Consider the following 57,671-nt stretch of genomic DNA (forward strand, 5'->3'; position numbering starts at 1 on the left):
CCGTATCTTCATGTGTGACTCCAACCAATAACACCAAGCCTGAAGTAATTTCGCCGACTGTTTCACCGTTAACACTCACTGATGCAGCCTTTGATCGTTGCAATACCACTTTCATTTTCTTGACCCCTAACTCATAATTCGTCTTACAGAATAAATATCGGAAATTTGTTTAATACGATCTACTACCCTTTGTAAATGGCTTACATTATAGATGGAAATGGACATAGTAATCGTTGCACTTTTATTTCGGTCCGTGCGTCCTGAAACAGCCGTGATATTCGTTTTTGTTTCATTCACTGCCTGAAGCACTTCATTTAGCAAGCCGTTGCGGTCAAATCCATTTATTTCGATGTCCACATTATATTCTTTTCGAACACTCTGATTACTTTCCCATTCAACTGGGATGATGCGTTCTACGCTTTCTTCATCCAACACATTGACACAGTCAGCCCGATGGACTGAAACACCGCGTCCTTTAGTGATATACCCGACGATTTCATCACCTGGAACCGGATTACAGCAGCGCGATAATCTGATTAGCATATTGTCAATTCCTTTGACACGTACTCCGGAATCTCTCTTCTTCGTTTTCGGGATCATCCGTAACTCTGATACGGCATCAATCAAACTTACTTCCTGATCCTTCTCTCTCTTTTTACGAAGCTTATCCGTTAACCTCGTCGCAATTTGGGCTGCTGTGATTCCGTTATAGCCCACTGCTGCATACATATCGTCTTCATTGGCAAAATTAAATTTTTCTGCAACTTTCCGTAAGTTCTCGGTTGTGCACACTTCTTTTACCTCAAAATCCATTGCCTTGACTTCTTTATCAACCAATTCTTTGCCTTTTTCAATATTTTCTTCTCTGCGTTGCTTTTTAAAGAATTGTCTGATTTTATTTCGAGCTTGTGAAGTTATAGCCAGCTTCAACCAATCCTGACTTGGACCATATGAATGTTTAGATGTAAGGATTTCAATAATATCCCCGGTTTTCAGCACATAGTCCAACGTAACCATTTTTCCATTTACCTTGGCGCCTATCGTTTTATTACCGATTTCTGAGTGAACACGGTAGGCAAAATCTATCGGTACGGATCCTTTTGGAAGCTCATACACATCGCCTTTTGGTGAAAAAACAAAAACCATATCTGCAAATAGATCCAATTTAAGAGATTCCATAAATTCCTCTGCATTGGTAGATGCGTCCTGGAATTCAACAATCTCTCTAAACCAATCCAATTTTTTATCCATACGTTCGGTTGAAGTTAAATCTTTGCCTTCTTTATATGCCCAATGGGCTGCAATTCCAAATTCAGCTGTTCGGTGCATATCTGTCGTCCGGATTTGTACCTCCAGAGGTTCACCCTTCGGACCAATTATAGTCGTATGAAGCGATTGATACATATTTGCTTTCGGCATGGCTATATAATCTTTGAAACGGCCAGGCATCGGCTTCCAGCATGTATGAATGATACCAAGAACTGCATAACAATCTTTAATACTATTTACAATGATACGCACGGCCATTAAATCATATATCTCTTCAAACTGCTTATTTTGAATCGCCATTTTTCGGTAGATACTGTAAATATGCTTCGGTCGACCGAGTATATCAGCCTGAATAGATACTTCATTCAGCTTTTCCTTCATTCGGACAATGACATCAGATAGATATTCTTCTCGTTCCGCCCTCTTCTTTTTCATCAAATTCACAATTCGATAGTATTGCTGTGGATTTAAATAGCGAAGGGCTGTATCTTCGAGCTCCCATTTAATTGTTGAAATCCCAAGTCTATGCGCAAGCGGAGCAAATATTTCAAGCGTTTCATTAGCAATTCGGCGTTGCTTTTCAACAGGCAGGTGCTTCAATGTGCGCATATTATGCAGCCTATCTGCCAATTTAATCATAATGACACGAATATCCTTAGCCATTGCTATAAACATTTTCCGATGATTCTCAGCTTGCTGCTCTTCTTTTGACTTATATTTAATTTTCCCAAGTTTCGTTACACCATCAACCAAAAGGGCTACTTCTTCGTTAAATGTTTCCGTAATATCCGCAAGTGTTATAGTAGTATCTTCCACTACGTCATGCAAAAATCCGCTCGCAACCGTAAATGTATCCATCTCTAAATCAGTCAGGATCGCAGCTACTTGAATCGGATGAATAATATATGGCTCACCCGATTTACGGTATTGCTCCTTATGAGCTTCTTTTGCGAATTCATACGCTTTTTCTAAAAATGCCACATCTTTTTCATCCATATACCTTCTTGCTTTATCAAAGACCTGCTCAGCCGTATAAATTTGCTCATTTGCCATGAAATCACCTTTTTACTCCGTATTTCCACGTTTCTGCTTATAATTATTATCTATGTTAAACCATATAGGTTAATCGTCAAAAAGAGGATTGTTTCTATTATCATCAAAAAAAGTTTTCTTGTAAAGTAAGGAACGAGATTTAATCTGATATTTCGCTAATATTTGCACTTGAATAATATAAAAAGCGCTCTAATAAATAGAACGCCATTACTATATGCTTAATATTCCATTAATGTGAGGATATCATAACCGGCAAGTTTTTTTCTGCCTTCGAGATACGTTAACTCAACTAAGAATGCTAATCCAGCCACAATTCCGCCAAGCTCTTCAACCAATTTAATAGTCGCTTCCATCGTACCGCCTGTAGCCAATAAATCATCTGTAATTAAAACTCTCTGACCTGGTTTAATGGCATCTTTATGGATGGCCAACACATCTTTGCCGTATTCCAAACCATACTGAATCTTAATTGTTTCTCTTGGCAGTTTGCCTTCTTTACGCACTGGTGCAAAACCGACTTCCATTGCATAAGCAACCGGGCAGCCAATGATGAATCCACGTGCTTCCGGCCCTACAATAATATCAATTTCTTTTTCCTTAGCAAACTTTACAATTTGATCAGTCGCATATTTATATGCTTTCCCATTATCCATAAGGGGAGTAATATCTTTAAATTTAATCCCCGGTTTCGGCCAATCCTCTACAATCTGTATATATTGTTTTAAATCCATTGCTCAGTTTCCTCCTTGTTTTCCTTACGGGAACGAATCAGGTTGCTGAAGAATTGATATAGCTGATTGAATGGCGCGTATAAAAGCTCTTGTTCCAGTGCCATTCTCGCTTGTCTTTCCTGATAGGTTTTCGAATCCTGCAGATCCCGTTTCATACTAGTTCTTACCAAATCGATGAGTCCGTTATTTATTGTAACAAACTCCAGTTCAAAAAACACCTTTGTCATAAAATCAATGTTTTCTTTAGACCAGCCTTTATGAATCATCAGCCTGGAACGCAAATCATCAAATTGCATTGGTCCCTTTTTAGCCAGCAATGCATAATACCATTTAAATTGGTCTCTTGTTGGAAAAGCTGAAAAATAATCATTTTGAGTAGTCCGAAAGTAAATATACACCCTTTTTGGCATTTCTCCAATGAAAAGTTCTTCTAGTATATCTTTTTGTGCAGGCAAATCTGCTAAAATGACATGATAACCATCTAACGATTCCTGTTTGGCGGCTTCTAAAGAAGGTATATAGACAATTTCATCCTCATTAGTATATTCCGGCAGCCACTGCTTACTCTCTTCATTGAAGAGGATAAATTTACGTGGCTCCGGTACTGCCTGTACGTGAATTCTACCATTGCCGCTTCTGCAATCAAATAATTGCCAATTCTCAACAGCGATATCCTGTAATAATAATTGAGGCTTCTTCACATTATTCCATTCATTTATAGCTAGTTCACCAATGACCGATACACTTGCATGAGGAGACAAGTGATCCATAATTTCTCCCAGTCCAAACCCAATGCTGTCTAAGCCTATTCCGCTTTGCTCAATTTGAAGTTTAAGATGCGTCTTATCCGCACCTATTTTCCGGGAAGATGTCACAATGGCATCCTCAATTAAGATCTTCGGCTTTGGATTTTGCATTCCATATGGAGCAAGCTGGGTCATTTGTTGGATGAGAGGTAAGGAAATTTCATTGAGCGGAAGTAATCCATCTACCTCTGTTACAGGCTGGAAATCATCTTCGGTCAGTGTTTGATTGGCCTGATCAATCAGTCGTTTCCTTAATTCCTCAACATCTTCTATTTTCAGTGTCATCCCAGCAGCCATTGGATGCCCGCCAAAATGAGGAAGCAGTTCTCTGTTCAAAGATAAGTTCTGAAAAAGATCAAATCCTCTAATACTACGTGCCGAACCCTTTGCTGTTCCCTTTTCACGATCAATACTTAAGACAATCGTTGGCCGGTAATACTTTTCCACAAGCTTACTGGCTACAATTCCTACAACTCCAGTATTCCACCCTTCCCGGGCGATAATCAGAACCGGATTGATTTCAGGTGGATAATGTTTCTCCACTTCCTCAATAGCTTCCTGTGTCATTTCTTTTACAATCGATTGCCGCTCTTTATTCAGCAAGTCTATTTCATCTGCAATTAAATTGGCTTCTGTCTGATTTTCTGTAAGTAAAAGCTGTACGGCTGGATCTGCTGACTCTAATCTTCCTACAGCATTTATTCTTGGCGCCAATCCAAATCCGATGGAATCCTCGTTAAATGCTTCTCGCTGAATGCCTGCTTTTTGGCAAAGTGCAATGATACCTGGTCTGGTTGATTTTTTTAATGCCTGAATTCCTTTAATAGCAATCAATCTGTTTTCATCATGAAGAGGAACCAAGTCAGCCACGGTTCCAATTGCAGCAATCCCAATCAACTCTTCAGGCAATTCTCCTAATAAAGCATGGGCCAGCTTCATCGCCACACCGGCACCGGCTAACTCAGAAAATGGATATGTTTCACCAGGTTTCTTCGGATGAAGGATCGCCAGTGCTTCAGGTAAATCCGGACCTGGTTCGTGGTGATCTGTTACAATATAATCCATTCCCAATTCTTTAGCTATCTGTGCTTCACTAATAGCTGATATACCGCAGTCTACCGTGATAAGCAAAGTAGTACCCTGTTCTTTAATGGTTCGAAAAGCTTGCTCATTTGGACCATAGCCCTCTGTAAATCGATTCGGAATATACCATGACACACGCTCAGCCCCCATTAGTTTAAGAGCAAGCATTAAAATTGTTGTACTGCTAACACCGTCTGCATCATAGTCTCCAAAGATAGTGATTTTTTCATCATTTTTTACAGCTTTCACAATCCGCTTCACAGCTTCTTCCATCCCGGATAGTAAAAAAGGATCGTGGAAATCTTGCTGGGCAGCATACAAAAAAGACCGTGCATCTTCAACGGTCTTTATTCCTCTGTTGACCAATAAAGTAGCCACAATACGCGGCTGTTTAAGTTCTTGCATAAATAAATTTATAATCGTTTCATCAGCCTTTTTTAAAAGCCAACGCGTTTTTGACTGTAACATATTGTCACCCCTGACCTCTCTATTATAAAAAATATCAAACAAAGGTTCAATGAGTGATTCCAAATATTTATTATTTCGGCTGAATATAGGATTCATCCTCTGCTGACTCATTTAAACTCGGATGTTCTTTTTTTAGTTCTTTCAACTGTTTAGTCAAAGTGACAATCCGTACGGCCATTACTGAGCCGACAATAACACCACCCATGGCAACAGACCCTAAAATGACTAAAATCAAAGGCCAATGTGCCGTTCCAAAAACATAATTAACATCTACTTTATCTACATTGACAACGGCAAAAATAGCCACAATAATAGCAAAAATGATTCCAAGTATTACGTACCATTGAAGTTTTTTCATGTTTCGTACTCCTTTCATGAAGCTTTTAGTTGGAATATAACAATTTAGATTAAGAATAAACGTATATTGTATTAATTCCCTTATCTCAAAAGGAGGAAACATAATGGGAGGGAATGATTACAAGTCTATTATTCACCCATTTCATTTCTTACATACTGATTTAAATTCCAGCATATGTTCATCAAGAAAGAATAGAAAGACACTATTACTTCCGTTGACAATCCTTATAAAAAACTACCCCATTCCAAAAGTGTGGAATGGGGATTTGTTTTGTTGGATTACATTATACTTGCGGTTCATCTGTGTTAACACGTTTTTCTTTGTATGTCTTGATAACACCTTTTTTCTTCAGCTCTTTGCCTTTTAAGATGCCATATATAGGTGCTGCAAGCAAAATAGAAGAATACATACCTGTTACCAAACCGATTAGTAGAGCAAAGTTAAAATTAAAGATTGATTCGCTTCCAAGGAACATCATCGCCAACACGGTAATTAATACGGTTAATACTGTATTGATAGATCTGACCATTGTTTGACGAACACTGATATTAATAATCTCATTAATTTCTTCCTGAGTCTTAATACGTTTTTTCATTTGCATATTTTCTCTAATACGATCAAACGTAACGATTGTATCATTAATCGAGTATCCAATAATAGTTAATACAGCAGCTATAAATGTTAAGTCCACTTCAATTCTAAAAATACTAAATACCGTTATAATCATAAACGCATCATGCAAAAGCGCCAATATAGAAGGAAGTGCCATTCTCCATTCAAAGCGGAGCGTTGCATAAATAACAATACCAATTGAAGCAATTGCTACGGCAATCATCGCATTTTTGGCTAACTCCTTACCAATAGTCGGGGATACCGTACTGATATTTGGATTATGTCCATACTTGGTATCAAAGTATTTGTTTAAATCAGCTATTTCATCTTTTGAAAAGACATCTTTTGTCCGCACGACAGCCGATTTATTATCCACGCCTGCCATAACGATATCTTGTGATTCAATTTTGTTTTCAGTAAGATCTTTTTGGATTTCCTCTACTGTTAGTTCTTTATCAGCATTGATTTGAATTCGGGATCCGCTGGAAAAATCGATACCTGTATTTAATCCATTTATAAATAAGGATCCAATTCCAATCAAGGTTAACAGAATTGAAAAGATAAAAAATTTCTTAGCAGGCTTAATGAAATCCCATTTATCAAATTTGGTAGGTAAGTATTTATCCTTTTTAAATTCATTTAGGTTATGGATTTCGCTTTTCTTAACCCCGAACCAGCCTGGCCGGTTGTTAAGGAAGTTACTGTTCACCCATAAGCCCATAATTAATCTTGTCCCATACACAGCCGTTATAAAACTGACTAATATGCTGACAATCAAACTGGTCGCAAAACCTTTGACTGAGCTTATTCCGAAAAAGAACAAAACAGCCGCTGCAAGTAAGGTTGTAATATTAGCATCCGTGATTGTGGCTAAAGAGTGCTTATTCCCCTCTTTATAGGCTGCCTTAATGGACCGTCCCTTACGAATTTCATCCCGGATCCGTTCATTGGTAATAATATTTGCATCAACTGCCATCCCTACCCCTAGTATGAGGGCAGCTATACCTGGCAATGTAAGAACTGCATTCATCCAATCAAATATGAGAATGACTAAATAAATATAGGCAGATAATGATACAACCGCAATCGCGCCTGGGAAACGGTAATAAGCAACCATAAAAATAAAGATTGCCAAGATCCCAACAATTCCGGCTAAAACCGTTTTATTTAATGCTTCTTCACCGAATTTAGCACCGACCGATGTTGAATAGATTTCATCTAGTTTAACCGGCAGGGCACCAGCATTTAAAATTTCAGCGAGGTCTTTAGCCTCTTCTACAGTGAAGTCACCTGAGATGACGGCTGTATCTGAATTAATCACTTGATTCACATTTGGTGCAGAAATAAATTTAGGATCTTCTTTTGTTATCTCTTCTTTATAGGAGTCTTTTCCTTCTTCAAAATCCAGCCAAATAGCTAACTGATTCTCTGGAGCCATGGCTAATACTTCACTTGTAACCTGTCCAAATTTATCTGCATCTTTTAATTGGACCTGTACAATAGGCTGATTTGTTTGACTATCAAAGGATTGGCTCGCTCCTCCTTCTTTTAGATCCCCGCCATCCATTTTCACTTTATCGTTCACATCACGAAAAGTTAAATTAGCTTGCGTTGAAAGAAGTTCCCTTGCCTTCTCTTGATCATCTACACCTGCAAGCTGTACTCGAATCCTATTTCCGCTTTCAACTTGAATACTCGGCTCACTGACACCGAGAACATTGATTCTTCGGTCCAATGCACTGGCAGTAGCCGCCATTGCTTTTTCATCAATTTTCTGTCCATCTTTAGCCGGCTCAACTTTATAAAGAACTTCAAACCCGCCTTGTAAATCAAGGCCCAGCTTAATATTATGCATTATATTAGACGTTGTTCCACCAAGGGTAACTCCTAATACGATTACAATAAGGAAGAAAGCCAGGATTCTACTTCTTTTAACCATTATGTAAATAGCCTCCTAATCAAAATTTCCCGATTGAAGCAGCATGGAAGGACGCTACTTTAATAAAACATAATTTTCCGATATATTCGGTTCCTAAGTTTTATTCCAGTTGTTTCAATCTTTAAAATTTAATTTTACCGTTCTTATTATGAAAGATAGAATACAAAGTGTCAATTTGATTCGACAAAGATTGGTAATTACGGTTTGGGTAGATATCACTTTATCTTATTGAAAAATCAGGAAAATAAATCTCTGAATTCTCCCAGACCGGAAGCCATATTTTTCTTCATAGCCTCTCCTTCTCGTAATGCCTCCATGGTTACATAGTTCATAAAATCTGCCACTTTAATACTCATAATATCCTGAAAAACTTCATGTGACCGTATTTCAAGATTTGGTTTCTTCCACTTTTTCTTCGTCAAATACATCCAAATATCGTTTACTTCAACTTCTGGATAACCTAACAACTGAAATTCTTCCTGTTTACTTTCTAAAGCGAGTATCATTTCTGAACGAAATTTCTCGTACGGATGCTGTTTGTCCAATTTCATCGTCCTCCAACCTTCAATTTCATGGATTTCACACTTTATTGTGTGAAGCTTGTCATGGTTAGTCCATTTGCATGCATATAAATAATTGTATATGATTGCTGCTCGTTTGAGAAGGAGGGAGGAATTGAATGTCCAAGTTTATTAGGGGGACTGTAATCTTATTGATTGCAGGATTCATTACAAAGATTTTAGGATTTATAAATCGAATCGTGATTGCCCGCTTTATTGGTGAAGAGGGTGTTGGTCTATATATGATGGCCTTGCCATCATTATATTTAGTTATTGCTGTGGTACAGCTTGGGATGCCAATTGCCATCTCAAAATTTGTGGCAGAGGCATCATCAAAGGGGGATCATCAAAAAACGAAGAAAATACTGGTTGTTTCCTTATGCGTAACAGGAGGCCTATCGCTTATTTTCACTCCTCTGTTATTTATGCTTGCTCCCTATCTATCAACACATGTCTTTACAGACTCCCGTACTTTACTGCCGTTATTGGCAATCGCACCAATCGTTCCAATTACGGCTGTTTCAGCGGTCTTGCGCGGATACTTTCAAGGGAAACAAAATATGAAGCCGTATGCTATCTCAAATATTATTGAACAAGTTGTACGTATTTCGATGATTGCAGCAATGACGAAAGCCTTTTTACCCTATGGAATTGAATATGCAGCTGCAGGTGCCATGATTGCTTCAGTCATTGGAGAAATTGCCTCTTTGCTCTATTTAATGTTGATGTTTAAATTCAAAAAGAAATTTAAGCTTAGAAAACAGTTTTTCAGCTATGTTTCATCTGGTAAAGATACACTAAAGGAGCTTTTATCAATCGCTATTCCTACTACAGGGAGCAGAATGATTGGGTCAGTTACGTGGTTTATCGAACCGATTGTTGTGGCAAGAAGTCTTTTGGCAGCGGGGGTTGCGACAGGCATGGCAACTGCACAATATGGTGAACTGGCAGGATATGCTGTACCATTGCTCATGCTCCCTTCCTTTATCACCCATTCGCTTGGAACCTCATTAGTTCCTGCTGTCAGTGAAGCCTATTATAAAGGCAATATCAAACAAGTGATTCACCGATTGCAGCAGTCACTGCGATTTGCCTTTTTAAGCGGTTCTCTTGCCCTCGTTACTCTGTATGTATTGGCTGAACCAGTCATGCAGGTCATGTATCATAATAGCCATGCCAGTATATATGTAAAATTTATGGCACCCTTTTTTTTACTCTTCTTCTTCCAGGGCCCCTTACAGGCTACTTTGCAGGCCCTAAATATGGCCAGAGCGGCGATGTTTAACAGTCTAATTGGATCAGTCATAAAAATCATCCTTATTATAACGCTCGTAACCCAGCCGAATATTGGGATTATGGGAGCTGCTATCGCCATTTGTGTATCTACAGTTTTGGTTACACTTTTACATTTTGCTACCGTTATGAAGAAAGTCCACTTAACGATTTACTTGCACGAATACATTATGGCTCTCGTCGTCATGTCCATTTCTGGATTAATTGGACATATGCTCTTTGAACAGTGGTCAGTCGGAGTCCCATTAATCCAACGTTTAATTCTTTCTGCCGCTGTTATTGTAACTGTCTTTGCTATAGGCTGTTTATTAACAGGCTTAATACGAAAAAAGGAAATCAGAAGAGTCCCTAAGATTGGTCCTCTTTTATCTAAATTAGCTTTATTCCCATAATAATCCAGATTAATCCTATTTAATAATGAATAATTCACCGTCTTCTATACTGCAAAAGAAGATCTGTTTTATATTTGAATATCCTTTTTTCGCCAACTCTTGCGTGAGCCAGCTTTCTGATTTTCCAATCTCTTTTAGATTTTGCTTCTGGATTATTCCATCTTGAATAAGTGGAAAGACGAGACCTGGCTTCCCATGCTTTTTGTTTGTTTCCTTCTTGTAGATCGACAATTTCCCTGAAGGCTCAAAGATCGCGTATTCAACATCACTCATTTTCTCTACTTGCTCGTCACGTAATTGCATAAGCAAATCATCAAAATTATAACGCAGCTTTCTCATTGCATTTTTATCAATTCTACCTTTATGAATAATGATAGATGGTTTTCCATCAAGCAATTTACGGAAGAATGGCCATTTAAGTGATATAAAGGCAAACGTAATTTGAATGATAGATAAGGTCGCTATTGGTAAAATCGATTTCCACATACTATCGTCTTGATTTTCAATTGCTATAACAGCTATATCTGCCATCATCATAAAAACAATTAAATCAAGCAGACTAAGTTCCCCTATTTCCCGTTTTCCCATAATTCGAAAAACCAACAAGATAATCAAGTATATAAGGCCCGTACGACCCATAATTTCAAGTAAACCGAGCATCCTTTCTCTCCCCTTTAATCACATGCTCCAATTAGTGTGCAGTTAAAATGCAAAAAATAGTCATTTAATTAACGGGTTGTACAAAAAATCATTCTAAAAAAAATTGCTCAGAATAAATTATGTATAAAGACTTGAATAGACTTAAAAGGGGTTGATTCTAATCGGAACGAAAAACATGGGTTCAGCCATCATGTATGGGGTTGTAACTATCTTTATTATGGCTGCTTCGTTTAGCTTATTATTTTCATTACTGCTCAGATTCACCAGTATTTCCGAATCTTCATTAACGTACATCATCATGGCTCTTTCTTTTTTAACTTTGTTTATTGGAGGTTTTATATCCGGCGGAAAAGGAAAAAAGCAAGGATGGCTGCTCGGAGGCGGTACAGGCCTTATCTATACCTTAATTGTTTTCCTCTATCAATACCTAGGCCTTGAGAGCGTTTTTACATCCAGGCAGCTTATCTATAATGGCTGTTTTATTATTACAGCAATGATGGGCGGTGTATTAGGTGTAAATATGAGTGGAGGGTCTTCAAGAGATTAAGAAAAAACCTAGCCTTATGGCTAGGTTCTCTTTTTTACATATTAATTTTCTACCACTGGACTCTCTTTTTTCTCAACCAATTGGGAAATAGATCTTCTCTCAAATGTTAGACGAGAACCATCTGGGCTCTTAATGATAACAGTGCCGTCATTAATTGAATCTACAGTTCCATGAAGACCGCCAATCGTCACGACTTTATCGCCTCTTTGCAAGGCAGCTTGCATTTGATCAGTAGCTTTTTGTCTCTTTTGTTGAGGACGAATTAATACAAAGTAGAAAAACACCAACAATAAGATTGGTAACAAAAATTGTGATAGTACCATTTTATTTTCACTCCTTTCGACGCTTTATAGGAACGGTTAGAAGTTTTTTGCGTTTGGTTTATTAAACCCGTAATTCTCAAAAAATTCTTCCCTAAAGTCTCCAAGCCGATCTTCTCTGATAGCTTGTCGAACTTGCTCCATTAAGTTTAGCAGAAAATATAGATTATGATAAGAGGTTAAGCGAATTCCGAATGTTTCGTCACATCTGATAAGGTGGCGAATATACGCTCTTGAATATGTTTTACAAACATGGCAGTCACAATTCGGATCCAATGGACCAAAATCCAAAGAATATTTGGCATTCTTAACCACTAATCTTCCTTCAGATGTCATCAATGTGCCATTGCGGGCAATTCTCGTTGGCAATACGCAGTCAAACATATCAATCCCACGCATTGCTCCATCTATTAAGGAGTCCGGAGAACCTACACCCATTAAATAACGTGGTTTATCAGCCGGTAATAATGGAGTCGTGAATTCAAGAGCACGGTTCATTACATCCTTCGGTTCACCTACACTCAATCCGCCAATTGCATATCCCGGGAAATCCAAGGATACTAAATCTTTGGCACTTTGGCGGCGGAGATCTTCATATTCTCCCCCTTGTACAATACCAAATAAACCTTGATCATTTGGTCTTTCGTGTGCCTTTAGGCAGCGTTCTGCCCATCTGGAGGTTCTCTCAACCGATTTCTTCATATATTCGTGTGAAGCTGGATATGGAGGACATTCGTCAAATGCCATCATAATGTCAGATCCTAAAATATTTTGGATTTCCATCGCCTTTTCAGGAGATAAAAATAATTTATCGCCGTTTAAATGGTTACGGAAATGTACGCCTTCTTCTTCAATTTTTCTGAATTGACTCAGACTGAATACTTGGAAACCGCCGGAATCAGTTAAAATCGCACGATCCCAGTTCATAAATTTGTGCAATCCACCGGCAGCTTTAATCACTTCTGTACCAGGGCGCAACCATAGGTGATACGTATTACCCAAAATAATATTGGCACCCATTTGCTTTAATTCTTCCGGTGACATCGTTTTAACTGTAGCCAAAGTTCCTACAGGCATAAAAGCGGGTGTTTCAAAAGTTCCATGCGGTGTATGGACTCGTCCCAAACGGGCTCCTGTTTGTTTACATGTTTTAATTAATTCATAACGGATTGCTGTCAATCTTGATACTCCTCTCAAAAATCTTACTTAATAAACATTGCATCGCCAAAGCTAAAGAATCTATATTGCTCACGAACAGCTGTATTATAAGCATTTAATACATGTTCACGCCCTGCAAGTGCACTGACCAACATAATTAATGTGGACTTAGGCAAATGAAAATTCGTAATCATTCCATCAATCGCTTTAAATTCAAATCCTGGATAAATAAAAATGTTAGTCCATCCGCTCGCTTCAGCAAATACACCATTATAATCTCTCGCAATTGTTTCAAGGGTACGCGTGGAGGTTGTTCCTACCGAGTATATTTTGCCTCCCTCATCCCTAACCCGATTTAGAAGCTCAGCTGTTTCAGCATTCATTTGATAAAATTCTGAATGCATATCATGCCCTTCAATTGTATCGGAGGAAACCGGACGGAATGTTCCGAGCCCGACATGAAGCGTAATAAACGCTAAATGAACACCCATTTCTTTAATCTCGGCAAGAAGTTCTTGCGTAAAGTGCAATCCGGCTGTTGGCGCGGCTGCCGACCCTTCTTCTCTTGCATACACGGTTTGATACCGGTCCTTATCAGATAGCCTCTCTTTTATATACGGAGGTAAAGGCATTTCACCCAGTTCCTCTAATACTTCATAAAAGATACCTTCATATTTAAATTCAAATTCTCTGCCGCCATGCTCCATCTCTTTTACACAAACAGCTGTAAGCTGGCCATCTCCAAACACAACCTCCGTTCCAACTCGAATACGTTTGGCTGGTTTGGCAAGCGTTTCCCATACATCCCCTTTGATTTGTTTCAAAAGAAGAAGCTCTATATGGGCACCTGTATCCTTCTTCTCACCATGCAGTCTGGCCGGCAATACTTTGGTATCGTTTAGGACAAGGCAATCTCCAGGTTTTAAAAATTCTTTAACATGCTTAAACTGGGTATGATCCAGATGACCTGTTTCTTTATCGAGGACCATCAGCCTGCTTTCTTCACGTTTTTCAAGCGGGGTTTGAGCAATTAATTCTTCAGGTAAATGAAAATCAAATAAATCTACTTTCATGGTGACACTTCCATTTCTTTAACTAGTAATCAAGCAGCGCGCATTGTGGTGGATACTTGCCCATCCATAAGCCAACTGCTTCATGCTTACCATTCATGTGGACTGGCCTCAACATCTATTCCTTTAAAAAATCGGTATAGATGTATCATCTCGGAACAACCATTCATTTAAAACGGCTGATGATATAAAATAATCCAGATAATAAAATACTGACAATAATAGATGTCATAATCGGAAAATAAAATGTAGTATTTCCTTTTTTAATCAGAATATCACCAGGAAGACGTCCTATTTTAATGTATTGCATGAGAAAACCAACCACAAAAATGGCCACACCTATCATCATAATCGTTTTTGGCAAATGATTCATGAATTTGGCACTTCCATATTAAAGTGGCGATAGACGTGTTCCGTCACAATACGGCCGCGAGGGGTACGCTGCATAAATCCAATCTGCATCAAATAGGGCTCGATTACATCTTCTATTGTGCCAGATTCTTCACCAATTGTGGCTGCAATTGTATCCAGTCCCACAGGTCCACCTTTAAACTTCTCTATGATTCCGAGCAATAATTTTCTATCAATCTGGTCAAGTCCAACTTTATCAACCTGCATCAGTTCCAATGCATAATCAGCTAATCCATATTGAATATCTCCGTCGCCTCGTACCTGTGCAAAGTCACGCACTCTCCTAAGCAGCCTGTTTGCGATCCTTGGAGTTCCCCTTGAACGGCGGGCAATTTCGTTCGCTGCTGTTTCTTCAATCACGATGTCCAGCACTTGGGCTGTACGTGTAACAATCTCCTGTAATTGAGACTCTGAATAGTACTCCAATCTGGAAATGACTCCGAAACGGTCACGTAACGGCGCTGATAAAGCACCAGCCCTTGTTGTGGCACCCACAAGGGTAAAAGGAGGCAAATCCAATCGTACAGAACGTGCACCCGGTCCCTTACCGATTACGATATCGAGACAAAAATCCTCCATCGCAGGATAAAGTACTTCTTCAACGGACTTTGGCAGACGATGAATTTCATCAATAAATAGAACCTCACCAGGTTGAAGAGAGCTTAATATAGCAGCTAAATCGCCGGGACGTTCAATAGCAGGTCCTGAGGTTGTCCGAATTTGCACTCCCATCTCATTGGCTATGATTGTGGCTAAAGTCGTTTTCCCAAGTCCAGGCGGTCCGTACAGCAACACATGATCAAGCGCTTCTTCTCTCATTCTGGCTGCTTCAATAAAGACACGGAGATTTTCCTTTACTTTATCTTGCCCGATATATTGTTCAAGTGAATGGGGTCTCAGACTAAATTCAAACGCCTCATCCTGATTTTGTGCCTGCAGGTCCATGATTCGTTCATCCAAATTTCTCCACCTCCTATTTCAACATAAGCTGTAATGCACCTTTAATATATTCCTCTGTCGTTTTCTCTTCTTTTTCAAGCTTCGGCACTACTTTTTTAACTTCCTTCTCAGAATAACCAAGTGCCTGTAAAGCAAGCAATGCTTCCTCCAATGCTATATTCTTGGTTGAATAACTCAATTCTTTGCCATCTGCGGTTTGGAATAAATCAGGGAACGCATCTGGGGAAACATCCTCAAGTTTTCCTTTTAAATCAAGAATCATCTGTCTTGCTGTTTTCTTCCCGATACCCGGGAATTTAACAAGAAATTTTTCATCCTCAGCTTCAATAGCCTCCACGACCTGATCGACTCTTCCGCTCGCAAGTACAGCCAGCGCACCCTTTGGCCCGATGCCTGTGACATTCAATAATTTAATAAATAATTTCTTTTCTTCTCTTGAATTAAAACCGTACAGTGCCTGTAAATCTTCCCGTACATAATGGTGTACATAGATTTTCTTTTCCTCTTTTGTACCGGAAAACACAAACGGATTTGGCGCATGAATTAAATAACCAATCCCATTCGCTTCGACTACTATATATTCAGGACAGACATAGTCTATCCGACCTTTAATAAAATCGTACAACGTCTACCTCTCCTCCAATTCGACTGTAAACCATTGTACCACACTACAATTAACCATCATACACCAGCAGCACAAATGTTTGATTTTTGAGCGAATGATTTTTAAAGTGAACGTCTAAAAGAGCTGTCGCAAAATGAACGATCAGCTCTTTTAAAAATTATTAAAGCTTTTTGGAAGCGGGGGTTGAATAATTTTTATATACTTCTAAAAACTTAAGATATCTTTCTTTGTTTACAATTTTTACACCACTTTGCAATTCCGATTTTTTATTAGTCTCCAGCTTCTTCAAATCAATTTGATAGAAAGATTGGATGATTTGTTCCTTAGCGGGTTTACCGTTAAAAATCGTAATCGTACCATCAGATTTAATTCCAAAATATCCGTTCCCCTTTAATAAAGGAGAAATATCATCAACATATGTTTGGAACACAAGCTGCTCGTCATTTTGATCTACCAATAGCCACTTATCATATTTTCTCCAAAAATCATCCATTGAAATGATGGTTTCTTCAATTTTTTCTTCGCTCATCTCTCCATCCAAATAAACACGCTGAAGTATGACTGTTCGCTGGATTGGAGCCATACCAAGGACCGGACTATCCTGACCGTAATCGATTCTATCCGCCATACCTGCGTGATCATTCATACCTGGGATAGCCATCAAACACAACAAACACGCTACCAGGAATAAGTACCGCCCATTCATCTAACCCACCTCACTAGGATGTATAATCACAACTCCCCAACAGTATCCCCAAAAAAATAGAAAGTAATACAAAGTGCTGAAGGGACTGTTCAGCTCCGACAAGCATAAGGAGAGGCGCGTAGGGAGGTGTCTTTTCCTCCCGTAGTGGCTATCCTTATGACCTCGAGGAGCTAGGAGCTGAAGCCGGATTATACGAAAAGCTGAAGGGCCTTGAATTAAGGAACGAAGACTAAATTCGCCACGTCCTGTTGGCAACGTCTTCATGACCTACATCATGTAGGCCCGCGAGGAGCATAAGACAGAGGCACGTAGGGGATGTTCCTCCCCCGCAGTGTCTATACTTATGTCCTGAGCTTCTAGCCACTGAAGCTGGATCATACAAAGTGCTGAGGGGCCTTGAATTAAGGAACGAAGACTAAATTCGCCACGTCCTGTGGCAACGTCTTCATGACCTACATCGTGTAGGCCCGTGAGGAGCATAAGACAGGGGATCGGAAGGAGGTGTTCTCCCCTCCTGCAGAGGCCATGCTTATGTCCCGAACTCCTAGGCCCTGAAGCCGGATTATACAAAGTGCTGAAGGGACTGTTCAGCTCCGACAAGCATAAGGAGAGGCGCGTAGGGAGGTGTCTTTTCCTCCCGTAGTGGCTATCCTTATGACCTCGAGGAGCTAGGAGCTGAAGCCGGATTATACGAAAAGCTGAAGGGCCTCGCTTAGCCGCGACAAGCATAAGAGGAGGTGCGCAGGGAGAGCGCCTTTTCTCTCCCGTAGCAGCTACACTTATGTCTCGAGCGGTTAGGCCCTGAAGCTGGATCTACGAAAAGCTGAGGTGTTCAGGTCCGACAAGCATAAGACAGAGGCACGTAGGGGACGTTCCTCCCCCGCAGTGTCTATACTTATGTCCTGAGCTTCTAGCCACTGAAGCTGGATCATAGAAAGTGCTGAAGGGCCTTGAATTAAGGAACGAAGACTAAATTCGCCACGTCCTGCAGGCCTTATTAGTTTCCCAAGTTGACTACAAATAAGATGAACATCGACGATGACCATCTTTTACAATTCTTTTTTTGGTCATTTCAATATTCCTTTCATGCTTTTATACAATTAATTATTATAAATACTTAACTTAGACTTCAATTCTTTAAAAAAAACGATTCTCTTAGGTAAATCTGCCACTGTAATATTCCAAAGGGAGCCAAGGCGATGACTCGAACCCCATAATTGCTCACGACAGATGCGATTCCATTCCCTGTATATATCAGTTGGAAAACAAAGCCCTATTAAAAAGAATGGATTTTCTCGATATTTTTTAAACTGAGGAAAAGAAAGAATCTCTTTCAATGAGCAATTATTATATATTAGTAACCTGTTGGCATACTGTAAATAGTCAATCAGAGGCGGAGCTTTTGCCATTAAATCAAAATCGATAAGGAGTAGCTTTCCATCATCTTTTCTAAAAAAATTATGATACGCTAGGTCTCCATGAATAATAACTGGTTCTTCATCCACATCCTCAATTTCGTATGGGTCCAACTCATTTAAAACCCATTCTCCCATTCTTAAATATTCTGTCAGCACAGGCTCGGGAATAATCCTCTTCAGAATTTTAATATTGGATGAAAACTCTTCTAGTCTCTCTCTCCACTTAGAAACTTGCGAAAATGTATACTTTTTCATCGTTAAATCTTGGATCACCATAGCGGATGCTTCATGCATCTTATTTAATAATGCCAAACCCTCTAAACGTTCCGAATAGCTTTCATACGTAAAGACTCTTGGATGCTTTGTTAAGTACTCCAAAAAACCAATCGATATCCCTTTACATTCAAATGGCTTAATTTTATCGGAAAACGTATAAGCTCCTTTAAACCCGGTTTTTTGTATCTTCTGCAAAAATTCGAACTGCATGAGCAATCTTGTTTGATTCACAAATTGTTTGGCAATAAATATTCCCTTATTCGTGCTAACCTTGATGAGCCTTGGCTTTATAGCCTTCATCTCATAGATCTCAATTTTTTGCTGATTCAAATAAGTAAGGAGGCAGCCTTTGAGACTGCCCCCTTCCTGATTTCCCTTCATGATTGACCTTCTTGCTCACTACTTTCTTCTTGTGTCCTTGGCATATCAAATGTTGCTGGTTCGATATGCGGTATCACATACTGAGCATCGGGATTATAGGAAGGAGATGCCGATTCAAACTCCTGACCCCCATATCTTTGATGAAACTGAGGATCTTGATAATACGGTTGTTGAATAGCCTGTTGATACATAGGCTGATTCATACCTTGTTGTGTGAAGTCGTTCATCGAATGACCCATATCCGACCCTTGCTGATGATATTGGTTCATTGAATGACCCATATCTGACCCTTGCTGATGATATTGGTTCATTGAATGACCCATATCTGACCCTTGCTGATGATATTGGTTCATTGAATGACCCATATCTGACCCTTGCTGATGATATTGGTTCATTGAATGACCCATACCTGACCCTTGCTGATGGTATTGGTTCATCGGCTGATAAAAGGCACCATGTGCTCCTGACTCAGGACAGCCGCAACCCTGTGGTATATAGCCATCAAATGGAACATATTGCTGTTGTTGCTGGTAAGAATGCTCCATCATATGACTAGGGGATTCCATACCATAGTTTGCAGATTCATATCCATAATGACCATATCCCGGGTGTTGGTAGTATCCTTGCATTCCTTGTACAGGATATTGACCCTGAGGGGACATGGTTCCAATTGGATTATAACCTTGCTGTTGTGGATGATAATCACCTTGCATTCCCATCATCTGGCCTGATTCGTGTTGCTCAGTGTGGAAGATGGTGCTGTCTTCCATATCATTCCCATGCCCCCAGTTAGACTGATGATAATATGGGTGATATGGTTGATGATAAGCAGGTGCAGTCATATATGGTTGATTATAGTATGATGGTGGGTAGGGCATGCTTGGATACATCATAACCGGCGCACAACAAGGATCATAGTACGGAATCATTGGCGGACAATATTCCGGTATATACTGCGGCATTGGCTTCGGCATCGGCTTTGGCATTGGCTTTGGTTTTTCCATCTTTTTCGGTTTTTCTTTTATAATTGGCTTCTCTTTGACTTTGGGTTGTTCTTTAACCTTTGGTTTTTCTTTGACTTTTGGTTGTTCCTTAAGGTTCGGCATAGGAGGAGGTGTTTGCATTTCCATTTTAGGCATGTTCATTAAATAATAGTTATTTATATCAATTTCAGGTATAACAGGCTTTACGATAGCCTGTGGAGCAACGTATGGCATTTTTGGCTTTTCTTTGATAGGCTTCTCTTTTTTATTATCCATCTGTTGATTTGGCATCTCCTTCACTGCTTGTGGTGTCTTAATCGGCATTTCTTTTGGCTTACTTGGAGCCGGTTTCGTTTCAGGCTTTATACTTTCCTTCATATATGCATTCCCGCTTGAAATCGGAGCCTCTTTAACTGTTCCAAAATTCACTTTTGTATCGCTCCACTTTTTTGCTGGTGCAGATGCATTTTCAGGTATCTTAATTTTCATGCCGGGCATTAGCATTTCCGGATTGCTAAGCTGTGAATTCATTTTCTTTAACATTTCATAACTCACTCCATATTTCTTTGCAATCTTCCATAATGTGTCGCCTTTTTGGACGATGTGTATCTTCACGCATAATCCCTCCTTACGCATATGTCCATATATACTATGATTGATTGGGCAGATTGCTATTGATTCATGAAAATTTATGCTGATTTGTTTCTATTTATGAAGGAAATTCCCTATGGTACAATGAAGATAAGCATATCTCAGAAAATCAAGGAGATAAGGGAGGGCAAAAGAAGATGCAGAAAAAACACACGACAGAAGACCGACGCCAAGCCATCCTAACCATTTTAAAAGAACGTCGTGAACCCATTACAGGCAGTGAGCTTTCAGCTATTTGTTCAGTCAGCCGCCAAATAATAGTTGGGGATATTACCGTGTTAAAAGCACGGAACGAACCCATTATTGCCACACCGAACGGCTATATTTATATAAACCAAATCAATCCAAGTACGGAACGGAAAACAACGGTTATAGCAAGTTTACATACTGCCGAACAAGCGGAAGAGGAATTATTGCTTTTAGTGGATTGCGGTGTTACCGTGAAAGATGTAAAAGTAGAGCATCCCCTGTACGGAGACCTGACCGCTTCCATTATGATCAGCAATAGAGACGATGTCCGGCAGTTTATCTCCAAGCTAAAAAATACTAAAGCCTCTCTCTTGTCCCAGCTAACAGATGGTATCCATCTCCATACAATCGAGGCAGCAAGTGAAGAAAATCTTCAGCAAGCTGTACGGGCATTAAAGGACGCAGGATTTTTGAAAGAATAAACCCAGAACTTTAAGCTCACGAACTTAAGCACTGGCAAACTCAAGAAAACGCCTATACAAAAGGACCCCTGCTACATTCAGCAAGGGTCCTAATTTCATATAAACAGACTCAACAATAACTATAATAACTGCCCATAACTGTAACCGTGCAGCCTAGGGCTTCCATTTCAGCAATGGCACCCGGCAGCAGGATATCATCCAGCTTCTGATCTACATCAATAATAAAGAAATAGTTACCAAGACCGGTCTTTAATGGTCTCGACTCAATTTTGGAAAGGTTCAGCTTCCTCCAGGAAAACGCCGATAACACTTGGTGCAAAGCGCCGGCATGGTCAGCTGGCAGCATAACCATAATCGTTGTTTTTTCTCCTTTTTGCTGGACAGTAATCATGTTATCCGATAAAGGCTTGTGTCCAAGAATGACAAACCGTGTACGATTATGAGAATAGTCATGAATATCCGACTTAACAATCGATAGACCATATTCTTCAGCTGCCATTTCATTTGCAATAGCAGCAGTCCGTTCCTCCGGATGCTCTTGTATATAGTGTGCAGCCGCAGCAGTGGAGGTTACATTTTCACAGCGTACGCCTTTCATCTCTCCATGGAGAAATTTGTGGCATTGAGCTATCGCGTGACTATGCGAAATAATTCGATCAATCCTATTTAATTTATTGACATGACTGGGGTGGACCATTAAATGTTGGCGAATCGGAGCTGAAAACTCCGCCACGATGGGAATGCGTACCTCATGGATCAAATAATCCAGCGTAATATTAACTGATCCCTCCAGCGCATTCTCCAACGGTACAACAGCATAATCAACGAACTCGTTTTCCACTGCATCCATGCATTCAGGTATTGTCATAAAAGCCTGTCTTTGACCATCGGGAAATAGTTTTGATGCAGCCAAATCACAGAATGTTGCTTTTGGTCCAAGATATGCAATGCGTACGTTCACAACCTTCTCCCCCTGCTTTAAGCCTCTCTGTCTATCTGTCTATGTATTTTACATTGTTAAATCTATTCAGGCTCCAGAGCCTAAAATTTCAACCTTATCAACGAAATCCAGTCTTTTTAAACGGTTAATGAATTCATTCATTTCCATATGCATATCACCTGTATTTAACGACAGGGTTACATTTGCACGTCCCTGGATTGGGATCGTCTGATGGATGGTCAGCACGTTGCACCCTGAGGATGCAACGATACCGAGTAATTCAGAAAGCGTGCCTGATTGGTCTTCCAAATGGAAAAATAGCGTAATAATTTTTTCTTTTACAACAGAATGAAAGGGGAAAACCGTATCTCTGTATTTATAAAATGCACTTCGGCTCAAATCTACGCTTTTAACAGCATCCCATACAGAAACGGCTCTTCCTCTTTCTATCATCTCTTTAGCCTGCAAGGTTTTCTGCATCGCTTCTGGCAATACATCTTCCCGGACTAAAAAAAATTTCTTATCAGCTTTATTTTGCAAACGAGTTCACCCTCTTTGAAACCATCCTAAGCTTTATCTTTAATCAACAAATTCAAATTCATATTCCATTAAACGAACAATATCTCCATCTTCTGCACCGCGTTTTCTAAGGGCTTCATCCACACCCATTGCTCTAAGCTGGCGGGCAAAACGGTTAACGGATTCATCACGGCTGAAGTCTGTCATCTTGAACAGTTTTTCCAGCTTATCACCAGTTACCTCAAATGTGCCATCCGAATCTCTAGTAATAAAGAATTCTTCTTTTTCAACTTCGTGTTTATAAAGGACACGATGGACACCAGTTGTTTCTTCTTCATGCTCAAGCGGGAATTCAGGAGTCTCTTCAATCTTATCTGCAACTGCAAATAATAATTCACGCAAGCCTTCGTGAGTAACGGAAGAAATCGGGAAAACTGGAACATCGTCTCCCAGGCGCTCCTTGAAAGCTTTCAGATTCTCTTCAGAATCAGGCATGTCCATTTTGCTTGCTGCGATAATTTGCGGCCTTTCCGTTAAGCGCAGATTATACTCTTCAAGTTCTTTGTTAATCGTCACATAATCTTCATAAGGATCGCGGCCTTCCTGACCGGACATATCAATAACATGGACGATTACGCGTGTCCGCTCGATATGACGCAGAAATTGATGCCCAAGTCCAACCCCAGCATGTGCTCCTTCAATGAGTCCAGGTAAATCTGCCATAACAAAGCTACGTCCATCACCGGTTTCGACCACACCTAGGTTAGGAACAATTGTGGTGAAATGGTACTCGGCAATCTTCGGCTTTGCAGCTGACACAGAAGATAGCAACGTTGATTTTCCAACACTTGGGAAACCAACCAAACCTACATCTGCCAATAATTTCAGTTCCATGATGATATCACGTTCAATGCCAGGTTCGCCCTTCTCGGATAATTCAGGAGCCGGGTTAGCCGGTGTAGCAAAACGAGTATTTCCACGTCCGCCACGTCCGCCTTTTGCTATAATGGCACGCTGGCCGTGTTCGGTTAAATCAGCAATGATTTCTCCTGTATTAGCGTCTGATACCACTGTACCCGGGGGAACTTTTACAATCATGTCAGATGAGTTCTTACCATGCTGATTTTTTGACATTCCATGTTCCCCTCGCGGAGCTTTAAAATGTCTTTTATATCGAAAATCCATTAATGTACGAAGTCCTTCTTCCACTTCAAAAACAACATTTGCGCCATGGCCGCCGTCTCCACCGGCTGGGCCGCCTTTAGGTACATACTTTTCTCTACGGAAAGCGACCATTCCATTGCCGCCATCTCCACCTTTTACGTATATCTTGACCTGATCCACAAACATGGGTGGGTCACCTACTTTCTGCTTTTACAACTCTTTGATTGTTATCTTACCGTTATTTCAAAATAAAAAGAATTAATATCCTCTGTAATTCCCGAAATTTTTAGAGGTTCTTTTATCTGTAGAATATTTATCAGTTCTTCTTTATTATTTACCTGTCCCTGAAAATCAAAACCAATCTTTAATGGAGCCTCGTCCGTTTTGCTGATCAGTATCGTTAAATGAAGAATATCAAATGTATCCATTCGCTGATTCACTTCATTGAAAAGGGTCTTCATCCAATTAGTTATCAATTCATCGTATTCCGGATAACCTTTTAGATCATCCATCATTTCATATGTAATATCAAACGAGTAATGAAGCCAATTACCTGTCAATAAAAGTTCAGCCAGCAATGGCATTTTCATGTTTGAAATTTTCGCTTCCTGCTGTGCTTCTACAACGATTTCATCCATAAGATTCGAAACTCTATCCATTTTACCTAATGCCATATTTCCTTTAATCAGCTGTATTTTATTTAACCAATCATGACGTACATGCCTCAGTAATTCTACAGTCGTCCATTTTGTTTCCATCTTCATACATTCTCCTGTCGGATTGGAATAATGAGGTCCTGAATGAATTCGCAAATCATCTTTTACAGTATAACAAATTTAACGGAATTTCAGGAGAGGAATATATTCGCGCCAGCAGTAAATAACTTTGGGGTAAATACGGAAGTATAATGGCATTAACCATAAAACTCATATCTAAAAAAGAAAACTCCAACCACCAAGGTTAGAGCTTCTTTTGACTGTTACTTATTAAGCTTCTTGTGCTACTGGGTATACGCTGACTTGTTTCTTGTCACGACCCAAACGCTCAAATTTAACAACTCCATCAATTTTAGCGAAAAGAGTGTCATCTCCGCCACGGCCAACATTCAAACCTGGATAGATTTTAGTACCACGTTGACGGTAAAGGATAGAACCACCACTTACGAATTGTCCATCAGCACGTTTAGCGCCAAGACGTTTAGAAATGGAGTCACGACCGTTCTTTGTGGAACCTACTCCCTTTTTGGAAGCGAAGAACTGAAGATCCAATCTTAACATGTATTCCACCTCCTGTTAGCTAATAATAATTTTCATGTATTTACCATAGTCACGTTCAATCGTTTGTAAGGAAACAAGCATGCCTTCAAGCAATAATTGGACCTTGTCATCGCTCTCCGTTTCCGGAAAATGGACTTCAAGGAAACCGCCATCTTTACCTGCCTGTTTAATGTTGGGCTTAACAGTAGTTAAACTCATCACGGCATTCACAGAACCAAAGGCTACTGCAGATACCCCCGCACAAACGATATCCTGACCTTTTTGTGCAAAATCGGCGTGTCCTGATATACTGAACGAAGATATTCGTTCACCAGTTCGCACTACCTTCACTTTAATCATACGCGTCGCCTTAGAAGCTAATCTTTTCGATTGTTACTTTTGTATAAGGCTGACGGTGACCTTGTTTTTTACGGTTGTTCTTTTTCGCTTTGTATTTGAAAACGATGATTTTCTTTTGTTTGCCGTGTTTTTCAACTTTACCTGTTACAGTAGCGCCTTCAACAACAGGGCTTCCAACTTTCACATCTTCTCCACCTACAAAAAGAACTTTATCGAAAGTAACGATGCCACCTTCTTCAACGTTCACTTTCTCAACGTAGATTGTTTGACCTTCTTCTACTTTCACTTGCTTTCCACCAGTTTCAATAATTGCGTACATACCTGCACCTCCTTAATTGTCTAAGACTCGCCAACGACAGGCGCCTTAAATGGACTTACTACCTGACATGAGCGGTTGTAGCATGCGGTGCTACAAACATAACATAAGAATATTATCATACTCAGACAAACATTGTCAATCTAGATTTGATAATAGACGGATGATGGGCTTGGGTTTATTATTTTCCTCTGTTCGTTTAATGCGATTTTCGAGATCTTCCTGATTTCCCAAGGCTCGAATTTCAAATAGATTGGTCCCAGTCACATCGCCTGCTGTCACCAAGATATTTTTGCTGTATGGCATGATATGCGCCTTCAGTTCATGGATATGCATAGACAGATAATCATAAAAAGAGGAAGCAGCTACAATCCACACAGAATGATCCATACTGTATTTTAATGTCTCCAACTGCCGTTCCAATTCATATATGGATCCCAGGCGGTTTTGTATTAACCCGGTTCCTCTGCACTCCAAACAGTCTTCCAGCAAGATTTCATATAAGTCCGGTCCTTCTTTTTTACGTGTGATTTGCATAAGCCCTAGCTCTGTAAATCCAACCACTACAGAACGTAACGGGTCATTCTTCAAGGCATCCTCCATTGCGGCCTGCACTTGATTCCGGGCAGCAGTAGATTTCATATTAATAAAATCAATCACGATAATTCCGGATAAATTGCGCAGAATGATTTGTCTTCCAAGCTCTGTAGCAGCGAGTAGATTCGTATCGAGAATGGTTTTATTCAAATCATGCTTCCCAATGAACTTACCGGTATTCACATCGATTACATGCATAGCTTCTGTCTTTTCAAAGAGTAGATAGGAGCCATTCGAAAGCCAAATCACTTTCTTAACTGCCTTTTCTATTTCTCCCTCAATTCCAAGTGAATCGAAAAGATTCATCTTATCTTTTTGAAAATGCAGTCGCCAGTTTTCAGGTAAAACAGAGCGAACCAACTGCACACCTTCAATGGAGTTGGTCCATAATTCACCACTTGAATCATTTGACCAACTTTCCACTAAACTTAGGATACGATTTTGATCACTTATCAGCACCGGCGCTTTGCTTTTAGATGCTTTTTTCTGCAAGTTTTCATATCGTTCACGCAACTCAACGAGTTTGGCAATAAACTCTTCTTCACCCACATCAAGAAATTTGGTACGCACAATAACCCCTTCATCTTTCTGCAAATGCTTGGCCGTTATACGTTTCCACTTTTGAACAGTCTTCTTATCGGCCTTTTTAGATGTACGCACAAAATGTTCTCCCTTTATGTAAACCATTTCCGCGGACGAAATTTCAATTAAAGCACTAATTTTAGCTCCTTTTGCCCCTTCTGAGTCTCGAAGGATGCGTACAAGCAGTTTTTCTCCCTGCTTTACAAACACTTTTGCCTGGGGATCTAAATGATATTGCGGAGTCTCTTCAAATGGTAAATAGGCATTTTTATCAAACCCTATATCCACAAAAGCTGCATTCATACCCGGTACAATTTCACGAACAATTCCGTTGTAAACATTACCAGCAAAAGGACCCTGTCCTTCTCTTTCGATATGAATCCTCATCAGCTTATCATTTTGGAATAAACCGAGACGTCGCTCCATCCCTTTATAATCAAGTACTATTTTATCCATAAGAAAAATCCTCTCGTTTGCTCATTAATCTTACTTTAACGAGTCAGGAGAGGAGCGTCAATAATGATACAAAAGTTCTCCAATCGGCCGATGAGCTAGTTTTGTTGTAAAACAAGCATGCAATAATTCAGATTCATCGAGTTTCCCTACTTCTTCATTCTTGTGTTTTACGATAATAATATGCTTATTGTCCCTGCGAAAATCTTCCATTATTTTGTAAATCTTCATATCTTTTTCCGCTTCAAGGCGTGATATCTCACGTATATCCAAATTATTCCCATAGTGCCTTTCCATTAAAAAGCGCATAAATACAAATTGACGATGTTTCCATTCCTTCCAAAGTGAAAAGATAAGGAAACCAAATACCATCCACCAATTCAGGTTAAGCGGATTAACAATAACCAATCCAATCAAAGCAATGATAAGACTGATCCCAGATATTATGATAATCAGGCGGTGTGCATGCAGAAAGGGCAGTCGCTTACTTAATAAAACAAACAATGCTTTTCCTCCATCAAGAGGCCAAATAGGGGCTAAATTGATAAAGAGTACAATAAAATTGTACAAAATTAAACTGGTATAAATATACTCAGAAATAAGGCCATTCGCATAGAAAAAATAGGTCAATCCCAGAATCCAGACATGCTGCAGCGGACCAGAAGCCAGGACAATCAGTTCCTCCCGCCACGGACGGTTTCCATGCTCATCCGTCTCCAACTCTCCGCCAAAAGGCAAAAGGGTTACGGATTTTATTCTCCAGCCGAATAGCTGCGCGGCAAATGCATGACCCAGCTCATGACATAACACGATTAAAAACATTAAAAGCAATTCGGTAAACCTAGCTGTTAGCACACCTAAAGCAAGCAAAGCCCATGTTAAAGAATGTACACGTATTTTCATGAGCACAGGCCATATGTTATTCAAATGAAATCACCTCATTAGGGTCAATAAACTTTCCATTAGCTTTTAATGCAAAGTAAAATTCCCCCTTATCAGGCTCAGCCGACGGCGAAACTCTCCCAACTTTTGTTCCCTTCTTTATCTCCTCATAAAGACTCACATTTATTTCCTGAAGGCGAGCATACCAAGATTCACTTTTATCTGGATGCTGGACAATAACTGTTTTTCCGTGAGTCTCCTTTTCCCCTGCATAGATGACAACACCCTCTTTAATCGTATCGACCGAGGTACTGTTAGATGTCTTAATTAAGACCCCCTGTCCATCCTTGACAAAGCTTTGCATGATTGTGCCTGTGGCCGGTGTTGCAAACTGATCATCAGTAGGTTGATTATTGGCTCCCTTATGTGAATCTTCAGGTAAAAAAGCAAATGGTTTACCAATTGTATCCTCAAACCAGTTAGATACTGTAGCAAATTGAAATTCCTGTTGATAGACATTTTCCAGGGTGGTTCTCGCCTTATCAGTCCACGGAGCGGATGTCCGATAGATAATGGCCATGCATAAAACCAGACAGACGGATGCGAGTATGCGGAATAAGATCCAATCTTTGTTTATAAAAGGCGGCCTTGTATGCTGATCGATTCCCTCTTCGTATACGAAGACATTTTCAGCTCCCCATTCTTTCTCATCTTCCACTACCGGCCAGGATGATCTTTCATTCTCCTTGTGAACCTTACTCACTCTTACCCGGTTTTTCCTTCTCTCGGCAATGCGTTTTCGGACTTCTGAGCTATTTCGGCTGCCCATGTTTTCACCTCTCCATACAGCACTTTTCTAAAAGATATGTATGACTGGACCAAGCTATGCCATGAAAACACGGAAAAAGGACCTCTAAACTAAAGTAAGATTAGAGGTCCTTCCAGATTTACTTAACGCCAAATAATTTTTTAATTCGCGTGAACATTCCAGTTTTTTCATCTTCAAGCGGTTTAAGTGGTATAGATTCACCCAAAATACGACGGGCAATGTCTCGGTAGGCAATAGATGCTCTGTTATTTGGATCAAAAACAATCGGCTCTCCCTGGTTCGATCCTTTTATCACATCATCATCATCTACTACAATTCCAATTAAATCGATGGAAAGATGAGTCGTTATTTCATCAATATCAAGCATATCGCCCATTTTTAGCATATGGTTACGAATACGATTTATAACTAACTTTGGAGGTTCAACATTAGGTTCTTTCTCCAACAAGCCAATAATCCGATCCGCATCTCTGACAGCTGATGTTTCCGGTGTCGTTACAACAATCGCCTTATCAGCGCCGGCCACGGCATTTTGATAACCCTGTTCGATACCAGCCGGACAATCAATGATAATATAATCGAAATCCTGTTTCAAAGTATCAATTAGCTGTTTAACCTGCTTTGGATTAACAGATGTTTTATCCGCTGTCTGTGCTGCAGGCATTAAATATAAACGATCATCAAAACGTTTATCTTTCACAAGAGCCTGATGGATTTTACATCTGCCATCAATCACATCTACCAAATCGTAAATAATACGATTTTCAAGACCCATTACCACATCCAGATTTCTCAACCCAATATCTGTATCAACCAGACAGACTCTTTTCCCCAATAACGCTAAGGCAGTTCCGACATTGGCAGTAGTTGTCGTTTTCCCTACCCCACCTTTACCGGATGTTATTACTATGGCCTCTCCCATGGCTATACGCCCTCCTCAAATAAGGATAAATTAGGTCTCACTTTACATAAAACTTGTAATCTATCAAAAATCATCTCACCAGATTGATTTAAATAAGCACATTCCATTTGGTGGTCATCATGCTCATTATAATCAAAAGAGTTATATAAAACATCGCCTATAACGATTTGGGAAGGCTTAAATACAGATGCAGATACAACGCATTCCTTATTGCCATATATACCTGCCTGAGCCTTCCCCCGCAACGTTCCCATAATAAAAATATTACCGCCGGCTCTTACGGTAGCACCAGGATTTACGTCTCCTATTAAAAGCAAGTCACCCTTCACTTCCATAATTTGACCAGAACGGACAACCCTAACTATTTTCGTCACAGCGACTTCTTCAGCCAACCTTTTAGATTCTTCAAGTAAAATAACATTGGATTCAACATTTTTTACACTCATATATCCCTTTTTTTCTACTAAATCTACAAGCGTCTGCGCCTGTTCATCCGTCAAATATCGATTACCGGTATGTATTGTAACATGAATACTCGATGTTGACTCAATAGTTGAATTATGAATTGATAATTTTTCATCCAAATCCTTCATTGCATCAGATATGGATGAATGGTCATCAATAACAATCGTTAAACCTTGTTTACTTCCTTTGATCATAACATGCTGAACATTTTTCTTTCCCATGACGTCGTGCTCACCTCAATGCAATTTAATTCGACACGAGCGCTGACAATTCCTTTTTTAAATAATCAAATACGGTTTAATTATCTTCTTCAATAGTCCATCTCTTGATCCATTTAGATAATACAAAAGCGAATAGGATCAGAAATATCAGATTCAAAATTAAGGTAGGCAGCAATCTCATATGTGCAAATTCTATAAACGTCAATGAAGTATAGCCAATTAAAGTATTCACCTCATAGACGATAATTTCTAAAACAGATATAGCAAGCAAACATACAGTTGAAACAATTCCCAGATTATGTTGCAGTACTTTCATTAATTGACTTGATAAGTACACCACTAAAGGCAAAGTGAACAAATATACGCCCAGTACTTCTGTATATACGACATCATAGAAGATTCCCATAAAAAAAGCATATAGGATTCCCAGATCTCTCTTTCCATAGACGCCTAAAAACACCAAAAAGATAATAATAAACCTTGGCACCAATATGTAAGGCATTGTATATAATTTAGCCGAAAAGATTTCAACAAAGATTCCCTCGGATATAAAAACAAGGATAGCTAAAAGGAAGATTTTAACCCTTATCACAGGTCATCCCCCTCATTGCTATCAGTATCTACAGTAGTCATGGTGCGTTTTACAATCATTACATTATTTAGATCATAGAAATTCGCTGCTGGTTTAATCAAGGCAGTTTGTGTCAATCCGTATTGATCAATGATGACTTCCTCTACTTTACCGATGACTAACCCTTCTGGAAAGACACCGCCAAGCCCGGATGTTGTCACATTTTCACCTTTTTTAATTTTAGCATCATAATGGAGACCTGTTAATAATAAGGCTTGCTTATCTTCATCATATCCCTGAATAAAGCCATATGATGGCTTTTTACCTTGTACTTTTGCAGAAATACGATTTTGCGGATCAAGAGCAGTCATCAATTGCACGGTAGATGTAAATTGAGAAACGCTTTTAACCTTTCCAATCAATCCTTCTGCTGTGATAACAGCCATATTTTTTTCAATTCCATTTACACTGCCTTTACTGACAGTTAATGTTTCATGCCATCTTTCCGGACCTCTGCCAATGACAGTAGAGTGAGCAACTGTATGATCACTTAAATCTTCTTTTTTCTTCAGTATATTACTCAATTCTTCATTTTCTTTTTTCAAATCATATATTTCTGTTTCCAGCTTCACATATTCTTCCAGGCGTGATTTAAGGTTCTTATTTTCTTCATATGTATTCCTTAAATCTGAAAGATTCTCAAAAAAGCCCGCTACAGCAGAAGCGGGCTTATGGAAAATAGTTTGAACCAAGCCGGCAGAGTCCTTCATAAACTGCTCAGGCCAGCTCAATTCATCCCTTTCCCGAAGTGAGAACCCAATCAAAGCCACCAGAAAGATGATGCTAATCAGCAAGATAATCAATTTTTTGTTTAAGAAAAATTGTGGCATTTCCTTGCTCCTCTGTCATTATTATCCTCTTTCAGGATTTGTGCGTTCTATTTTTATCTTGAATCTTTAACTTTTGACTTGAACAGATGGATATGATCAAGAGCCTTACCAGTACCAATCGCTACACAATCCAATGGATTTTCAGCAATAAGAACAGGCATTTTAGTCTCTTCACTGATTACTTTATCCAGGTTACGCAATAATGCGCCACCGCCTGTTAATACGATACCGCGATCCATGATATCAGCAGCAAGTTCCGGCGGAGTCTTTTCAAGTGTATTTTTAACCGCATCTACAATCGCATAAACTGTATCATGCAAAGCCTTCGCAATTTCCCCTGGCGTGATTTCAATCGTTTTCGGAAGACCTGTTAATAAGTCACGACCGCGAATCTCCATGTTTTCAATATCTTCAGGATCTCCAGCAGAACCAATTTCAAGCTTAATAGCTTCAGATGTTCTGTCTCCAATCATCAGATTGTAGTTCTTGCGGATAAAGTTAATGATTGCTTCATCCATTTCGTCCCCTGCGATGCGAATAGACTGGCTTGTCACGATTCCGCCAAGTGAGATAATTGCCACTTCTGTTGTACCGCCACCGATATCAACAACCATGCTGCCTGTAGGTTCCCAAACAGGTAAGTTTGCCCCGATTGCCGCTGCAAACGGTTCTTCTATCGTATAAGCGTCACGTGCACCAGCTTGTCTTGTTGCATCAACTACAGCTCTCTCTTCAACAGCTGTTATTCCGGATGGAACACATACCATTACATATGGTTTACGAGCAAACCAACCTTGATTCTTCAACGCTTGTTTCATATAATACTTCATCATTGTTGCAGTCGTATCATAATCAGCAATTACGCCGTCTTTCATAGGGCGAAGTGCCACTACGTTACCAGGTGTACGACCGATCATGTTTTTCGCATCATTTCCTACAGCAACAATTGATTTTGTATCAGTTTGAAATGCAACAACGGAAGGCTCACGTAAAACAATGCCTTTCCCTTTTACATAAACTAGTGTATTGGCAGTTCCTAAATCAATTCCTAAATCTCTATTTCCCAGCATCTTTTAATATCTCCCTTTCTGAAACATATTCCATATTAGGTACGAGTTTTTTATTTTTATTTTTCATGTCAAATAGTTAAATTTCTTCGGCAATGTGATGAAAAACAATACTATAAAAAGCATACGTAATATTATAGCTTATCCTCAAATGAATTCATAGTATTATAAATATCCTTTTTCTTTAAGACTGACATATTTTTTCTCTCCGATAACCAAATGATCCAAAAGTTCTATTCCCATAATTTTTCCACATTCAGCCAAACGTTTTGTTACTTCAATATCTTCTCGACTTGGAGTGGGGTCTCCTGAAGGATGGTTATGCAGACATATGATAGATGCTGCAGATCTGCGGAGAGCTTCTTTGAAGACTTCACGAGGATGGACGATAGAGGCGTTTAAACTGCCGATAAAGACGGTTTGTTTATGGAGTATTTGGTTTTTCGTATTCAAATAAATACAAACAAAATGTTCCTGCGATAAGAAACGCATATCATTCATACAATAATTAGCACAGTCCTCCGGCGAACGTATCACATACCGTTCTTCATTCGTCAAATTACTGATTCTTCTGCCTAACTCCATTGCTGCAGCAAGCTGCACAGCTTTTGCTTCCCCAATACCTTTAATGCTGGTCATTTCTTCAATACTTGACTCTTTTAAAAGCCTTAAACCGCCAAACTTAGCCAAAAGTTGATTGGCAAGGTTCATTACTGAATCTTCTTTTGTTCCAGTTCTTAAAAGCAGTGCCAGTAACTCTTGGTTTGACAAACTTTCCGGTCCAAATTGGATAAATCGCTCTCTTGGGCGGTCATCCTTTGGATAGTCTCTTATCATGATTTGCGTTGTATCCATCCATATCCTCCATTCCACTGACGGAGCGAGGTTGTTCTTAAGGATGTAATAATTTTTCAAGTTCCCTCTTAAGTCTGGAAACCGGGAGCCCTACAACTGAGAAGTAATCACCTTCTATTCGCTTCACCAGCAAGGAACCAAATCCCTGTATTCCGTAGGATCCCGCTTTGTCAAACGGTTCTCCGGTCAATACATATTGTTCAATTTCTTCTTTTTTTAACGGCCAGAATTCAACATCTGTTTTCTCATAAAACAAGATAGAATCTTGCCCTCTTAAAATGGCGACTCCTGTATAAACATGATGAACACGACCAGATAAACGAGTCAGCATGGAAATTGCTTCGTCTTTATCTTTCGGTTTACCCAGAATATCACCATTCATTACTACGATCGTATCTGCACCTATCACAACGGAATCACGGTTAGTTTCAGCGACAACAGTTGATTTTATGCGTGCTAATTCCATCACTATTTCATGGGGTTCCATTCCATCCTGATAGGTTTCATCTGCGTTACTTACTTTCACCTGAAAAGGTATATTCAGCATTGCAAGCAATTCTTTTCTTCTTGGGGAAGAAGAAGCCAAGATTAAATCCATTTCGCCACCTGCCATAAGAATTATATATAGATAGGGAGATACATATTCATCCTAACAGAATACGACACCATTCTCAATTCCGGATTACTTTAAAAGCAAATAAAAAAGAGCACCTCTATTTTCAGGCACTCTGCAGAACACAAATTGTATTAATTATTTCCCGGAAAATACATTATAATTTATACCATTCATTAAGAAATTGAAGTATACACTTTTGAAGCTGCATTAAAACTGATTCTTCCGGTTTAGATTGATAGACTGACCATGTTTTATTCATACTTTCACTTAAATTATGCAAATTTTGTAATTCTTTCGGTATAGTCTCCATTTTAATAGATTTAATATCTAGCTTTCCACTTGTTTCACTATGTAATAGCGACTCTGATACAAATTTAGTATATAGACCCATATTATCAATCATATTTTGGATTATTTTTGTTTCTTTGCCAGAATAAGCTTTTTTCGTTTCCCCCTGAAAACGTATTTCTTTCCAATACGTTTCGATGCCTTCGTCTTTATATAGAAGAGCCAATTTTTTAGTCTCTTCAAGAGTAGTTGCTGTCCCTATATAAATGAAGTATTTATCTTCCTGTTCAAATATAATCGTTGGTATCCCATCGTCTTCAATAAGAGTAACACGTTGTTCAGCTGCCTGTTTACTTGAATATACTCCTCCTTGTACGACGAAAGCATTCAACTCTTTATCAATCTTTTTTTTCCCCTCAGGCACTGTTTCAGAACCAACCACTGGAGTAGAATCCTGTACTTTTACGACCTCCTCTGTTCCCCCAACTAGAACGATTTTTAAAATGACGACTCCAAATATCGTCCCTATGACAAGGGCAACAAGGATTGGAATTCCTGTTGCAAGTATACGTAATTTATTCAGTTGAGCATATTTAATAGAAGCCATTATTTTCGAAGGTGGCTTTTCCTTTGGCTCTTTTTTTTCTACCGATTTATCATCGGGTATTATCCAAAGGGGAGGCTGCTGCTCCTCTTCAATCGTACTGGCGATTTCTTGAATGGTATCCAGTGTGTCAGGATCTTCACTTGGAATCCATTTGTATTGTTTTTTTTCGCCATTAATATTTACAATGATCGTTCGTTCCCGGGTTGGCTTATCCATTCCGTTGCCTCCGCGTTTTTGTTCATCTTATCATTCTGCAAAAAAAAAAGAACAAGACTCTTGTCGTCTTGTCCAAAAAGGTTTCGCCAAATTTCTAGTAATCCCTATCCTCTACATATTCTTCTTGAATTTGACTTAAAGGTAAAGGCATATATCCATCATTTTGCTTTTTGCCGCACAATTTCCGTTCAATTCCAATTAAACAAATAGATACGGCTTTTCCATCTTTGAAGGCTACATAGGAATCAGAACCTTCCAACTCCCATTTATCACCTGTGTCCGGATCAATGATTACATCTAAAAAACCAGAGACAACGAGTTCCTTATACGTTACTATGTCGCTAACCGGTTCCTTATTGAACTCTTTATTTTTGTAATAGACCGTACCTGCATTGCGCATGATGTAAGCATTAGAAACGAATGCCTGTGTTCTTGCCTTTTGTATGACATCTCCAATCACCAGGACAGCAACCGCTGCTATAATACCCAGAATCACGACAACAGCCAGGACCTCGATTAAAGTAACCCCATCCTCGTTTGTTTGCCCTTTTCCGTTCGTTTTATTTATCATCTGCGTCACGACCTGAATGTTTCTAGTAAACTACTCATTGTCTTTTTTTGTATCTTCATATACATCTGGAGCAATACTTAATGGATTATCTTTGTCTGCGGGTAGCGGTGTCTCTATGTCCGGCAGATGTTTTTGCAAATCTGCCAAATCTGGAGAATAGAAAGCAGAAATTCCTAATGTATAAACAAGAGGCTCCGCGTTCTGTTCGACGGATGTGACTTCTTCTGTTCCTGCAAAATCTATACTGTCTACTTTTATTATTCTTTTGGAGGCTTCCATCGTCTCAATAAATGATTCAATTTCGGTATACGTATCTGCCTCGACCGTCACCTTAATCGCTAATTTTTTTACACCTTGCGGCAATGGCAATGGGGCTTCCGCCTTTTCTTCTTCTGAACTGGGCTCCGATTCAGCATCAGTACCTTCTTCGGAATTAGGCAAGTCAGCCGTATCCGTTTCATCAGTGGTATCAGCTATTTGAGTAGAATCTGTCCCCTCTTCTTGACCCAGCTCTTCCTCTTTTATTTCCATCTTTAAAATCAAACTATTAGAAATAACCTCTGCTTTTTCGAAATCAAGTATTAATTGATCTCCCAGCGGTTTAACCGGAAGTTTTTTTTGCAATTCCATCGTTGATTGATAGGTCGTTCCAATTGAATGATCGAGCTTAGCAGATAGAGAATCCAATACCGTTTGCTGCATCTCCAATTCTGTTTTCTTTGTTTCAATTGTTGATTTCATGGGAGCAATCTGCAAATAATACAAACCTGCAAATAATAAAAGAATGACCGTACATACTCCGACCAATAGAAGCACTTGTATTTTACTTAATCGCCAACTCATTCGGATTTCACCTCTTCTTCAGAGGGCATGTTACCGTCAGCCTTCAATTTTTTTACTTCCAGCAAATTGAGGGTGAGCTCAAATGTCCCTATATATCGAGGATCATATTGCAGATGATTTGTGTTACCAACTTCACTTTCGTCTGACTCTTTTTCCTCCGGCGCTGCTTCAAGTGAAGTAACCATCGCATTATTAATGACGTTCGTTAAAGATAGTTCCTTCAGATAATAAGCAGCTTCTTCTGCCTTATCAAACCTTACTTCAATTTTAATTGCACCATCCTCTGCATATGAAAAAGATTCGATAAATCCGCGTTCCGGTAAAAATCCAATTAAATGCCTTAAGAGCGGTACAGTTTTGATGGGGTATTGGTTTGCCCATTTAACCTTTTCAGTTAATAGAGTAACAGAATTGCTGTTTTCCTGAGATACTACCTTCTCCTGGTCCATTTCAATGGTTTGGGCAATCATTTCATATTCTTGATCCAAGGCATACATTTGGCTTTGATTGTTTTGATATTGCCAAAAATAAAGAATTCCGCAGAGAATTCCAAGAAAAATTGCAGTCAGAATAATTAGGAGTACCCCCCGGCTTTTACGCTCTTTTTTGGGTAGCAAGTTAATTTCTACAAGCATCATCTCACTCCTTTAAGAGCCAATCCCCCGGCTAAGTAAAAGGGTTCCGGCAATTCAGATTCCTTGTTGGATTGTATATATCCCTTTGGAATGGTCATCACAGTTTGTTCATATCTCTTGTTTATATCAGAAGTTACTTCATCCAGAAAGGGGTGATCGCCTGTTACGACTATTTTAGTGACTTGATGCTGCTCATGGCTTAATGTATATTGATAAAAGCTTAAAACACGATCAATCTCTGTATAGGTATCCTCCAACAACTGCATATAATCTTCAGTATCCCCCGTGAATACCATGATTTCTTTATCTACGTCTATCCGTGAGGCTTCCCATTCACCACTAGTCCCTGTAATGGGAATATTTTTCATAAAAATCGGTTTATCATCTACAAAAATACTTGTATTAACCGTTTGGAGATTAAATTCGATTAGTAAGAGGTGGTCATCCAAGCCACTTTTTTCCGCATGGTAAAACAGCCTATACAACGACAAGGGTGATATATCTGCTTCTATAGGGTAAAGCTGAGATTTTTCAAGCAAAGCGGCATACTCAGATACAACCTCTTCTTGCGCTGCAAATAGCAGGATTTCCTTTTTTTCCTCTGTTTCATCCAATAGAACGATATCAAAGACAGGCTCTTCAAATGGGAGATGTATGCTTGTACCCATTTCCAAATACAGATACCCTCTTATTTCATCCTCTTTTATATCCTTAGGAATGGGAACCTTACGAATAACCAAGCGGGAGTCCGGTACTAAAAATCGTACCTGACGCTTATGTATTTTCCATTTGGTAACACAATCACTCAAAATATCCTTGAGAAGGTCAAAATCAGTAATAATGCCATCCTTTATAACACCGGCAGGTAAAAAATGCTCACCGCATTTTTGAACAATTGGCGGGTCTAGCTGTTTAAGTTCAACATATCGAATAACATGGTCTTTTAACACCAGGTTCACAACCCGATTGCTGCCTGAAAATAAAGTTAAAGCCATCATAACTTCTCCCTTCTAACAAATCATAAAAATTGGATGTACCAATCTAACAGGTGGTCCCCAAAAAAGTAGGCCACCAGTGTGCCAATGACGATAAATGGTCCGAATGGAATTGGCTTACTGCGCTTCACTAGACCGAGCATCATGCCAATCACACCAAAAATCGCTCCAAAAAAGGCAGAGAATAAAAAGGCAAGAATAACTCCCTTTATCCCCATCACAAAACCAATCAAACCAAATAATTTAATATCTCCCCCGCCCATACCACCTTTGCTGACCACAGCGATCAATAGCAGGGTTCCAAATCCGACGACAGCCCCAGCTAAACCGTCCCACCATGGGTCCAACGGTATAAATATCCGAATAAACAAAAAAACAACTGTAAAAAACAGCAGAATTTTGTTCGGTATAAGCATGTATTTCAGATCTGATATAAAAATGATGACCAGTAGGGAAATAAGCGCCCATGCCGCAAACAATTCAGCCGTCCACCCTAGCAGCATAGGAGCCGCCAGAAAAAGAAGAGCCGTTGTCAGTTCCATAATCGGATAAAGAGGAGAAATGCCTGTTTTACACTCGCGGCATTTCCCCCCTTGAAATACGTATGATGCTACAGGGATGAGCTCCAGTGGTGTCAATGTATGACCGCAAGCTGGACAAGCCGATCGCGGAGCCACAATCGATTCTTTCGCTGGAATCCTCAAACCTACCACATTATAAAACGACCCAAAGATGAGGCCGGTGAGGAAGATTAAGAGATAGAGAGTGATCATTATTTATTATCAGTAGTTAATGAGATATCTTCCCTACCAAGTTCACTAGCATTAACTGTATTATTAGTAATATATGACTTTCCATTTATGCCAACCAATTTAACTATATATTTTGCTCCAGACTTTGTTCCTGTGGTAACTGGGGCAGTATAAGTAACTTTAGATTTGTCTAAATCATATGTTTGTTTTTTATTACTTGGGTCAGAAAGATTCTCTATATATCCTCCATCTTTAAGTACTTGAAGTTTTATATCTGCATCACCTTCCGAATTCTCTGCCACATACATTCTCATTGCATTGGCTGCTTGCTTCGCATTTACGACGTGTGCATCCTTCTCACTATTTTTCATTATCGTTCCAATGGCAGGGATAGCAATCGCAGCAATAATTCCTAGGATCACGACAACAGCTAGTAGCTCAACAAGTGTAAAGCCTTTTTCATTCTTCACGTGCTTTTTGAATAATTTCATTTAAAATCTCCTCCTAAATAGTTTTGTATAATAGTTCAAATGTTCTATATATCTTACAATATATACTATAATTTGGTAAAGATAAAGACATATTTTTATATTTTTGCATATATTAACCACCTATTTGATCAAACATGGTAAACATAGGCACAATAATAGCTAGTACAATAGTACCGACTAAGGAGGCAAGGAAAACAATCATCAAAGGCTCTATCAATGCCTTTAATTTATCGGTGCTGGCTTCGACTTCCTTTTCGTAAAACTCTGCCACTTTTGAGAGCATGGCCTCGAGCGAACCGGTGGTCTCTCCTATGGAGATCATTTGCGTAATCATTGGCGGAAATGCCCAGTGTTTTTTCATTGGTACTGTAATGGATTGTCCTTTTTCCAATGAATCTCTTGATGCAAGTACAACTCTTCCAATCACTTCATTCTCAACCACCTGCTCCACCAACGTCATCGATTCCAAGATCGGCACGGAGCTCGAAAATAACGAACTAAGCGTTCTGGTCATACGGGCGAGTGCCGCTTTTTGCAGCATGCTGCCAAAAACGGGAACCTTCAATAAAAAATAATCCAAATAATACTTGGATTTCTTATTTCTCTTAATTAAGAGGATGGCTCCAAAAATCAAAAGAATAAACAATACAACAAAGTACCAGCCTGTTTGCATCAAATTACTGGCATTAAGAACAAATTGCGTGATCGCGGGAAGTTCCCCACCAAAATCAGCAAACATACTTACATATGTAGGAACTACTTTCACCAGTAAAAAAATCACAACCGCAATTGCAACTATGGCAATAACTATCGGATAGGCCAGTGCAGATGAAATCTTTCTATTCGTGTCATGCTGCTTCTCATAATGAATAGCCAAACGGTCGAGCGTATCATCGAGATTACCGCCAATCTCCCCTGCACGAATCATATTGATGACCATGGGCGGAAATATTCTTTTATGTTTCGCAGCCGCTGCTGAGAGAGGCTGGCCATCGCGAAGATCTGTCTCCATTGTTTGCAGAGTTCGTGACAATGCCTTACTATCTGTTTGCTGAGATAGAATATTGGTCGATTCCACAACTGTTACCCCAGCTTTTATTAAAGTGGAAAATTGTCGCAAATAAATAACAAAATGCTGAAGCTTAACCGGATTTCCAATGGCAATATCCTTTGTTAGCAACGTTTCAGGCATCTTAGAAATTTCAATCACACGTATATTATCTTTTTTCAGTTTTTCCATCGCTTCGCGTCTGTTAGCTGCATTAATCACACCTGACCGCTTGCCTCTTACATCACGGCCGGTATATTTAAACCTCGTCATCTACTCCACCTTTTCCTTAAGAAATGGACCAGCGGATTCTCTCGTGATAATCCCACCTGTTACCAGTTCACGAATATTGCTCTCGAGAGTATGCATTCCCTGTGCTTTTGATGTCTGGATGATATTCATGATTTGATGAATTTTTTCACTTCTGATTAGATTGGCAACAGCTGAATTATTAACAAGAATTTCTGTTGCAGATCTGCGCCCGCTTTTATCCACAGTCGGAAATAATCTTTGTGAAACAATCGAAATTAGTACATTGGCAAGCTGAACACGAACCTGTGCCTGTTGAGCTGATGGAAATACATCAATCACCCGATCAATTGTCGATGCGGCGGAAGAGGTATGGAGTGTTCCGAGAACCAGATGACCTGTTTCTGCTGCTGTTATGGCGGTATGGATCGTCTCTAAATCTCTCATTTCTCCCACTAAAATGACATCAGGATCCTGTCTGAGCGCAGCCCTCAAACCATTCGCAAAATTATTGGTATCAAATCCAACCTCTCGTTGGTCGATAATACATCCATTATGCTTGTGCAAATATTCTATTGGATCTTCCAGCGTGATAATATGTTTTCTCATCGTTTGATTCATATACTGAATAAGCGCTGCCAGTGTCGTTGATTTACCGCTTCCAGTTGGGCCTGTTACTAATACAAGCCCCTGCGGTTTATGGGCAATTTGTTTTAAAATCTCAGGCAGTTTCAATTCTTCCATTGTTGGGATTCGGGTAGGCACAATTCTGATAGCCAATGCTACACATGAGCGCTGAAGATACGCATTAATCCGAAAACGAGATACACCCGGAATGCCGTAGGAAAAGTCCAGTTCACCTTTTTCTTTAAAACGGTCCCACATATCCTCTGGCACAATCGACCTTGCCATCGCTTCCGTATCCTCTGGACGCAACGATTCCTTGCTGTATCGTTTCAGTTCCCCATTAATTCGCATAATCGGCGGAACACCAACCGTTAAGTGAATATCTGATGCTTTGAACTCGTATCCTGCTCTAAGCAAGCTATCAATTTTTTTATCCATCTATTGCCACCCCCTATTCAAGAACAGCTACACGCAACACTTCTTCCGTCGATGTTAGTCCTTGCTTTACTTTAAGCAGGCCATCATCAATCAGAAAAACAGTCCTATGCTTGATTGCCAGTTCCCGCAGCTTTGTGAAGGATTCTCCGTTCATGATCACTCTTTTCATATCATCATTTAAAACGAGGATTTCATGAATGGCTATCCTTCCTTTGTATCCGGTCATATTACAAGAAGAACAACCCTTGCCTCTTTTAATGGAATCAATTTTCATGCCTCTTTTAGCAAAGATCTCAATCTCTCTTTTAGTTGGTTGATGATTCTCTCCGCAATCGCGGCAAACACGCCTAACCAACCGTTGTGCTACAATACCGCTGACCGATGAAGCAATTAAAAATGGTTCTACTCCCATATCCATTAATCTGGTAACCGTGCTGAGAGAATCATTGGTATGGATGGTACTCAATACTAGATGGCCAGTTAAAGAGGCACGTATCGCGATTTCTACCGTTTCCTTATCCCTGATTTCACCAACCATGACGATATTGGGATCCTGCCGCAGAATCGATCTTAAACCAGCAGCAAATGTCATTCCGACATTCGTATTAACCTGAATCTGATTGATACCTTCCATTTGATACTCGACTGGATCTTCAATCGTGATGATATTAACCTCTTCGGTATTCAATTCATTTAAGGCCGCATACAAGGTTGATGACTTCCCTGAACCAGTGGGTCCTGTAATCAGTACAATTCCAGCTGGCTGCTCAATCATCGTTTTAAACCGCTGCATATTTAAATTATTAAAACCAAGTCGATTTAAATCATTTAATGAGCTTCCCAAATCGAGAATCCTCAAAACAATCTTTTCTCCAAAGACTGTAGGCAAGGTCGATACACGTAAATCGACAGGATGGAAGTCCAAGTTAATTTTCATTCTTCCATCCTGGGGAATTCTGTACTCTGTAATATCTAAGTTTGCCATAATTTTAATCCGAGCTGTCAGGACGTTCTGCATGGATTTTGGCAATGTTCGCTCTGTCCGGAGGACTCCATCCACGCGATAGCGGATAATCACTTTTGTTTCATGAGGATCCAAGTGAATATCACTCGCTCTTTGTGAAATAGCATTGGATAAGATCTGATTTACGAGCTTTACAATGGGAGAATCCTGATCAGTGATTTTATCATCTTTGCGGATATCACTATCATTCAAATCTCCGAGCAGTTCCTCAATTCCCTCATCATGATCGTAATATTTCGTGATGGTCCGCAAAATATCATCTTTCGTAGCGATAGCTGCAATAATTTGAAAGCCTGTGGCTAAACGCAGATCATCTATTGCATAGAAATCCATTGGATCAGCCATCGCCACATATAATTTTTCCCCTTCTTTTTTTAACGGAATGAGAAGGCTTCTTTTCGCTATCTCCTTTGGTACAATTGCAAACAAAGTTGGATCAAATGGATATCTGAACAGACTGACATGCGGAATACCTAACTGAAATTCAAGTACCTCTATTAATTGCTGCTCCGTTATGTATCCTTTTTTTAAAAGGACATCCCCAATCTTTTCACCTTTTGTCTTGATTTCCAAAGCATTTTGAAGCTGTTCTTCTGTAATTAAACCCGCTTCCACTAACAAGTCACCTAAGCGTTTTCGGGTTTGCGACATTATTCCATCTCCAATTTCATTTATTTTCCGCTGAATTACTTAGTGGTATTTTCCGTAGCGTCTGATTCTTCTTCAGCACCCTCGTCTATTGGTTTAGCATCCTCGTCCTCTGTAGATTCTTCGTCTTCTATCTGCTCTTCAACTTGTTTGCCATCTTCAGCCGGGTTATCTGGGTTATCTGGGTTATCTGGATTATCTGGGTTATCCTCATTACCTGATTGTTCTTCCTCAGGGACCGACTCTGATTCCTCACCGTTTTCTGTTTCTTCTGCAGGAGGCTCGACTTCGGGTTCCTTTAATCCTGTGACGATTACTCGGTGAATCGGACCATAGAAGTCATCAGACAAGACTTCAGATAGTATCTCTTTGCCTTTTTCATCAATTGTTTTTCTGACGATTCTAACTAGTAATCCGTCTTCTCCCTCAACAGATACTTTACTTTCATTCTCGTTAAGCAAGGCACTGTACTGTTTAATCGTTTTTGGTTTAAATTTTGTTTCATCTTCTTTAACAAGATTGTATTTATAAAGAAAGGACTGACCTTTCAAATTCACAACCAGTTTACTTCCCTCTATTGAAAAGTGAAGAGTATAAGCCGTATCATTCGGGTTAGAAAATATAAGATCTACCTGCTTATCCAGATCAATTCGGGCTTCATAGCCTGCATTGGTATAATCGGGTAATTCACGACTGATATTTCTTTCCAAAATATTAAAATTAGTGGGCATGATTGCTTCATATACAGCTGATGCAAAAATGCCCGATGATACCTTGTCTTTTTTGGTTATATTAGCAGCCTTAATTGTCTCAACAAGAGATACTTGCGTTTTAGCCTGTATTTCAATTTCTGGAACAGCTTTAATTAAAAGACGAATCTCTCGTTCCCGGTCCTCTACACTAATACTAGCTTTTGAGATCGTCTCCATTTGTTCAGCTGACCCATCCATATACTTTTCCACTTGGTAAACAAGTGGGCCGCTGTCTAGTGTGGAAGCAATCGCCAGTAAATCAGAGGACAGTTTATCCAAATCAATATTTTCGACTGCCAGCTCACTGGATAAGGAGAAAATGAATTCCTCAATGGCATTCTTTTTAAGCGATACCTGCATGACATTGCGTTGTCCTGATCGTGCCTCTTGAATCGTTTTCTCCTTATTAAATAGGAATGCGTCTGTATTAAAAATTGCACTTGTTTCCTTATAGGTAAACTCTATAAGACTATCTTTCTTCCATTTTTCTGTCTCTTTCGTAATTAAATCATTTGCCTCAGCTATCGTTTTATTTGAAACATCTACAGAACCAACTGTTGTATTTGCCTCAAAATCATGCCCCGTATCCATAATGTTGTTGATTGCCAGAGAGCCATAATGAGAGAATCCAAGCATATATGCAGTAGAGAACAGTAATATAATAAATACTTTACTAATGTGCTGCTTTCTCATAGCAGGGCTCCTCTCTGATTAGCTGATGACATTCATGGACAATTCAACTACCACGGATGGCCCTTCACTTTGAGCTGTTTTAACATCAGTTGCAGTAAGGATTGTCCCGTTTGCAAATAAAAGTTCACCTTGTCCATTTAGAATATCCTTGCTAACTGTTTTCCCTTGCAATAATTCTATTTGCTTTTCCTTTAGAGCTTTTTCACTTTCAGATAGTTGCTGGTACAAGGATACACTTGCCTCAGCCTCACCTTCAGTTTTCTCTAATTCTGGCACGTTAGCCTGTACTTCGTTTGTTTCTTCAACCGCCATTTTCGGCTCAGATACTTCCATAGGATCTTCAATTGACACTATTTCATCGCCCGCTTCCAACTCATCAAGGTGTTCGACATAAAAATCAGAGGCTTTCTCAATAACCACTAAAATGTCTTTCCCGAAGGTTAATACAGCTTCGGCTTTTAAAATAATATCCTTACCGCCAACACTAAGCTGCATACCGATAATATTTCCATTCTCTTCATCAATAAAATATTCGGAAACTTCTCCGAGAAGTTGTCCTTTCCTGGTCATGACCTTTGTATTAGTAACTTTAATTTTTTTATTCACCAATGTATTTGCTATTGGAATTTCATTTAAATCAATCACGGCGTTATCATTTTCAACTGTGATCGCATATTCTCCAATCCCAATTACCTTTTTAAATGGAATGGCTTTTACACTCACTTGCCAATCCTCATGTTCAATAGTAAGAAAATCGACAGATCCCTTATCCGGATTAATAACGATTGATTTAACATTTCCAATTTGATTGCCTTCGGAAATACTGATAATTGGTTGACTGATAATTTCTAAACTGCTTTTCATTACTGAGACACTTCCCTATCTGTTTGTTTTATGCACAATATGTTTGGTATAAATAATCCAGTTGTTCAACGAGAATTGGATATTGTTCAAACCTCATTTTCAGTTTGAATAGATTGTTTTCCAATTCACTCCATTTTTTCTGGGCAATATAATGCTCGATTAATAACGCACTAAATTGGTAATACGTTTGATCCGGTAATTCATCTGTTAAATATCCTTTAAGCAGTGATTCATATTCATCCTCTGAACATGTCACTTTTGCCAATTTCATTTGAGAGAAGAATGTATCAAACAATTGCCCCTGCAAGGCAGTTTGTTCAGCTGTTGATTGAGTTTTCTCAAGCTCCTCCTGTTCCTCGAGGCGAACGGGTTCAATATCCAAATCAAGCGGATCCATTTCCAATATCTTATTATCTAATAACTCATCTGCCAGATTCTCTTTGTGATTGTCAGAAAGAGGCTCTTCCTCTTCTTCCTTATTTAGTGGCCTTTCAGCTGTATCGACGCTCTCCGCTATCCTCATTTCATCAGCATTCACAACCAGCCCTTCTTCCTGATCCGCTGCTTGATGTGATAAGAGCTCGTCTGAGTGTTCTAGGATTTCCTTTTCATCAGTAGGATTAGGATGGTCTTCTTCTATTTCATCAATAATCTGAGGCAGATCCTCTTCAATCGGATCCACTTCCGTTTCTTCTTCCATCAAATCTGCAGCTACTTTCAAATCGTCATCTTCATCCTCTAAAAGGATTTCAATATCTTCCATAAAGTGAACCGATAAATCATCAGGTGCTATTAATTCATCTCTGTTCAAAAGAAAATCGACTTCGTCTTTCGTTAAAGATCCAAACGGCTCCTCTTTATTAGAAATTGAAAGTTCTTTCTCTCCCCTATATATCGGTTCAGATTGCTCAGAATGAATAGTTTCGTGAACAACATTGTGATCATCCATACCATCTATCTCATTTTCAGCAACTAGCGGAGGTTCTTCGTGAAGCAACTCGATGTCTTCATCCCAATTGATAATCGGTAAATCCGTCTGTTTATCTGTTTCTGTCGGTTGCTCAATCTTCTGGTCCATCATCAGATTTTCCGTCGGATCCATTACCAGGTTCTCTGAATGTCCTTCATCTTTTATGACTACCTCATCACTATCTTCTGCATTTTTTTGTTCCTGGCGGGCTTCTGGATTGCCCCTTCCGTGTTTCGCAAGCTTTTGATTTGCAATCATATGTATCAAATCAGCTTTTTCTTCTACTTCCACCTCTGGTTCATCACGGTTATAAGCTGTCAGATCATTCCCTTCTTGGTCAAAAATCAATCCTTCAAATTTTTCTCCCATAAAAAAGGTCATAGCAATCAAGATAAGAAGCAACATCCCTGCTGTTTGCCAGAGGGGAAAGTTTATATTTCCATATATGCCAATAGAAGAGACAATAATGGCCCCAAATATAATGATCATTTTCCCTTTAGAAGTTATTCCCAGTGGCAAATACAAAATGATTGGAATCAACAAAATCAGTGAAGCTAATACCAATAAATAACTTTCCAATTCCACCACCCCTTTTTTGACAATATCTTATAGATTATAATATTTTTATAAATATAAGAAATAATGCCTATTTATTACAAATATTTACTAGAATCATTGTATAATAAAGTAAGGAATATTAAAAGAAGGTGCGACCGTGAAACAGAAGAATATTTTTTATATCGAACGTGAACGTGGATTTACATTAGTAGAGGTTCTTTTATCTGTTACCATACTTGGTATTATTTTTTTAAGCATACTGGCTTTATTCAACAATACGTACGACTATAGTGAACGAAATGAATCCAAAACGGTCGGTATTAATGTAGCTAGAAATGTACTGAATTACATAGAAAACCAGGACTTTAATACTATTAAAAAAACATATTTTTCAAATTCCGCTGGAACAGAAGAATTTAAGATTACAAGAAGTTCATGTAAAAATGGCCCGTTTCTTGCAGAATCCTGTGAAAATATGTTAAAAACGGTCGTTAATAACGTGACCTATGAAGCCACTGTCACATTAACCAAACACCATGAAGCTGATTTGCAAAATTATTTAATCCCGGTTGAAGTAAAGGTCAATTGGAATGATCGTGAAACAAGCGTGGAGGGAGTATTGAAAAAATGAAAAAATTCATTTTGCCGGAGCGCGGTGTTACTCTTGTCGAATTAATGGTTACGATTGCTCTTGTTTCTTTATTTGGCACCATTATGTACTCAGTGTTTGTAACCGGTGTTAAGCTTTATCAAAAGATTGAGGTTGAGGGACAATTACGCGATGACGCTGATTATATTGCAACGGCTATTCTAAATGAAATGTACAGCAACTCTCCAAAATCAGTAAAAGTGTTTAAAGATACTGCTACCGGTAACGAAGGAATCATCCTCGTCAGAGCCAACCAGAAAAACGTCGATGGCTACCTTGTTGAGGAAGATACGTCACAGCCGGAAAAAACGATTAAAATTTACTTCGACCATGATAAATTTATCATTGAGAGCCACAGCGGATCAGCCCAGGATATTAAAACAGTCGCGATTGATTCGAGGTTTACAGATATTAATAAAGATAAACCCAATGAGATCAAATCCAAGATTACCCTTGGTACGATCGGGGAATGTAATACCGGCTATACGGAATGCAGTCATGGTACGATTCAATTAACACTTGCCCTGAAAGGTAAAAATGATTTCAAAAATTCCCTTATTCATTCTAAACCGCTCGTACTGGAGAGCTCGTTTGGCTTTTAGGAGGATCCCAAATGATACTAAAAAATGAAAAAGGATCTACATTAATACTCGTTTTATTAATCTTCTTAGTCCTTACCACCCTCGGTTTGGCCATAGCCAGTGCCACGATAAACAGCGGTAAACGGACAGAACTGCGAGAAGATGATATTACCGAAAATCTGGGTGCCCTGCGCAATTTAAAAGAGGGTGTGGCAGCTGTGGAAGCCTATATAGCCATGAATGGCGCTAATTTAATTAATCTCCCGGCGAAGACTGATTATGACAAAGCCCTTGCAGATTTTATCGCGACCCAAAATTCTAAAAACACAAGATACACAATTGAAGACAAAACGATTGACCAAAACAGTTATACAAAAATAGTAGAAATCAGCAGTTCCGCCTATTCCCAAAAAGTATATATCACAGCAGCACCGAGTTTTCTAAAGTACGCACTCGGTTCAAGGGAAAGTCTTACATTGAATGGCTCTCCTTTAATTGATGGAAATATCTATTCTAACAAAACATTATCCATTAGTAATGATGCCAATTACATCTATCATTCAGTTCCAGATAGCGAAGATACTGCACTGCCGGCTATTAAGACATCTTCAAAAATCCATCTTGGTGATAAGATACAACCAATATCCCTGTGTTCTTCCGGCGATTGTTATTTAGAAAGCGTCCAAGGTAATCTGCCTGTCTTTGAAAAAAACAGCGCATACTGGGGAAATTTAACGATCGAAAACATGGATCAGGCTTTCTCATCAGATGAAAAGCCTGTATATGAAGACGAAACAAACCAGTTTATTGATGTGGACATTCATCAATCCTTTATAGAAAAACTAAGTGTAGCCGGTTTCTCCCCTCAATCATTACAGGGGAATACAGATGCAGAAAAGAAAAAATATATTCTTGAACAGATAGAATATGGGAGTACGAATTTAGGGATAAAAAAAATACGTGATTTCGATTCGCTCGATAAGGATATAACATCCACAGCCTTTTTATATTCAGGAGATGCTCGAGTAGATGTGGACGAAATAAATCTTTTGGACCACCAGTGGCTGATTATTGATGGAAACATGTTCTTGGAGAGCGAAGGAAACAAAAGCATGAATGTGAAGGGGAATATCCTGGTAACTGGCAATATCAGCATGGCAGGAAATTTAAGCTTTAACTCCGTTATATACGCGCTTGGTGATACGACATTGAATAATATCAATATTAGCTGCTATCAGAACAGCTGTGAACAAGGAAATATGGGTGAAGTACTTATCCTGATGACACAGGGCCAGCTAGAAGTATCTATCATCAATCCATTCAAGGAAAAAGCTGATCAAATCACCGGGTATCTTTATACGGCATCGGAAGCAAGTATCTATGCTGTCGGCTCGCTTCTTCGCATCGAGGGAGGGATTTTTTCAAAGGATAATCTAGTGGTAAATAGTTATCGAGGTAAAGCTGAATCGGGAACAAGCGATATTGATTTTAAATCTAGTACAGATAAACTTTCGTCTAGATTACAAGTCACAAATAATAAACGTTTATTTTTAAATCAAACACAGGGACTCCCTAAGGTCAATGGGTTAGAGGTTATTACCGACCGAATCGAGAAGATAAAATGACATAAGCAAAACCCGTTAGCATTATGCCAACGGGTTTTACTTTTCTATTAGATTCACGATTTCATTATGGTTCCATTCCTTCGCCCAAATAGCAGCAGTCTTATTCTCCTTATCTTTAATGGATGGATCAGCCCCTGCTTTAAGCAATGATTTAACCAGGTCAATCTCCCCATATTCACTGGCATAAATTAGAGCCGTCTTGCCAAGATTATTTTGTTCATCGATTAAATCCGGCATTATCTCAACCAACCTATCCAATAAATCAGCCCGCATATTAATAACCGCAGCCGCTATAATCGTATTCCCTTCCTCATCTTTCACTCTTAGTAATTCAGGATTCTTCTTTTCCAATAGAGTAAGAATCTCCGTATGCCCCTCCTGTGAGGCGATATAGGCAGGTGTTTCCCCCTCAAGATTAGGCTGGCCCGGATCCAAGCCTTCTTTCATCAATAAATCAACAATATCCGTCACCCCGCGCAAGGCAGCTATATGCAAGGCTGTATTTCCACTACTATTTGTATCATCCAGTTTATCTTTATGATTTTTGATTGCTGCGAGAAACATAGTATACGCCTCTTTAAGAGCCTCCTTATCATCGGGATCTCCGATAGAAAAGACAAGTGTGACAAATAATGGGTTATCCGAACGGGGTGATATATCTGCTCCATGCTCCAGCAGTACACTGGCGATTTTATAATCCTGATTCATAATGGCCAAATCAAGCGGTGTCACTCCCTCTTTATTTGCCTCTAAAGATGTATGCTTATCTGATACCAGATTCTTTACCTGTTTTACATCACCAGTTGCGATGGCCTCTGTTAGTTTCTCCTCATTCTCTTTTTTCGCTTTTGCATTGGTTTTTTCTGTGTAGCTAAAAATACCGAGTGCGATAGCAATAATAATCAGAATGGCAGATACTGATAGGATGATTTTCTTTTTCATATCGTTGTCTCCCCTGAGCTCTTCCTTAAAGAAATGGACTCACTCTGACATGCAGAGTGAGCCTTTCTACTCTCTTAATATTTCGAATTGCCGTTACCATCTTCTCCGCTGCCAGGTGCTATTACATTCACATTAAGATTCGCATAATATTCTTTTCCTTTATCATCCGTTACGATAATCTTAATGACATCTTTACCGATTCTATTCCCAGTAAATACTCCATCCGATTTAAGAGATACGTAATAATCGTCCCCAATCGTATAGGTTACAGATGTAACATTTGTTGCGTCAGACGGCAAATAATTCAAATAAGTCTTTACAGATCGGGTTTCTCCTTTTTCGATACTGACTACATCGGGCACTGCAATTCCTGTAAGAGGCTGCCCGACATTTACAGTTACCTCTGTTGAAGCATTTCCATCCACAGAAGATACTAATACAATACCTTTTCCGGTACCCACTCCTTCCACTTTGCCATTCTCATCTACCCGAACAATATCAGGATTCAAAGAATTCCAGATAATTTTCTTGTTGGTAGCATTATCTGGTCTTACTTCATAGGCAAGCTGATATTTATCAAATTTATTGATTGGCAGAGGGTTTGGGGTGATTATAATACTTTCAACAAGTATAGGACTTACTGTTATCTTTGCTGTCTTGACAATCCGATCTCCTTCTTTGTTAATACCAATTACTGTTAGCACGGTTTCTCCCTGCTTCTGGCCGGTTATAGTGAAGTTATCTTTATCAATGGTAGCAATAGATGGATCAGTCAACGTTAAGGTAAGGCTGTCTCTGCTCTCAGCTGGATCGGTCGTAACAGCTAAACCTTTCGTTTCCCCGACATTTAAGGCCATATCGTCCATATTGATATTGTTCACGTAGTTACGGACTGTCACGATTGACTCTTTCTCGATTATTTTGCCAAAAACATCTGTTACCTTTACTTTCACCTTAGTCTTCCCAGCTTTTAAAACTCTTGCTGCACCTGTCTCAGGGTTAATGCTTATAATATCTCCATTACTCCCTTCCGACCATTCGATACTTTTAATCCCTGCATTACTTGGATTTAATATAAGATCTAGTGCAAAATTCTGATCTACATCTTTACTTAATTCATACGTATCAGGAAAAGAAACCGACTCTAAGCCATTTTCGGCAATAAGCGTTAATTGGTTAAATTGAACTTTCTCATCCTTACTGAGAGCATTCTTATAACTTAACGTCGAATCCTTTAATATATATTCTTTTTTCACAGTCGGTTTTACTTTAACCGTAAACGTGACAGGTGCCGCTCTAAAAATAGTCCCTACTTTTTCATAGACGATATTATTTAAAGTTTGTGTATAAGTTAATCCTGAAGCAAGTGTGCCGCTTGTTTTACCAGACCCGCTGGCATTCATTCCCGCTGGCAGTTTTTCAGTTAGTGTAACATTAGTTAAGGTAACAGTTGTTCCATTAATTGCTTTTGCGAGTTCTCCCGTTATATCCTGCGGGGTAATCGTATAGGTAATCTCCGTATCCACACCAACCTTAACCGGGTTGGATACTTGAACAGTCCTGTTAACCTGCAAATTCGTCTGCAGCTTAACAACTTTTACAGTTACCTCTTTCGTAGCCTTGGCCCCTTTAGCATCAATCGCTTCGATTCGGATAGCAGCATTTCCTCCCTCAGGCAAACCATGAGCAATTTGCTGAACGATTGTCGTACCATTGCTTACATTTTTTTGTTCAAATACAAGCCTGTTATTAACATAGACTTTTGTCGCAATTTTTTTATCCTTTAAATCAAAATCCTGTATGTTATAGGCTAATTCAATAGTTTGATTGGATGGAATCAGATCACCCTCATGGGGGGAAATAACCTTAATCGTTGGAGCATGGTTTGATCCTAAAAATGCTCTGTACATGGTATTGACAAATAATTTCTGTTCCCAATCAGGAAAGCCAGTATTTGTATGGCCTGTACCTGAATATGTGATATTTCCCTTTGAATACGTATAATAATGATTCCAGCTGTCATTTACATCCCGGGGATTATTGTAATCCTGCCAATCCTGGTACCATGTTCGGTCACTTATGATGTTATACCACGGAATGACATTGGAATCTTCAAGATTCAAGGTAAAATACTGATTATGTGTTAGCGCAATATCTTTCGTTGAGCCCTTTTGACTTCTTTCTTCTTCCATATTATAAGGGTAGCTGGTCATAATTCCGTTATTTACAATCGCGGTAGAATTAGAGGTACGCGGAGCACCATACCCTAAATTAGTTTTAGGATCTATTTGGCCAGAGATGGCTTTAAAATGATTCAGCCAATGGTTATTTGAATTATTGCCTTTGCCTTCTTTTTCAAAAATTGTATCATGTGTAAACATAATACTTTGCTCAGAACTAATAAATGTCTCTAAGGATCCGGTCGAATTTTCATTTAAGTTCGTACTGTTATACTCATCCCCAAATCCAAAAATGACCATATCGTATTTTCCGTTAATTTGCGTATGTGAATGGGGACCAGTTGAACCGTTAAACGTCTCCATATTAGTGACATCAATATTAATTTTATATTCATTCGTTTTATCTAAGTAGGATTGGTTCATGTTGCTGCTTTTCAATAAACTGCTATTATAATTGGCATTCGGGGTAACCTGCAGGACTTTCAATTCAACGGTTTGGTCGACAAACTTGATCATCCCTTTTTCATAATCCTTTAATCCCGTACCATTATCGATTAGTTCAAGCTTCCAATAGCGGACTCCTGAATATCCCTTCGGCAATTCAAACGTAATTGTACTATTTTGCGAGGTGATTGGTATTTCCTTTACAATCTCATCAGTACTATATTGATCATTAAAATCTGAATCAATCGATAACCGAGCTTTCAAATCCCTCGATTCAATATTTACAGGCTTTTGCACAGTAATTTTAAAGCTTAAATTGTCACCAGCCTGATATGCAGTTGTTTCACTTGGTTTTGTGGTGAGTGAAAATCTCGGACCGGTTGCGTTACTATTATTTAGATATCCACTAACTTTATTTAAAAGGTTTTTTTCCCACCCACTGCCTTTTCGGCTATAGGTCAGTACATTGGTCCTATTGAGATAAGAATCTAACCGTCCCATTATCCCTTTATGAGAATCAATCGTCTCCCTCTCCAGGATAACCGGTTTCCCCTTAATAATAAAACTGTCGATAACCTCTTGCAGCTTCAAACTCGTAATATCATTCTGAATGGATGTTGTGTCATGGTTGCTGCCGGAAGCCTTTGTCTCCGAATATTTGCCTTCCATGATCGCAATCATGTCATATTTACCATCCAATTCTTCTCGCAGTGCCACAAACTTTTTCATTGGCATTGTCGTATATTCAAAATTACTTTCCCCTAGAACATTCTTTAGCTTTGTTGGATAATTATTAGCATTGTCGTAAATCTCCAAAATTCTTATTTTTGGAGTGCTAACTGCCCCTTGCGTTACAACCGGAGCTTGCAACACTGTTGAAAACAAAATAAAAAAAGCGATTGCCAGCCTTAGCCCTCTTTTCATATAACCACCCACTGCCTTGTATTTTAAATAGAATCTATTACCCAACTCATACAATTTACCTATTTTATTACTTACTATTATACATTCTTTACCATTATTTTGTATATTTTTCAAAAATATTTTAATGCTTATCTTCAATGTTTATAATCCTAGTTCGGAATGGTTTTTATAGATATGGGCGGACCTATATTCTTTATATAACAATAGTAATTTTTTCTATTTGATCAATATTTGGATAAATTATTCAGTTCAATTTACTATATAGATATCATTTAATGTTTCATATATAAAACATAAACTCACAATTGTCTCACGAAATTCATCATTTTCCTTAAAAAAAAGACGTATTCTACATCCTCGGCAGAATACGTCTTTTTTATTTACTATACTGCGCCACCTTGTTACGGCCAGCCTGTTTTGCTCCTGTATACATAGCACGGTCTGCATGGCGGATTAACGAATGAGAATCATCCGCATCTAATGGAGCGGTTGACACTCCTATTGATGCAGTTACTCTCACTTGAACCTTCATGCGATCACTGCCCAAATCAGATACTAATTCATATGGCTTTGTGCCAATTTTTTGTCGTGCCAGTTCGGCAAATTGATAGCCTTCATCAACTCCCGCTCCAGGAAGCACCAGTACAAATTCTTCCCCGCCATATCTGGAAGCAATTCCCTTGTGCCTTACAAGAGAGGATAAACGATCTGCCACCTGACATAGCACATCATTTCCACTCAAATGTCCATATGAATCATTTATCGACTTAAAGTGATCCAAGTCTATTAAAATAAGAGTCAAGTTATCTAACTTTTTATCCCTTAATAAATTAAACTGGTCTTTTAAATAATCTTCAAGAAAATAGTTGTTATAAAGCTTCGTTAATGAGCAACGCTCACTTTTCGTTTTTGTTTCCTCATAATGCCTGGCATTTTCGTAGGCTGAAGCAAGGTATGAAGAAAGAATATCCGCTATCATCAACTGATTTTTTTCAAAAAAGTTTTTCCTCGAGGAAATATGTAAAATAATCCCTTCCATCTGCTCAGCCTTTAAAACAGGAACAATTAAAATACTTTCTGCCCAATCCGGCATTCCATGATTTTTATATTTCTTTAAGGATGCAGAGCTGTGAATTAATAAGGATTGTTTCGATTTCCATACCTCCCCTATCAAACTATCCGTTGCGGAGATTACATTTAAATGAGGCTGGCTCGGCTCAATTTTACTATCAAATCTTCGCATACGAAGGCGATTTTTCGTCTTTTCATCCACACCGAATATATAGGTTTCCTCCACCGGGAAAATCCTTGTCACTTCACTGAGAAATAAATCAAGGACTTGCTTGATTTCCAATCTGGCTGTTAATCTGTGACCAATTTGGCTGGCTTTTTGCAAATCAGCGTTTACTTTTTCAGCCTGATAATACAATCGCATGACCATTGCCAGGCTGACCAGCGGGATTCCGACAATTATAATGGATACCAATCCCAATCCCTGATAGGTTGAATACAGTAATAAGCCAATCGGAAAAATGATAATACTGGATACTATATCTGCCACCTGATCTTTTGCAACAAACGCTACTTTTGTTTCGTATACAAATAGGTCTATTAATAAAGCACATACAAAATTGGATAGAAACCATACGATTTGATGAATGACAATCAATGAGAATATGCTTAAATCAGATAGAATCAGCCCAGAATGCTGACCGCCAAGCCAATAGTAAATTAAACTGCTTGTTACTGAATTAATAAAAAACATCAGGGAATTCATAGGAATGCGGAAAAATTCTTCTTTATTAATTTTTATTCGATAAAGGATTGTCAGTACCCCGATTTGAGAAAGGACAATTTCCACAAATAATCCGTACTGTAGAAAGATAGCCAAAGATACTCCCTGGAGGAGAAAGATTGGTAAACCATTTATCATAATAGGATAGTAGGTAATAATGCATAGCAGTAACAGGAACATAAAAATATCAATTGAAAATAAATTTCCCATTACGGGGAACTTCGTATAAGAAATAAATAATCCTGCAGGGACGAACAAAAGCCAAAGGATCCAAATAACGAAGCGTTTTTGTCTATTAACCATTGCCGCCCCTCCAGTCAGGTAATTTTATCCAGTGTGTACTACATGTCAAATAT

At 39.1% G+C, this 57,671-nt stretch carries 56 protein-coding genes and 1 other annotated feature (1 of these 57 only partly in view); of the genes, 6 read left to right on the forward strand and 50 right to left on the reverse strand.

The window, feature by feature from the left end; translation table 11 throughout:
- The 7 genes from dtd to AC4G3K_RS03855 form a co-directional block, all read right to left on the reverse strand.
- On the reverse strand, positions 1–115 hold the start of the coding sequence (gene dtd / locus AC4G3K_RS03825; protein ID WP_491075960.1) for a D-aminoacyl-tRNA deacylase. Its footprint begins 329 nt before the window's first position; the window shows 115 of its 444 coding nt (coding positions 1–115); its start codon is at positions 113–115; its stop codon lies beyond the left edge, outside the window.
- Between the two features lie 11 nt (positions 116–126).
- Entirely contained in the window at positions 127–2,322 is a 2,196-nt protein-coding gene (locus AC4G3K_RS03830; RefSeq protein ID WP_491075961.1) for a RelA/SpoT family protein, read from the reverse strand.
- 218 nt (positions 2,323–2,540) lie between these two features.
- Positions 2,541–3,053 (reverse strand): adenine phosphoribosyltransferase, encoded by a 513-nt coding sequence (locus AC4G3K_RS03835; protein WP_491075962.1) that lies wholly within the window; start codon positions 3,051–3,053, stop codon positions 2,541–2,543.
- On the reverse strand, positions 3,044–5,410 hold the full coding sequence (gene recJ / locus AC4G3K_RS03840; RefSeq protein ID WP_491132519.1) for a single-stranded-DNA-specific exonuclease RecJ: 2,367 nt from the start codon (positions 5,408–5,410) through the stop codon (positions 3,044–3,046). The genes AC4G3K_RS03835 and recJ overlap by 10 nt, the downstream gene beginning before the upstream one ends.
- Before the next feature lie 70 nt (positions 5,411–5,480).
- Positions 5,481–5,768 carry a LapA family protein gene (locus AC4G3K_RS03845; RefSeq protein ID WP_491132520.1) on the reverse strand — a complete coding sequence of 96 codons (288 nt, stop codon included), beginning with the start codon at positions 5,766–5,768 and terminating at the stop codon, positions 5,481–5,483.
- A 283-nt stretch (positions 5,769–6,051) separates the two neighbouring features.
- Positions 6,052–8,319, reverse strand: a complete 2,268-nt coding sequence (secDF, locus tag AC4G3K_RS03850) for a protein translocase subunit SecDF (protein ID WP_491132521.1) — start codon at positions 8,317–8,319, stop codon at positions 6,052–6,054.
- Positions 8,320–8,555: 236 nt separating this feature from the next.
- The gene (locus AC4G3K_RS03855) at positions 8,556–8,870 is read right to left on the reverse strand and encodes a post-transcriptional regulator (protein WP_491075966.1); all 315 of its coding nucleotides are present in this window, start codon (positions 8,868–8,870) and stop codon (positions 8,556–8,558) included.
- Positions 8,871–8,998: 128 nt separating this feature from the next.
- Here AC4G3K_RS03855 and spoVB point away from each other — a divergent pair, with 128 nt between their 5' ends.
- Positions 8,999–10,564, forward strand: a complete 1,566-nt coding sequence (spoVB, locus tag AC4G3K_RS03860; RefSeq protein WP_491075967.1) for a stage V sporulation protein B — start codon at positions 8,999–9,001, stop codon at positions 10,562–10,564.
- 15 nt (positions 10,565–10,579) lie between these two features.
- Here the strand turns inward: spoVB and AC4G3K_RS03865 are convergent, their stop codons facing one another.
- Positions 10,580–11,224: a DUF421 domain-containing protein gene (locus AC4G3K_RS03865; protein ID WP_491075968.1), complete on the reverse strand. Its 645-nt coding sequence runs from the start codon at positions 11,222–11,224 to the stop codon at positions 10,580–10,582.
- Positions 11,225–11,375: 151 nt separating this feature from the next.
- Between AC4G3K_RS03865 and AC4G3K_RS03870 the strand changes: the two genes are divergently transcribed.
- The gene (locus AC4G3K_RS03870; RefSeq protein ID WP_491075969.1) at positions 11,376–11,771 is read left to right on the forward strand and encodes a TIGR04086 family membrane protein; all 396 of its coding nucleotides are present in this window, start codon (positions 11,376–11,378) and stop codon (positions 11,769–11,771) included.
- A 41-nt stretch (positions 11,772–11,812) separates the two neighbouring features.
- On the opposite strand, the gene yajC is transcribed toward AC4G3K_RS03870, so the two are convergent.
- From yajC to safA, 9 genes are all read right to left on the reverse strand, one after another.
- Positions 11,813–12,094 (reverse strand): preprotein translocase subunit YajC, encoded by a 282-nt coding sequence (gene yajC, locus AC4G3K_RS03875; protein WP_491075970.1) that lies wholly within the window; start codon positions 12,092–12,094, stop codon positions 11,813–11,815.
- Between the two features lie 36 nt (positions 12,095–12,130).
- A complete protein-coding gene (gene tgt / locus AC4G3K_RS03880; RefSeq protein WP_491075971.1) occupies positions 12,131–13,270 on the reverse strand; it encodes a tRNA guanosine(34) transglycosylase Tgt in 1,140 nt (379 codons plus the stop codon).
- A 23-nt stretch (positions 13,271–13,293) separates the two neighbouring features.
- Positions 13,294–14,322: a tRNA preQ1(34) S-adenosylmethionine ribosyltransferase-isomerase QueA gene (gene queA / locus AC4G3K_RS03885; RefSeq protein WP_491132522.1), complete on the reverse strand. Its 1,029-nt coding sequence runs from the start codon at positions 14,320–14,322 to the stop codon at positions 13,294–13,296.
- A 163-nt stretch (positions 14,323–14,485) separates the two neighbouring features.
- Positions 14,486–14,692, reverse strand: a complete 207-nt coding sequence (locus tag AC4G3K_RS03890) for a DUF2905 domain-containing protein (protein ID WP_491075973.1) — start codon at positions 14,690–14,692, stop codon at positions 14,486–14,488.
- Positions 14,689–15,675 (reverse strand): Holliday junction branch migration DNA helicase RuvB, encoded by a 987-nt coding sequence (gene ruvB / locus AC4G3K_RS03895; RefSeq protein ID WP_491132657.1) that lies wholly within the window; start codon positions 15,673–15,675, stop codon positions 14,689–14,691. Before ruvB ends, AC4G3K_RS03890 begins: the two co-directional genes overlap by 4 nt.
- Before the next feature lie 28 nt (positions 15,676–15,703).
- Positions 15,704–16,315, reverse strand: a complete 612-nt coding sequence (ruvA, locus tag AC4G3K_RS03900; protein WP_491075974.1) for a Holliday junction branch migration protein RuvA — start codon at positions 16,313–16,315, stop codon at positions 15,704–15,706.
- Between the two features lie 160 nt (positions 16,316–16,475).
- Complete coding sequence (locus AC4G3K_RS03905; RefSeq protein WP_491075975.1) at positions 16,476–17,021, reverse strand: BofC C-terminal domain-containing protein; 546 nt, start codon at positions 17,019–17,021, stop codon at positions 16,476–16,478.
- Between the two features lie 1,100 nt (positions 17,022–18,121).
- Positions 18,122–19,096 carry a phosphotransferase gene (locus AC4G3K_RS03910; protein ID WP_491132523.1) on the reverse strand — a complete coding sequence of 325 codons (975 nt, stop codon included), beginning with the start codon at positions 19,094–19,096 and terminating at the stop codon, positions 18,122–18,124.
- Complete coding sequence (safA, locus tag AC4G3K_RS03915) at positions 19,093–20,694, reverse strand: SafA/ExsA family spore coat assembly protein (protein WP_491132524.1); 1,602 nt, start codon at positions 20,692–20,694, stop codon at positions 19,093–19,095. Before safA ends, AC4G3K_RS03910 begins: the two co-directional genes overlap by 4 nt.
- 173 nt (positions 20,695–20,867) lie before the next feature.
- Here safA and AC4G3K_RS03920 point away from each other — a divergent pair, with 173 nt between their 5' ends.
- Positions 20,868–21,401 (forward strand): transcription repressor NadR, encoded by a 534-nt coding sequence (locus tag AC4G3K_RS03920; RefSeq protein WP_491132525.1) that lies wholly within the window; start codon positions 20,868–20,870, stop codon positions 21,399–21,401.
- A gap of 109 nt (positions 21,402–21,510) precedes the next feature.
- Here the strand turns inward: AC4G3K_RS03920 and pheA are convergent, their stop codons facing one another.
- The 30 genes from pheA to AC4G3K_RS04070 all read right to left on the reverse strand — a co-directional run bounded on the left by pheA (position 21,511) and on the right by AC4G3K_RS04070 (position 48,196).
- Positions 21,511–22,362, reverse strand: coding sequence for a prephenate dehydratase (gene pheA, locus AC4G3K_RS03925; RefSeq protein WP_491075979.1), 852 nt, complete (start codon positions 22,360–22,362; stop codon positions 21,511–21,513).
- A 66-nt stretch (positions 22,363–22,428) separates the two neighbouring features.
- Positions 22,429–22,881, reverse strand: a complete 453-nt coding sequence (locus AC4G3K_RS03930) for an ACT domain-containing protein (protein WP_491075980.1) — start codon at positions 22,879–22,881, stop codon at positions 22,429–22,431.
- A 39-nt stretch (positions 22,882–22,920) separates the two neighbouring features.
- Positions 22,921–24,210 (reverse strand): GTPase ObgE, encoded by a 1,290-nt coding sequence (obgE, locus tag AC4G3K_RS03935; protein ID WP_491075981.1) that lies wholly within the window; start codon positions 24,208–24,210, stop codon positions 22,921–22,923.
- Between the two features lie 41 nt (positions 24,211–24,251).
- Positions 24,252–24,782, reverse strand: coding sequence for a Spo0B C-terminal domain-containing protein (locus AC4G3K_RS03940; protein ID WP_491075982.1), 531 nt, complete (start codon positions 24,780–24,782; stop codon positions 24,252–24,254).
- A gap of 228 nt (positions 24,783–25,010) precedes the next feature.
- Complete coding sequence (gene rpmA / locus AC4G3K_RS03945) at positions 25,011–25,301, reverse strand: 50S ribosomal protein L27 (RefSeq protein ID WP_066105513.1); 291 nt, start codon at positions 25,299–25,301, stop codon at positions 25,011–25,013.
- Positions 25,302–25,316: 15 nt separating this feature from the next.
- Positions 25,317–25,640 (reverse strand): ribosomal-processing cysteine protease Prp, encoded by a 324-nt coding sequence (locus tag AC4G3K_RS03950; RefSeq protein ID WP_491132526.1) that lies wholly within the window; start codon positions 25,638–25,640, stop codon positions 25,317–25,319.
- Positions 25,641–25,650: 10 nt separating this feature from the next.
- Complete coding sequence (gene rplU, locus AC4G3K_RS03955) at positions 25,651–25,959, reverse strand: 50S ribosomal protein L21 (protein ID WP_491075984.1); 309 nt, start codon at positions 25,957–25,959, stop codon at positions 25,651–25,653.
- Positions 25,960–25,972: 13 nt separating this feature from the next.
- Positions 25,973–26,046, reverse strand: a sequence feature (ribosomal protein L21 leader region).
- A gap of 48 nt (positions 26,047–26,094) precedes the next feature.
- Positions 26,095–27,591: a ribonuclease E/G gene (locus AC4G3K_RS03960; RefSeq protein WP_491132527.1), complete on the reverse strand. Its 1,497-nt coding sequence runs from the start codon at positions 27,589–27,591 to the stop codon at positions 26,095–26,097.
- Positions 27,592–27,648: 57 nt separating this feature from the next.
- Entirely contained in the window at positions 27,649–28,515 is an 867-nt protein-coding gene (locus AC4G3K_RS03965) for a M50 family metallopeptidase (RefSeq protein ID WP_491132528.1), read from the reverse strand.
- The gene (locus AC4G3K_RS03970) at positions 28,508–29,299 is read right to left on the reverse strand and encodes a peptidoglycan DD-metalloendopeptidase family protein (RefSeq protein WP_491132529.1); all 792 of its coding nucleotides are present in this window, start codon (positions 29,297–29,299) and stop codon (positions 28,508–28,510) included. The genes AC4G3K_RS03965 and AC4G3K_RS03970 overlap by 8 nt, the downstream gene beginning before the upstream one ends.
- A gap of 118 nt (positions 29,300–29,417) precedes the next feature.
- Positions 29,418–30,221, reverse strand: a complete 804-nt coding sequence (gene minD / locus AC4G3K_RS03975) for a septum site-determining protein MinD (protein WP_491075988.1) — start codon at positions 30,219–30,221, stop codon at positions 29,418–29,420.
- Positions 30,222–30,223: 2 nt separating this feature from the next.
- Complete coding sequence (minC, locus tag AC4G3K_RS03980) at positions 30,224–30,907, reverse strand: septum site-determining protein MinC (RefSeq protein ID WP_491075989.1); 684 nt, start codon at positions 30,905–30,907, stop codon at positions 30,224–30,226.
- A 76-nt stretch (positions 30,908–30,983) separates the two neighbouring features.
- A complete protein-coding gene (mreD, locus tag AC4G3K_RS03985; protein WP_491075990.1) occupies positions 30,984–31,499 on the reverse strand; it encodes a rod shape-determining protein MreD in 516 nt (171 codons plus the stop codon).
- Positions 31,496–32,368: a rod shape-determining protein MreC gene (gene mreC / locus AC4G3K_RS03990; RefSeq protein WP_491075991.1), complete on the reverse strand. Its 873-nt coding sequence runs from the start codon at positions 32,366–32,368 to the stop codon at positions 31,496–31,498. The genes mreD and mreC overlap by 4 nt, the downstream gene beginning before the upstream one ends.
- Positions 32,369–32,421: 53 nt before the next feature.
- Entirely contained in the window at positions 32,422–33,438 is a 1,017-nt protein-coding gene (locus AC4G3K_RS03995; protein ID WP_491075992.1) for a rod shape-determining protein, read from the reverse strand.
- Between the two features lie 162 nt (positions 33,439–33,600).
- Positions 33,601–34,290, reverse strand: a complete 690-nt coding sequence (gene radC / locus AC4G3K_RS04000; protein ID WP_491075993.1) for a RadC family protein — start codon at positions 34,288–34,290, stop codon at positions 33,601–33,603.
- A 37-nt stretch (positions 34,291–34,327) separates the two neighbouring features.
- A complete protein-coding gene (locus AC4G3K_RS04005) occupies positions 34,328–34,888 on the reverse strand; it encodes a Maf family protein (RefSeq protein WP_491075994.1) in 561 nt (186 codons plus the stop codon).
- A 172-nt stretch (positions 34,889–35,060) separates the two neighbouring features.
- Entirely contained in the window at positions 35,061–36,017 is a 957-nt protein-coding gene (locus AC4G3K_RS04010) for a hypothetical protein (RefSeq protein WP_491132530.1), read from the reverse strand.
- Between the two features lie 94 nt (positions 36,018–36,111).
- Positions 36,112–36,588, reverse strand: coding sequence for a type II secretion system protein (locus tag AC4G3K_RS04015; RefSeq protein ID WP_491132531.1), 477 nt, complete (start codon positions 36,586–36,588; stop codon positions 36,112–36,114).
- 30 nt (positions 36,589–36,618) lie between these two features.
- Entirely contained in the window at positions 36,619–37,431 is an 813-nt protein-coding gene (locus AC4G3K_RS04020; protein ID WP_491132532.1) for a hypothetical protein, read from the reverse strand.
- Entirely contained in the window at positions 37,428–38,066 is a 639-nt protein-coding gene (locus AC4G3K_RS04025) for a hypothetical protein (RefSeq protein ID WP_491132533.1), read from the reverse strand. The genes AC4G3K_RS04020 and AC4G3K_RS04025 overlap by 4 nt, the downstream gene beginning before the upstream one ends.
- On the reverse strand, positions 38,066–39,061 hold the full coding sequence (gene pilM / locus AC4G3K_RS04030; RefSeq protein ID WP_491132534.1) for a type IV pilus biogenesis protein PilM: 996 nt from the start codon (positions 39,059–39,061) through the stop codon (positions 38,066–38,068). Before pilM ends, AC4G3K_RS04025 begins: the two co-directional genes overlap by 1 nt.
- 23 nt (positions 39,062–39,084) lie before the next feature.
- A complete protein-coding gene (locus tag AC4G3K_RS04035) occupies positions 39,085–39,834 on the reverse strand; it encodes a prepilin peptidase (RefSeq protein ID WP_491132535.1) in 750 nt (249 codons plus the stop codon).
- The gene (locus AC4G3K_RS04040; protein WP_491132536.1) at positions 39,834–40,304 is read right to left on the reverse strand and encodes a type II secretion system protein; all 471 of its coding nucleotides are present in this window, start codon (positions 40,302–40,304) and stop codon (positions 39,834–39,836) included. Before AC4G3K_RS04040 ends, AC4G3K_RS04035 begins: the two co-directional genes overlap by 1 nt.
- A gap of 112 nt (positions 40,305–40,416) precedes the next feature.
- Complete coding sequence (locus AC4G3K_RS04045) at positions 40,417–41,625, reverse strand: type II secretion system F family protein (protein WP_491132537.1); 1,209 nt, start codon at positions 41,623–41,625, stop codon at positions 40,417–40,419.
- Positions 41,626–42,666: a type IV pilus twitching motility protein PilT gene (locus AC4G3K_RS04050; RefSeq protein WP_491076003.1), complete on the reverse strand. Its 1,041-nt coding sequence runs from the start codon at positions 42,664–42,666 to the stop codon at positions 41,626–41,628.
- 13 nt (positions 42,667–42,679) lie between these two features.
- Positions 42,680–44,341: a GspE/PulE family protein gene (locus AC4G3K_RS04055; protein WP_491132538.1), complete on the reverse strand. Its 1,662-nt coding sequence runs from the start codon at positions 44,339–44,341 to the stop codon at positions 42,680–42,682.
- Positions 44,342–44,376: 35 nt separating this feature from the next.
- The gene (locus tag AC4G3K_RS04060) at positions 44,377–45,783 is read right to left on the reverse strand and encodes a VanW family protein (protein WP_491132539.1); all 1,407 of its coding nucleotides are present in this window, start codon (positions 45,781–45,783) and stop codon (positions 44,377–44,379) included.
- A gap of 18 nt (positions 45,784–45,801) precedes the next feature.
- A complete protein-coding gene (locus AC4G3K_RS04065) occupies positions 45,802–46,647 on the reverse strand; it encodes a PRC-barrel domain-containing protein (RefSeq protein ID WP_491132540.1) in 846 nt (281 codons plus the stop codon).
- A gap of 28 nt (positions 46,648–46,675) precedes the next feature.
- Positions 46,676–48,196, reverse strand: a complete 1,521-nt coding sequence (locus AC4G3K_RS04070) for a hypothetical protein (RefSeq protein WP_491132541.1) — start codon at positions 48,194–48,196, stop codon at positions 46,676–46,678.
- Between the two features lie 136 nt (positions 48,197–48,332).
- Here AC4G3K_RS04070 and AC4G3K_RS04075 point away from each other — a divergent pair, with 136 nt between their 5' ends.
- Genes AC4G3K_RS04075 through AC4G3K_RS04085 form a run of 3 tightly spaced genes read left to right on the forward strand, consistent with a single transcriptional unit; the run spans position 48,333 to position 51,030 of the window.
- Complete coding sequence (locus AC4G3K_RS04075) at positions 48,333–48,806, forward strand: prepilin-type N-terminal cleavage/methylation domain-containing protein (RefSeq protein ID WP_491076008.1); 474 nt, start codon at positions 48,333–48,335, stop codon at positions 48,804–48,806.
- Positions 48,803–49,426 carry a PilW family protein gene (locus tag AC4G3K_RS04080; RefSeq protein WP_491132542.1) on the forward strand — a complete coding sequence of 208 codons (624 nt, stop codon included), beginning with the start codon at positions 48,803–48,805 and terminating at the stop codon, positions 49,424–49,426. Before AC4G3K_RS04075 ends, AC4G3K_RS04080 begins: the two co-directional genes overlap by 4 nt.
- Positions 49,427–49,437: 11 nt before the next feature.
- Positions 49,438–51,030, forward strand: a complete 1,593-nt coding sequence (locus tag AC4G3K_RS04085; RefSeq protein WP_491132543.1) for a hypothetical protein — start codon at positions 49,438–49,440, stop codon at positions 51,028–51,030.
- A 36-nt stretch (positions 51,031–51,066) separates the two neighbouring features.
- On the opposite strand, the gene AC4G3K_RS04090 is transcribed toward AC4G3K_RS04085, so the two are convergent.
- From AC4G3K_RS04090 to AC4G3K_RS04100, 3 genes are all read right to left on the reverse strand, one after another.
- A complete protein-coding gene (locus AC4G3K_RS04090) occupies positions 51,067–51,972 on the reverse strand; it encodes an ankyrin repeat domain-containing protein (RefSeq protein WP_491076011.1) in 906 nt (301 codons plus the stop codon).
- 74 nt (positions 51,973–52,046) lie between these two features.
- Positions 52,047–55,520 carry an Ig-like domain-containing protein gene (locus AC4G3K_RS04095; RefSeq protein ID WP_491132544.1) on the reverse strand — a complete coding sequence of 1,158 codons (3,474 nt, stop codon included), beginning with the start codon at positions 55,518–55,520 and terminating at the stop codon, positions 52,047–52,049.
- 376 nt (positions 55,521–55,896) lie between these two features.
- On the reverse strand, positions 55,897–57,618 hold the full coding sequence (locus tag AC4G3K_RS04100; RefSeq protein WP_491132545.1) for a sensor domain-containing diguanylate cyclase: 1,722 nt from the start codon (positions 57,616–57,618) through the stop codon (positions 55,897–55,899).
- Positions 57,619–57,671 lie beyond the last annotated feature (53 nt).

The organism is Bacillus sp. z26, assembly GCF_058313635.1.

Excerpts from the sequence above, each read along its gene's own strand:
- AC4G3K_RS03835 (WP_491075962.1), bottom strand. The coding sequence starts at position 3,053 with ATGGATTTAAAACAATATATACAGATTGTAGAGGATTGGCCGAAACCG.
- AC4G3K_RS04035 (WP_491132535.1), bottom strand. The coding sequence starts at position 39,834 with ATGATCACTCTCTATCTCTTAATCTTCCTCACCGGCCTCATCTTTGGG.
- AC4G3K_RS03830 (WP_491075961.1), bottom strand. The coding sequence starts at position 2,322 with ATGGCAAATGAGCAAATTTATACGGCTGAGCAGGTCTTTGATAAAGCA.
- radC (WP_491075993.1), bottom strand. The coding sequence starts at position 34,290 with ATGGATACAACGCAAATCATGATAAGAGACTATCCAAAGGATGACCGC.
- AC4G3K_RS04015 (WP_491132531.1), bottom strand. The coding sequence starts at position 36,588 with ATGATAAATAAAACGAACGGAAAAGGGCAAACAAACGAGGATGGGGTT.
- obgE (WP_491075981.1), bottom strand. The coding sequence starts at position 24,210 with ATGTTTGTGGATCAGGTCAAGATATACGTAAAAGGTGGAGATGGCGGC.
- spoVB (WP_491075967.1), top strand. The coding sequence starts at position 8,999 with ATGTCCAAGTTTATTAGGGGGACTGTAATCTTATTGATTGCAGGATTC.
- AC4G3K_RS03865 (WP_491075968.1), bottom strand. The coding sequence starts at position 11,224 with ATGCTCGGTTTACTTGAAATTATGGGTCGTACGGGCCTTATATACTTG.
- AC4G3K_RS04055 (WP_491132538.1), bottom strand. The coding sequence starts at position 44,341 with ATGTCGCAAACCCGAAAACGCTTAGGTGACTTGTTAGTGGAAGCGGGT.
- AC4G3K_RS04050 (WP_491076003.1), bottom strand. The coding sequence starts at position 42,666 with ATGGATAAAAAAATTGATAGCTTGCTTAGAGCAGGATACGAGTTCAAA.
- recJ (WP_491132519.1), bottom strand. The coding sequence starts at position 5,410 with ATGTTACAGTCAAAAACGCGTTGGCTTTTAAAAAAGGCTGATGAAACG.
- AC4G3K_RS03920 (WP_491132525.1), top strand. The coding sequence starts at position 20,868 with ATGCAGAAAAAACACACGACAGAAGACCGACGCCAAGCCATCCTAACC.
- AC4G3K_RS03995 (WP_491075992.1), bottom strand. The coding sequence starts at position 33,438 with ATGCTGGGAAATAGAGATTTAGGAATTGATTTAGGAACTGCCAATACA.
- AC4G3K_RS04090 (WP_491076011.1), bottom strand. The coding sequence starts at position 51,972 with ATGAAAAAGAAAATCATCCTATCAGTATCTGCCATTCTGATTATTATT.
- AC4G3K_RS03890 (WP_491075973.1), bottom strand. The coding sequence starts at position 14,692 with ATGAATCATTTGCCAAAAACGATTATGATGATAGGTGTGGCCATTTTT.
- AC4G3K_RS03855 (WP_491075966.1), bottom strand. The coding sequence starts at position 8,870 with ATGAAATTGGACAAACAGCATCCGTACGAGAAATTTCGTTCAGAAATG.
- AC4G3K_RS04060 (WP_491132539.1), bottom strand. The coding sequence starts at position 45,783 with ATGAGAAAGCAGCACATTAGTAAAGTATTTATTATATTACTGTTCTCT.
- AC4G3K_RS04095 (WP_491132544.1), bottom strand. The coding sequence starts at position 55,520 with ATGAAAAGAGGGCTAAGGCTGGCAATCGCTTTTTTTATTTTGTTTTCA.
- queA (WP_491132522.1), bottom strand. The coding sequence starts at position 14,322 with ATGAAAGTAGATTTATTTGATTTTCATTTACCTGAAGAATTAATTGCT.
- AC4G3K_RS04085 (WP_491132543.1), top strand. The coding sequence starts at position 49,438 with ATGATACTAAAAAATGAAAAAGGATCTACATTAATACTCGTTTTATTA.
- AC4G3K_RS04025 (WP_491132533.1), bottom strand. The coding sequence starts at position 38,066 with ATGCTTGTAGAAATTAACTTGCTACCCAAAAAAGAGCGTAAAAGCCGG.
- pilM (WP_491132534.1), bottom strand. The coding sequence starts at position 39,061 with ATGGCTTTAACTTTATTTTCAGGCAGCAATCGGGTTGTGAACCTGGTG.
- AC4G3K_RS03905 (WP_491075975.1), bottom strand. The coding sequence starts at position 17,021 with ATGAATGGGCGGTACTTATTCCTGGTAGCGTGTTTGTTGTGTTTGATG.
- rplU (WP_491075984.1), bottom strand. The coding sequence starts at position 25,959 with ATGTACGCAATTATTGAAACTGGTGGAAAGCAAGTGAAAGTAGAAGAA.
- AC4G3K_RS04045 (WP_491132537.1), bottom strand. The coding sequence starts at position 41,625 with ATGACGAGGTTTAAATATACCGGCCGTGATGTAAGAGGCAAGCGGTCA.
- AC4G3K_RS03960 (WP_491132527.1), bottom strand. The coding sequence starts at position 27,591 with ATGGATAAAATAGTACTTGATTATAAAGGGATGGAGCGACGTCTCGGT.
- AC4G3K_RS03940 (WP_491075982.1), bottom strand. The coding sequence starts at position 24,782 with ATGGAAACAAAATGGACGACTGTAGAATTACTGAGGCATGTACGTCAT.
- minC (WP_491075989.1), bottom strand. The coding sequence starts at position 30,907 with ATGGGAAAGAAAAATGTTCAGCATGTTATGATCAAAGGAAGTAAACAA.
- AC4G3K_RS04040 (WP_491132536.1), bottom strand. The coding sequence starts at position 40,304 with ATGAAATTATTCAAAAAGCACGTGAAGAATGAAAAAGGCTTTACACTT.
- AC4G3K_RS04080 (WP_491132542.1), top strand. The coding sequence starts at position 48,803 with ATGAAAAAATTCATTTTGCCGGAGCGCGGTGTTACTCTTGTCGAATTA.
- AC4G3K_RS03845 (WP_491132520.1), bottom strand. The coding sequence starts at position 5,768 with ATGAAAAAACTTCAATGGTACGTAATACTTGGAATCATTTTTGCTATT.
- AC4G3K_RS03950 (WP_491132526.1), bottom strand. The coding sequence starts at position 25,640 with ATGATTAAAGTGAAGGTAGTGCGAACTGGTGAACGAATATCTTCGTTC.
- AC4G3K_RS04010 (WP_491132530.1), bottom strand. The coding sequence starts at position 36,017 with ATGGATAAGCCAACCCGGGAACGAACGATCATTGTAAATATTAATGGC.
- mreC (WP_491075991.1), bottom strand. The coding sequence starts at position 32,368 with ATGCCACAATTTTTCTTAAACAAAAAATTGATTATCTTGCTGATTAGC.
- rpmA (WP_066105513.1), bottom strand. The coding sequence starts at position 25,301 with ATGTTAAGATTGGATCTTCAGTTCTTCGCTTCCAAAAAGGGAGTAGGT.
- yajC (WP_491075970.1), bottom strand. The coding sequence starts at position 12,094 with ATGGTACTATCACAATTTTTGTTACCAATCTTATTGTTGGTGTTTTTC.
- AC4G3K_RS04065 (WP_491132540.1), bottom strand. The coding sequence starts at position 46,647 with ATGAAAAGCAGTTTAGAAATTATCAGTCAACCAATTATCAGTATTTCC.
- ruvB (WP_491132657.1), bottom strand. The coding sequence starts at position 15,675 with ATGGACCTGCAGGCACAAAATCAGGATGAGGCGTTTGAATTTAGTCTG.
- minD (WP_491075988.1), bottom strand. The coding sequence starts at position 30,221 with ATGGGAGAGGCCATAGTAATAACATCCGGTAAAGGTGGGGTAGGGAAA.
- AC4G3K_RS04005 (WP_491075994.1), bottom strand. The coding sequence starts at position 34,888 with ATGGATTTAATCTTGGCTTCTTCTTCCCCAAGAAGAAAAGAATTGCTT.
- AC4G3K_RS03910 (WP_491132523.1), bottom strand. The coding sequence starts at position 19,096 with ATGAAGGGAAATCAGGAAGGGGGCAGTCTCAAAGGCTGCCTCCTTACT.
- AC4G3K_RS03970 (WP_491132529.1), bottom strand. The coding sequence starts at position 29,299 with ATGGGCAGCCGAAATAGCTCAGAAGTCCGAAAACGCATTGCCGAGAGA.
- AC4G3K_RS04100 (WP_491132545.1), bottom strand. The coding sequence starts at position 57,618 with ATGGTTAATAGACAAAAACGCTTCGTTATTTGGATCCTTTGGCTTTTG.
- AC4G3K_RS04020 (WP_491132532.1), bottom strand. The coding sequence starts at position 37,431 with ATGAGTTGGCGATTAAGTAAAATACAAGTGCTTCTATTGGTCGGAGTA.
- secDF (WP_491132521.1), bottom strand. The coding sequence starts at position 8,319 with ATGGTTAAAAGAAGTAGAATCCTGGCTTTCTTCCTTATTGTAATCGTA.